The following is a 57,113-nucleotide window of genomic DNA, read 5'->3' on the forward strand; positions in this document are numbered from 1 at the left end:
CTTGGCGCGCGCGGCGGCGCGTGCGGCCGACATGAACTTGCGCGCATCGCCGATGCGTTCGACGTACAGCAGGATCGCGCGGGTGCGGTAGTCGGTGGCGAAGTAGTCGAGCAGATCGCCGAAATCCACATCCAGCGTATCGCCCAGCGACACCACCGCCGAGAACCCCACCGAGCGCGCCACGCCCCATTCCACCAAGGCTGCGGCAATCGCGCTGGATTCGGAGATCAGCGCCAGGTCGCCGGCCTGCGGGCAATGCGCGGCGATGCTGGCATTGAGCCGCGCATGCGGGGCGATCACGCCCAGGCAGTGCGGGCCGAGGATGCGCATGCCCTTGGCGCGCGCGGCCGCCTCCATGCGCGCGGCCGGCGAGCCGGGGCCGTTGCCCAGCCCGGCGGTGAGGATGATCGCCGCGGCCACCCCGCGCCGCGCCGCGATCGACACGATGCGCGGCACGATGCGCGCTGGCGCGGTGATCACCACCAGGTCCGGCACCCACGGCAGATCGGTCAGCCGCGCCACCGTGCGCACGCCATCGATCTCGCTGTAACGCGGGCTCACCCAGCCGATCTGCCCGGGAAACCCGGCCGCGCGCAGATTGCGCACCACCGCCCGCCCGGCCGAGCGATCGCGCGGACTGCCGCCGACCACCGCCACGGTGGTGGGACGAAAGACCTGCTGCAGGTGGTAGGTACTCATCGTGCGGAAGAGAACAATGCCATCGCGCTACGGTACACGCACTGATGGATCCAGGCATCGGCGCGCTGTGCACCATGAGTGTGTCACGCCGGGGTCACCACCCAACCGGGGGGTGCAGAGGCATCGCTAGAGTCGGCGATGCGCCAGGCCGATGCACCTGATGCGCCAAGGACGCAGGCATTCACCCTTCCGGTCAGTCGAGACACGTCCGGCATGGATAGAGGCCTGGCGACTGCTCGCCAGGCCTCCAAGGCAACCGATTACAACAGCGTGCCACTCAAGATCGCCGCGGCAATGCTGAAATAGATCACCAGCCCGGTGACATCCACCAGCGTGGCCACGAACGGCGCCGAGGCGCTGGCCGGGTCGAAGCCGAGCCGTTGCAGCACGAACGGCAGCATCGAGCCGGACAGCGAGCCGAAGGTGACGATGCCGATCAGCGCCGCGCCGATGGTCAGCGCCACCATCTGCCAGTGCGGGCCGTAGTCGTACAGGCCGGCGGTCTGCCAGATGGTGATGCGCACGATCGCCAGGAGGCCCAGGATGGTGCCCAGGGTGAGCCCGGTCGGCAGCTCGCGCAGCGCCACCTTCCACCAGTCGCCCAGGCGCAGCTCGCGCAGTGCCAGCGAGCGGATCAGCAGCGAGGTGGCCTGCGAGCCGGAGTTGCCGCCCGAGCTCATGATCAGCGGAATGAACAGGGTCAGCACCACCGCCTTGGACAGCTCGTCCTCGAAGTGCTGCATCGCGCTGGCGGTGAGCATTTCGCCCAGGAACAGCACGCTCAGCCAACCGGCGCGCTTCTTGATCATCTGGCCGAAGCCGATCTGCATGTAGGGCTTGTCCAGCGCTTCCATGCCGCCGAACTTGTGCACGTCCTCGGTGGATTCGGCGATCAATGCGTCCAGCACATCGTCCACGGTGACGATGCCGAGCACATGGCCGTGCGCATCCACCACTGGGATCGCCAGCAGGTCGTGGCGGCGGATCAGGCGGGCGACTTCTTCCTGGTCCAGTGCCGGGTCCACCGTGACCGGCGGGTTGACCTGCGCCACGTCCAGGATCGGCGCCTCCGGCGCGCCGGTGATCAGCCGGCGCATGGTGACCACCTGGGTCAGCACGCGGCTGTGCGGGTCGAGCAGATAGATCGCATAGACCGTCTCGCGGCTGCGCTCCACCTCGCGGATGTGCTGCAGCGTGCGGCCCACCGTCCAGTCGGCCGGCACCGCCACGAACTCGGTGGTCATCAACGCGCCGGCGGTATTGGGCGGGTAGCGCATCAACGCCTGGATCGACAGCCGCGCCTCGGCACTGAGCAGCCACAGCAGCGGCTGGCGCTGCTCGGCATCCAGGCCATGGAAGATGTCGGTGGCGCGGTCGTCGGCCATCTGCCCGAGCAGGGAGGCGGCCTGCTCGGCCGGCAGCAGCGCGACCAGCGCGCTGGCGGCGTGCAGCTCGGGCTGTTCGAGCAATTTCACCGCACGCGGCTGCGGCAGCGCGGCCAGCACCTGTGCGGCCTCGTCGCGGTCGAGGGTGTTGAGGTATTCCACCGCATCGGCCGTGTTGAAGTCGGCGATGGGTGCGATCAAGGCATCGACGCCTTGGGCAAGGCGCAGGGTTTCGTTGTACATGGTGGTTCGCCTGGTGACGACCGTCGTCGATGACAGCCGGCGAACCTGAGCCTCAGGCGCGCGCCAGCTGGGTCATCGACCCGGGTCTAGGGTGACTGTCGCTGGACATGAGTAAGGGCTCCGAAAAGTGCGTACCGGCCGGTGATCCGGGCGGCAGCGCGGCGCAGTCTGCGCGCCTGCGCCCGCTTGGTCAATGCCCTGCGCAGGCCATGCTCAGCGGGCGTCCAGGCGGACGCCATAACGCCGGGCCTGTCATGTCGAAGCGACTGCACTGCACCCGACGACCGGCCGTGCGCGACCGACCAGGACCGTGGGTCATCGCCTGCAACGGCGGCTGCGTGCACGCATGCAATGCGGAACGACGTGGCGACATGCGGCTCAGTCATGCGGACGACGTGGCGCATTGCTGCCCGCGATGTGGTGCTGCCGGCTTGCATCACCGGACCAGCGCACACCGCCAATCCACACAGTTGCACGCAGCGCACGCCGATCCAGGCCAGCAGCCGACCGCGGGCGGCATAATGCGAACCTCAACGGAGAACGTGCATGCATAGCGGTGGTCTGGAACTGGCTCTGGTGCTGATGCTGGCCGCCATCGTGGCGGTGCCGGTGTTCAAGCGCTTCGGCCTGGGCGCGGTGTTGGCCTATCTGGTCGCCGGTGTGGTGCTCGGGCCCGATGGCGTGGGCGTGGTGCAGGATGCCGAGCGCATCAGCGGCGCGGCCGAGATCGGCGTGGTGATGCTGCTGTTCGTGATCGGCCTGGAACTGTCGCCGGCCCGCCTGAAGGTGATGCGTCATTCGGTGTTCGGTGCCGGCGCCACCCAGGTGGTGGTGACCACGCTGATCCTCGGGGGCCTGCTGATGCTCGGCAACCTGGGCTGGAAGAGCGCGTTGATCGTCGGCGTGGCGCTGGCGTTGTCGTCCACCGCAGTGGGCCTGCAGCTACTGGCCGAGCGCAAAGCGCTCAATAGCGACTACGGGCGCCTGGCGTTCGCCATCCTGCTGTTCCAGGATCTGATCGCCATTCCGTTGCTGGCGGCCATTCCGCTGCTCGGTGGCAGCAAGAACGCCACGCTGGCATGGCCGGACGTGGCCAAGGCGGTCGCGGCACTGGCGCTGGTGATCCTGTGCGGGCGCTTCGTGCTGCGCCATCTGTTCAACGTGGTGGCGCGCACGCGCATGCCGGAAGTGTTCACCGCCAGCGCCCTGCTGGTGGTGCTGGGCACCGCCTGGATCATGCAGGAAGCCGGGTTGAGCGCCAGTCTGGGCGCCTTCATCGCCGGCGTGCTGCTGGCCGATTCGGAATTCCGCCATGAGCTCGAATCGCAGATCGAGCCGTTCGAAGGATTGCTGCTGGGGCTGTTCTTCATCTCGGTCGGCATGGGCATCGATCTGAACCGGGTGGTCGCCGAGCCAGGCCTGATCGCCGGCGGCGTGGCGATCCTGCTGGTGGTCAAGTTCTCGCTGCTGGTCGGCATCGGCAGCGTGGCGAAGTTGCCGCTGCGCAGCAGCCTGATGCTGGGCAGCGTGTTGTGGCTGGGCGGCGAATTCGCCTTCGTGGTGTTCAACGAGGCCGATCGGGTCGGCTTGCTGGAGCGCGCCAACCACGACCGGCTGGTGGCCGTCGTCGGCGTGTCGATGGCGCTGACCCCGCTGTTGCTGCTGGGCATGCAGCGCATCCTCAACGGGCCGCTGCGGCTGCATGCGCCCAAGTCCGACCGCCCGTTCGACACCATCGATGCGCAGACGCCCAAGGTGCTGGTCGCCGGCATGGGCCGCTTCGGTCAGGTGGTCGCGCGCCTGCTCACCGCGCGGCATGTGCCGTTCGTGGCGCTGGAACACAACCCGGACACCGTGGAAGATCTGCGCCGCTTCGGCAGCCAGCTGTACTACGGCGACCCCACGCGACCGGAACTGCTGCGCGCCGCCGGCGCCGACCGCATCAAGGTGTTCGTGATCGCGGTGGACGACCCGGACACCAACATCAAGACGGTGCGGCTGATCCGCCGCCTGTACCCGCAGGCCACCGTGCTGGCACGTGCACGCAATCGCCAGCACGCCTGGAAACTGATGGACCTGGGCGCCGAACCGTTCCGCGAGGTGTTCGCCTCCAGCCTGGAACTGAGCGAACGCGTGCTGACCTCGCTCGGTTTGGGCGAGGCGGTCGCCAAGGATCACGTCAAACGCTTCCGCCAGCACGACGAAGAGTTGCTGCATCGCCAGCACCTGGTCTACGACGACGAAGCCAAGGTGATCCAGACCTCGCGCGACGCACGCGCCGACCTGATGAATCTGTTCGAAGCCGACATCAAGGCCGATGTGGACGGCGAGCCCGCGCCTACCACACAGGATCGCTGAGCCCTTGGTAGGAGCGTGCCTGCGCGCGACCCGGGCGTTACCGATAAAGCCTCGTCGCGCGCAGGCACGCTCCTACGTGGATGTGGTGCATCGTTTGTCAGCGGTAGTGACGCAGTCGATGCCTTGGAAACGACCTGCACGCAAGCGGCCGATTGCGTCCAAGTCATGCGCCGATGTGATGGCGAGCCCTCACCAACCACCCACCATCGCTGCGCCGTTCGTAGGAGCGTGCCTGCGCGCGACCCGGGCGTTACCGATAAAGCCCGTCGCGCGCAGGCACGCTCCTACGTGGAGCTGCGGCGGCTGCCTCCGTCAGCGGCGTGGCGCGCGCACCGCGGGCTTGCTGGCCGACTTCTTCGCTGCGCTCTTGCCAGCCGCGGTTTTGCCGGCGGTCTTTGCGACCTTGCCGGTTGCGCGTTTGCCCGCGGCTTTCTTTGCCGCACTGCCCGGCGACGTAGCCGCATCCTGCGATGGTCTTGCTGCAGCCGCAGATGCGCGTTTGGCTGGCGCCTTGGTGACCTTTTCGGCTGCCGCCTTGGTGATCTTCCTGGCCGGCGCCTTGGCAGCCTTCTTGACCGTCTTCCCGGTGGCTTTCTTGATCGGCGTTGCAGCGCTGCTGCGCGCTTCCGGTGCGCGGCGCGGCGGTGGCTTGCGGCCGGGGGTGAGCGCGCGCCAGGCGTGTCCACCGTTCATCGCCAGCAAGGCGTCGGCGGCCGAGGGGCCGGCGCTGCCGGCGGCGTAATTGGGGAAATCGCTGGGCGGTTGCTTCCAGGCATCCAGGATCGGTTGCACGATGCGCCAGGCACCTTCCACCATTGCCGCATCCTGGAACAGGCCGGCCTCGCCGTTCATGCAGTCCTGCAGCAGGCGCTCGTAGCCCACCGTGTATTCCTTGGGGAACCAGTCGCGGTAGCGGAAGTCCATGCGCACCGGTGCCAGGCTGACCTGCGCGCCGGGGCGCTTGACGTCGAACTGCAGCGAGATGCCTTCGTCGGGCTGGATGTGCAGCACCAGCCAGTCAGGGCCATAGCCGCCCACTTCGGTGCTGCGGAACGGCGCCAGCGGCGCAGGCTTGAAGCGGATCGCGATCTCGGTGGTGCGCTCGCGCAGACGCTTGCCGGTGCGCAGGTAGAACGGCACACCCGCCCAGCGCCAGGTGTCGACCTGCAGCTTCATCGCCACATAGGTTTCGGTTTCCGAATCGTCCGGCACGGTGTCTTCTTCGCGATAGCCGGGCACGGCGCTGCGGTTGACCGCACCGGAGGCGTACTGGCCACGCACCACGTCTTCGGGCTTGATCGGGCGCACCGCTTCGATCACTTCGGCGCGGCGGCGATGCATCGCTTCGGTGGTGAATGCAGCCGGCGGCTCCATCGCAATCATCGCCAGCAGCTGGAAGAGGTGGTTGGGCACCATGTCGCGCAGGCAACCGGTGGGGTCGTAAAAGCGCCCGCGCCCTTCCACGCCGATGGTTTCGGCGGCGGTGATCTGCACATGATCGATGCGGTCGCGGTTCCACACCGGCTCGAACAGGCCATTGGCGAAACGGAACGCCAGGATGTTCTGCACGGTTTCCTTGCCGAGAAAATGGTCGATGCGGAACACCTGGTCCTCGTGCAAGACCTTGGCGACGGTGGCGTTGAGCGCGACGGCGCTGGGCAGGTCGTGGCCGAAGGGTTTTTCCACGATCACCCGACGCCAGCCCTCGCCCTCGCGTTGCTTGACCAGCCCGGCCTCGCCCAGGTTGAGCAATACCGGCTCGAAGAAGCGTGCGGCGGTAGCCAGATAAAACAGCACGTTGCCCTGGGTGCCGTAGCGCTTGTGCAGCTTCTCCAGCGCGCCACCCAGGGTTTGATAGGCGCCCAGGTCGGTGAAATCGCCGCGCAGATAATGCATGCGCTCGCGCAGCCACTCCCAGGTGTCGGTGTCGAACTCGTCGGTCTGGAATTCGGCATCACGGCTGCTGAGCAGCTCGGTCATCGACTGGCCCATCATCGTGCGCCACGAACGCTCGCTGATATCGCCGTGATCCATGCCGACGATGGCGAACTGCTCGCCCAGTGCGCCGGAGCGGCGCAGGTTGTACAGCGCCGGCATCACCAGGCGCTTGGTCAGATCGCCGCGTGCGCCGAACACCACGATGATGCACGGCGGGGTGGTGGCTTGTTCGTTCATGGATGTGTTTCCTCTTTGCCCATGCGTCCGTGCAGGCGCAATGCCGCATTGACCAGAGCCACGTGGGAATACCCTTGCGGGAAGTTGCCAAGCATGCGCTTGCTGCGCGGGTCGTACTCTTCGGCGAGCAGGCCCACGTCGTTGCACAGCCCGAGCAGACGCTCGAGCAGGGCGCGCGCCTGCTCGGTGCGCCCAAGCAGGGCGTAGTTTTCCACCAGCCAGAAGCTGCAGGCAAGAAAGGTGCCCTCGCCGGCCGGCAAGCCGTCGGCGCTGTCGTCGGCGCGATAGCGCTCGACCAATCCATCGATGGTCAGATCGCGTGCGATCGCATCGGCAGTCGCGGCGATGCGCGGGTCGTCGGCCGGCAGGAACCCCACGATCGGGATCAGCAACAACGACGCATCCAGGCGATCGGAGCCGTAGCTCTGCACGAAGTGCCCGTCCGGGTGCACGCCTTTTTCCAGCACTTCGGCGCGGATGTCGTCGGCGATGCGGCCCCAGTGCGCGCGCTTGGCCGCATCGGCATTGGTGATGCCATCGCGCGCGCCGCAGTCGAACGCCAGCCAGGCCATCACCTTGGAATGCACGAAATGACGGCGCTCGTCGCGGATTTCCCAGATGCCTTCGTCGGGCAGGCGCCACAGCGTTTCCAGCGTTTCCAGCACCTTTTCCAGCAACGATGCCGACGAGCCATCGTCATCGGACGGCGGCGCCACGCCCTTTTCGCGCGCGTAATGGAACGCGCCGATCAACTCGCCGTAGACGTCGAGCTGGAACTGGTCCACCGCGCCGTTGCCGATCCGCACCGGCCTGGAATTTTCATAGCCGGGCAGCCAGTGCGCCTCCCACTCCTGCAGGCGGCGCTCGCCGGCGATGCCGTAGAGCGCCTGCAACTGATCCGGCGAACCGGCGATGGCGCGTTGCACCCAGTCGCGAAAAGCTTCTGCTTCGTCGCGATAGCCGGCCTGCAGCAAGGCGATCAGGGTGAACACCGAATCGCGCAGCCAGCAGTAGCGGTAATCCCAGTTGCGGCTGCCGCCCAGATGCTCGGGCAGCGAGGCAGTCGGTGCGGCGACGATGCCGCCGGTGGGCAGATAGCTGAGCCCTTTCAGTACCACCAGCGAGCGGCGCACCTGCGCGGTCCAGGGGCCGACATCGGTGCAGCGCCGCGCCCAGCCATGCCAGAACGCGGTCGTGCGTTGCAGCGCCTGTTCCGGATCGATCGCCGCCGGCGTGGGCTGATGCGACAGGCCGTGGCTGAGCACAAACCAGGTGCTCTCGCCCTGCCGCAGCGTGAAGTCGGTTTCGGTGCCCATGTCCTCGCCGTGCAGCGCCTGCGGCGAGCGCAGTGCAAGCTGGTCGGGGCCGGCAATGGCGCGGATGCCACCGTCGATGCGCGTCACCCATGGCACGGTGCGGCCATAGTTGAAGCGGAAGGTCAGGCGCATGTGCATCGGCACCTGGCCCTGCACGCAACGCACGATCCGCACCAGGTGCTGGTGGCCGTCGCCTTCATCGCTGGCGACCATGAAGTCGACCAGTTCCACCGTGCCGGTGTCGGTGTGCATGCGCGTGCACAACACCAGGCTGTCGTCTTCGTAGGCACGCTCGCTGCGAAAGTCGCCGGCCGGCGACAACGCCCATTGCCCGTGCTGCTCATCGCCCAGCAGGGACGCGAAAAACGCATCGGAATCGAAACGTGGCAGACACAGCCAGTCGATGGTGCCGCGGTGGTCGACCAGGGCCGCGCTGTGGCAATTGCCCAGCATGGCGTGGTCCTCGATACGCACGCTCATCGTAGAGGCGCTTCCTTCGTGCGAGGGAGCGCCAAGTTTTGCATGCGCGGTGTCGGGATCAGGTTACGACTGCGCCGGCAGACGCAGCAACGGTGGCACCGTGTGTTCCAGGCGACGGATCAGTGCCGGATCCATGTACGCGTAGTCGTCGGGAATCTGCAGGCAGATCACCCGGCAATGGCGCAGATGCGCGGCGAAGCGCTTGCGCAGCAACTGCAGGTGACGACGCTCCATCACCAGCACCAGCTGCGCTTCGTGCAACAGCTCCGGGGTGAGCTGTACCTCCGCATCGGCGGCCAGCCCGGCCGATTGCGTCTGCACGCCCGGCCAGTCGGCGAACACGCGCTCGGCGGTGGGGCTGCGCAGCCGGTTGCGGCTGCACACGAACAGCACCCGCAGCGGTGTGCCGCCGCGCTGGCTCAGCGGCCTTCGCGCAGGAAGCGCGCCATCGAGGACACCCCCGGCAAGGCGGGTTCGAACTGGCCGGCCACATCGATGAAGCCGCGCATGATCGCGATCTCGCGCGGGGTGCGGTTGAGCGCGTCGCGGCGGTCGGCATCGGCGCCGGCACGCAGCAGGCGCTGCACCAGCAACGGCAGGCCGTGCAGTGCGGCCAGGTGCAGCGGGCCGAAACCGCGTTGATCGGCCACGTCCAGCGAGACGTCTTCGTCGAGCAGGCGTTCGACGCCGGCCAGCACCACCTGCTCGTCGCAGGCGGTGCCCGGTTCGGCGCGCGCGCCCAGCACCAGCAGCAAGGGGCTGACCCGGCCGCCGGCCAGGTAGTCCGGGTCGGCGCCGGCCAGCAGCAAGGTATCCAGCAAGGCCAGCAGGCGGCTCTTGTCGCGCGCGGTGAAGCCGTACAGCGCGGCGCAATGCAGCGGCGCCAGGCCTTGGTCGTCGTTGGCGTGCACATCGGCCGCCGCGGTGAGCAGGCGCGCCACGATATCCGGCAGGCCCAGCGCGCAGGCCAGCATCAGCACGGTGACGCCGCCGGGCAGGCGGTGCTCGATCTGCGCGCCGGCCTGCAGCAGCGCGGCCACGATCTCGGTCTGGCGCATGCTCACCGCCGCCGACAACGGCGTGGCGCCGCTATTGGCCGCGCGTTGCGGGTCGGCGCCGCGACCGAGCAGATGCGCCACCACGCCCAGATGGCCACCACCGGCGGCACGCAGCAACGCGGTGCAGCCCTGGGCATCGATCGCATCGACCGGCAGGCCCAGATCGATCAGCCGACGCACCGCATCGGTGTCGCCGACCATTGCGGCGGCCGGCACATCCGCCTCGCGCAGGCTGCGCTGCGGCAGCGACCAGATGCGCCAGTCCAGCCAGTCGGCCAGGTCGCGGCGGCCGATCGACAGCGCCACACCCAGCGGGGTCTGCCCGTCGGCAGCGCGCGCTTCCGGCGAGGCACCCTGCTTGACCAGCAATTTCAGCGACGCCTCGCGGCCCAGCGCGGTGGCCAGGTGCAGCGCGGTCATGCCATGGCTGTCGCGCGCCTCGCGGTCCACGCCGTGTTCCAGCAGCCACTGCTGCAGGCGCAGCCAGCCCAGCCGCACCGCCAGCGACAACGGCGGATCGCCGGCCGCCGATGCGGCGAACGGGTCGGCGCCGCGTTCCAGCAGTTCCAGCGCGAACTGTTCCAGCCCGCGCGATGCCGCATCGTGCTGCACGCAGGCGCTGAGCAGCCGCGTCAGGCCGCCGGCACCGGCCGGCGACACGCCATGGCGCAGCAGCGCCTGCAGCGCCGGCACCGCCTCCACGCCCCGCGACAGCAGCGCAAACATCGGCACATCGCCGCAGGCATCGCGCACTTCGGCATCGGCCCCGTGGCGCAGCAGCCAGTCCACCGCATCGGCGTTCAAGGCCAGATGCGCGTCGTGCAGCAGGCCGCCGAGTTCTTCCGGGCCGCACAGGCGGGCCAGTGCGACCAGACCGTCGCGCTGGCCGAACTGCAGGCCTTCGCGCAGCAGCACCAGTGGCGGGCGATCGGGCAGTACCGCCACGCCGGGGCTCTCGCCGTGCGCGTCACTGACCGCCGCCGGCAAGGGATAGCCGGGATCGAGCAACTGCACGATCGCCCAGCGCCCGGCTTCGGCGGCCACATCCACCGCGCGACGGCCGTGCGCGTCGGCGCTGTCGGCCGGCACCTGCAGCTCGAGCAGGCGCCGGATCAGCGCCGGCGACACGCTGTCGGCGGCGCAGGCCAGCATCACCGCATTGCGGCCCTCGCCGTCGATGGCCAGCACGTCGGCCTTGCGTGCGACCAGGCGTTCGAGCACCCCGCTGCGCGCCTGCCGCGCCGCATCCAGCCACGGCGTGCGGCCGAGCAGGTCGCGCGCTTCCAGATTGGCGCCGGCCGCCAGCAGCGCCTCGACGATGTCGCCATGTCCGGCCAACGCGGCTTCGTGCAGGGCACTGCGGCGTTGGCGGTCGCGCGCATCCACGCGCGCCTTGTGCTTGAGCAGCAGTTGCACGCCGGCCGGGTCGTCTTCCTCGGTGCCGGCCGCGGCCAGCAGCACCGGCGCGCCACCTTCCGGTTCGGAGTGCGCGCCGCGTTCCAGCAGGAACTTGGCCAGCCGCCAGTTGCCGACCTGGCAGGCCATCGCCAGCGGCGAGTGGCCTTCGTTGTTGAGCGCATCGAGTTCGGCGGCGGCATCGCGCAGCAGCGCGGCCACGCCCGGGTCGGAACTGCGCACCGCGTGGTGCAGCGGCGTGTTGCCGTCGTTGTCGCAGGCGCGCGGGTCGGCCCCGTTGGCCAGCAGCGTCATCACCGCATCCGGGCGGCCATGCCAGCTGTCGCGGGTGGCGGCCAGCAACGGGGTCATGCCGCGATGCGGCTGGTTGACGTCGACGCGGCGCACGATCAGCTCGCGCAGCAGGCGCAGATCCGGCAGCACCGCGGCCAGCGCGGGCAGGCTGCGTTGGTCGCGCCACTCCGGCAGCGGCATCGCCTGCGGGTCGGCCCCGGCGTCGAGCAACTGCAGCGCGCGGTCCACGCGTCCGCTGCGCGCGGCCTCGAACAGTTCGGGCACCAGTTGGTGCTGGGCCACCGGCTCCAGCGGTCGCGGCTCGGCCGCCGCTTCGGAAAAGAAATCGGCCGCCTGCAAGGCCGCCGGGGCATCGCTGCGCGCCGGGGCGGCGGTGCGTTGCAACAGCAGGTGGGCAGCGGGCAGCAGCACGCTGGCCGCGATCGCCAGACTCCAGCGCAGGCTGCTCGACAGCCAGCCCGGCCAGGCCAGCGCCACCACCAGCGTGCACATCGCCAGCACCAGGGCAGCGGCCAGCAGGCCGCGCCAGGCGTGCAACTCCTGCGTCGCCAGCGCATGCCAGCGCGGGGCCAGGGCGCCGCCATCGCGTTCGACCTCGCCCCACAGCGGCCAGGTCCGCCACAACCCGAGCAACGCGGCGCTGACCGCCACACTCAAGGCCAATGCGGCGGCCAGGCTGCCGCTGTCGCGCAGGGCGGTCAGCGGCCAGCTGATCAGGGCGGCCAGCGCCAGCAGGCCCACACCCCAGATCGTCAGCAACGGCGGCAAGGCCTGCGCAACCGCGCGCGGCCGGCTGGGCAATGCGCGGCTACCGCGCGCCCACGACACCGCCAGCGCGAACGCCGGCTGCGCCAGCCACAGCGTCACCGCGGCGACACCGCCGCCGATGCCGCCCAGCAACGACAACGCCACGCCGGCCAGGCCGGCCAGCGCTGCGGCCCGCAAGCGTGCGGCCCGTGCGGCCTCAGTCATAGTCGCACTCGCCCGCCAGCACTACCGTCTTGGGCAGTTGCAGATAGAAGCCGTGCCTGGCGAGCGCTTCGCGCACCGTGGCCGCGTCGGCCTGCGCCAGACGGCGCTCCGGCGTCAACGCCACCTCCAGCACGAACGCGAACGGCGCCAGCTGCGCGTGCACGGCGGCGGGAAGACCGGAGAAGTCGTCGCGCGTGGCGAGATAGACGAAGGTGTCCTGCTTGCGTTGGCTTTTATAGACGTAGGCGTGCATGCGCGCGTGGTCGCGCTCGATCGGCAAGTGTGTCGCAGGATTGTGTCCCAATTGCGCCGATGGCGAAAGCGCGGCAACGCGCGAAAACTCCAGCCCCGTCAGCGACATGACCGGCACGTTCAGTTGCGCCATCGACGGGAGGCGCACCCGCCATCGATATACTGAGTCCACTTCTTGCCAGCCAGACCACCGTGAGCCAAGCGCAGCATTCGTCCCAGATGGCCCCGGTCGCCGTCACCGCTTTTACGTCCACCACCGCGCTCGGCGCCGGGCTCGATGCCCAGGCCGCCGCCCTGACTGCTCGCCGCAGCGGCATGCGTCGCAACGATTTCGGCCCGCAGCCGCTGGCGTGCTGGATCGGCCGCGTCGACGGCGTGGAAGACGTCGTGTTGCCGGAGGCCCTGCAAGGCTGGGACTGCCGCAACAATCGCCTGGCCTGGCTGGCCCTGCAGCAGGACGGCATGGCCGAGGCGGTGCAGGCCGCCGCGCAGCGTTACGGCGCCGAGCGCGTGGCGGTGATCATCGGCACCTCTACTTCCAGCATCGGCGCCAGCGAAGAGGCCTACACGCGGCTGGTCGAAGACGCCGACGGCGCGCGCTTTCCCGACGACCTGGATCGCCCGATCGTGCACACCCCGCACTCGCTGGGCGACTTCGTGCAGCACGCCACCGGCCTGCGCGGCCCGAGCGTGACCGTGGCCACCGCCTGTTCGTCCAGCGCCAAGGTGTTTGCCCAGGCCGCGCGCCTGATCGACGCCGGGGTGGTGGATGCCGCCCTGGTCGGCGGCGTGGATACCTTGTGCGGCAGCGTGCTGTTCGGCTTCAACTCGCTGCAGGTGGTGGCGCCGGAGCTGTGCCAGCCGTTCGATGCGCGCCGGGTCGGCCTGAGCCTGGGCGAGGCCGGCGGCTTTGCCATGCTCGAACGCACCGCCGCTGCGCCGGACGCAACGCTGTGGCTGTACGGCTATGGCGAATCCAGCGATGCGCACCATATGTCCGCCCCGCATCCGCAGGGCCTGGGCGCGCAGCTGGCGATGCGCGGCGCGCTCGAACGCGCCGGTCTGGAGCCGGCCGCGGTGGGCTATCTGAACCTGCACGGCACTGCCACCCCGGCCAACGACAGCGTCGAAGCCGCCGCAGTGGCGGCGATCTTCCCGGCCACCCTGCACGCCAGCTCGACCAAGGCCTGGACCGGCCACACCCTGGGCGCAGCCGGCATCGTCGAGTCGGTGATCGCGCTGCTGGCGCTGCGCGACGGCGTGCTGCCGGGCACGCTCAACAGCGAAGTGCCCGACCCCGCCTGCGGCCCGCAGATCCGTTTCGACAATGCCCATTCCAAGATCGATTACGCAATGAACAACTCCTTCGGTTTTGGCGGCAACAACTGCTCGCTGCTGTTCGGGCAGGCCCGCTGATGCTGGCTGCCACCATCGAGGGGATCGGCTTCTGGACCCAGGGCCTGCCGAGCTGGGACGCCGCTGCGGCGTTCGTGCGCGGCGGCGCGCTGCAGGACACCGGCGCGCGCCCGGCGCCGCAGCTGCTGGCCGCCAACGAGCGCCGTCGCGCACCGGACACGGTGGCGGTCTCGCTGGAGGCCGCGCTGGCCGCCTGCACCGCCGCCGGCCGCGAGCCGGCCAGCCTGCCGTCGATCTTCACTTCCACATACGGCGACCTGGCCATCTCCGACTACATGTGCACCACCCTGGCCAGCGACCCCACGGCGATCTCGCCGACCAAGTTCCACAACTCGGTGCACAACGCCGCGGCCGGCTACTGGACCATCGGCGCCGGGGCGATGACCCCGGCCACCGCGATCAGCGCCAGCCTGGGCAGCTTCGCGCAGGGCTTGCTGGAGGCGCTGGTCCAACGTGCCGCCGGCATGGACGCAGTGCTGCTGGCCGGCTACGACGCCCGCTCGGTCGGGCCGCTGGGTCGGGTCGCCCCCAGCCAGGGGCTGCTCGGTGGCGCGCTGGTGCTGGGTGCGCCCGGCCAGGCCGGCAAGCCGCAGCTGCGGGCGTGGCTGGACGACGGCACGCCGACGCCGGGCGCCGGCCCGCTGGCGCGGCATGTCGCCGCCAATGCGATGGCGCCGATGCTGCCGTTGTTCGACCTGATCGCCACTGGCGGCGAACGCGTGGCGCTGTACGCCGGCCCGGGCCGGGTGTTGCGCGTGGAGCTCCAGCAGTGAGCCGGCAGCCACTGACCCGCGAGGACACCGCGATCCTGGTGCCGGCGCTGAACGAATCGCTGCGCATCCGCGAAGTGGTCAACGATGCGCTGACCTATTGTTCCAACGTGATCGTGATCGACGACGGCTCCGATGACGGCACTGCCGACTGCATCGCCGGCCTGCCGATCACCTTGATCCGGCACCCGCAGCGCAAGGGCAAGGGCGCCGCGTTGCGCAGCGGGTTTGCGCAGGCGCAGCGGATGGGCATGCGCGCGGTGATGACCATGGACGGCGACGGCCAGCACAAGGCCGCCGACTTCCCGCGCCTGTTGGCGGCGGCCAACCGCCACCCCGGCTGCGTCATCGTCGGCGCCCGCATGCGCAAGCGCGCCACTCAGCCCACCATCCGCCGCATCGGCAACGATTTCGGCGACTGGGGCATCGCCTGGGCCTGCGGCTTCCAGCTGGTCGACAGCCAGAGCGGCCAGCGCCTGTATCCGGCCTCGGTGTTCACCCTGCCCGACGTGCCCGGCGAAGGTTTCGTGTTCGAAGCGCAACTGCTGATTTCCGCCGCACGCCAGGCCGGCGCGCGCGTGGTCGCGGTGCCGATCGAAACCCGCTACGCCGGCACCTCGCCGGGCGCGTTCCGCAAGAGCCATTTCCGCCTGGTACGCGATCTGTGGGAAATCACCTCGCATGTGGTGGTCCAGGCCTGGAGCTACGGGCATATCTGGCGCGAGTACCGCCGCGTGCGCGCCAACCCGGTGCTGATCGACGACGCTGACGGCGAATTTGCTACTGTGCCGGCGGTTACCAAGAGCAAGCCATCCCCATGAATGCACAGCGTGCCGATGTCGTTATCACCGGTGGTGGCCTGGCCGGCCTGAGTCTGGCCCTGCAGCTGCGCCAACGCGACCCCGAACTGGCGATCACCGTGCTGGAGCGCCGTGCGCACCCGGTGCGCGAGGCGGCGTTCAAGGTGGGCGAGTCCACGGTGGAGATCGGCGCGCACTACTTCGCCGAGGTCTTGGGCCTGCGCGAGCATCTGGAGACCGAGCAGATCCGCAAGTTCGGGTTCCGCTTCTTCTTCTCCGACAAGCGCGAGGACATCGACCGCTGCACCGAGCTGGGCGTGAGCCGGATCCTGCCGACGCCGTCGTGGCAGATCGACCGTGGCCGCTTCGAAAATTTCCTCGGCGAGCGCGCCCGCGCGCAGGGCATCACGTTTGTCGACAACTGCAGCGTCAAGGGCGTGGACCTGTCCGATGACCAGGCCGACCACGCCGTGCGCTACGAGCGCGCAGGCGAGGCCGGCACACTGAGCGCACGCTGGGTGGTGGATGCCAGCGGCCGCGCCGGCCTGCTCAAGCGCAAGCTCGGCCTGGCGCAGGACAATGCGCACAACGCCAATGCGGTGTGGTGGCGTGTGGAAGGCCTGATCGACCCCAATGGCTGGTCGCAGGACAGCAACTGGCTGCAGCGCTGCACGCCGCCGGACCGCTGGCGCTCGACCAACCACATGTGCGGGCCGGGCTACTGGTTCTGGCTGATTCCGCTGTCGTCCGGCGCGCATTCGCTGGGCATCGTCTGCGATGGGTCGATGCACCCGCTGGACACGATGAACACCCACGACAAGGCGATGACCTGGCTGCGCACGCATCAGCCGCAGGTCGCCGCCACACTCGACAAGGCCGACTACCGGCTGCAGGACTTCCTGTTCCTGCGTAACTTCTCCTATGGCTGCAAGCAGGTGTTCTCGCCGCAGCGCTGGGCACTGACCGGCGAGGCGGGCTTGTTCCTGGACCCGTTCTATTCGCCCGGTAGCGACTTCATTGCGATTTCCAATACCTACATCTGCGAACTGATCGGCCGCGACCGCGCCGGCAGATCGCTCAGCCCGTATGTGGAGCTGTATCAGCAGCTGTATTTCTCGTTCTACGAAAACACCCTGACCCTGTACCAGGACCAGTACGCGCTGTTCGGCGACGCGCAGGTGATGCCGGTCAAGGTGATCTGGGACTACACCTACTACTGGTCGCTGCTGGCGCCGCTGTTCTGCAGCGGACGCATTGCCGACCTCAGCCTGCTCTCGCGCATGAAGTCCGATTTCTTCTATGCGCGCGACATGAATCTGGCCATGCAGCGTGTGCTGCACGACTGGGGCCAGCACAACACTGCACAAGGCCTGGCCACCGACGATGGGCGCCTGCTCGATCAATACCTGATCGGCTGGTTCAACGAACTCAATGGCGCCTTGAACGACACCCTCGACGACGATGCCTTTGCCGCACGCATCCACAGCAACGTGGCGCAGATGGCGGTGCTGGCACGCGAGATCCTGCAGCAGGCACGCCAGCGCCATGCCGCACTGCCGGACCACGGGCTGGACGCCTTGACCGCCAACGCCATCGGCGAGCCGATCCTCACCGCCGCCTGGTACGCCGACGCGGCGTGAGTTTGAAAACCGCGCCGGCAACGGCGCGTTTTTTTCTTGATTTGCGCTAGCTTGCCCCGCGCGTGTGATGCACCACGGCGACACCGGCGGCCAGCCCGAGCCTACATGGACGTACTTGCAGCCTGTCCCGCAACGGTCCCTGCGGCCAAGCCGCAGCTCCTCCGCTCTACAGCCGACGCATCTGCACGGTTCAATCGCTCTCACGCCAAACAAGGCGCTGAGCTTCAGCGTCGTTACGACATCCCAAAGCAGGGCTGGTCGGGGGGCGTGCCCATCAGGTGGCGAACACGGTCGTTTTCGTTAGCCGCTCTCAGCCCATCCCACCATTGATGCCGATGACCTGGCCGTTGATGTAGCCGGCTGACTCCGAACACAGAAACGCCACCAACGCGGCCACTTCGTCGGGCTTGCCGACCCGGCCGGCCGGTACCAGTTGCTTGATCACTTCCGGCGCGAAGCTTTCGCCGACCATCTCGCTTTCGATCACGCCCGGCGCGACCACGTTGACGGCGATGCCGCGGCTGGCCATCTCGCGCGACAGCGATTTGCTGGCGCCGTGCAAGGCGGCCTTGGCCGCGGCGTAGTTGGTCTGCCCGCGATTGCCCAGCACCGCCGCCACCGACGACACGCTGACGATGCGGCCCCAGCGCGTACGCGCCATCGGCAGCAGCAGCGGCTGGGTGACATTGAAGAACCCGTGCAGCGACACGTCGATGACCCGATGCCACTGTTCGGCGTTCATGCCCGCCATCGGCGCATCGTCGTGGATGCCGGCGTTGTTGACCACGATCTGGATCGGGCCGCCCTCCAGCAGGCTTGCCAGCGCCACCGCACTGGCCTGCGCATCGGCCACATCGAACGCCACCGCCTCGGCGCTGCCGCCGTCGGCCACGATCGCTGCAACCACGTCATCGGCGCGGGCGATATTGCGATTGGCATGCACGATCACATGGCGCCCCTGCGCCGCCAGCTGACGGCAGATCGCACCACCAAGATCGCCGCTGCCGCCGGTGACGAGTGCGCGGCGCTGTGGAATGGAAGTGCTCATGGAAGCCTCGATGAAAGCCGCAGACGCGACGGCGGAAAGAGCCTCATCCTAACGACTCGCAGCAGGCGCAGGAATAGATCCAGCATTGATCGCCTACATCTTGTAGGAGCGCGCTTGCGCGCGATGCGGCGTCAGCGGTAAGGCCATCGCGCGCAAGCGCGCTCCTACGGGGCTTGGGTGGCCTGCGCGGCGCCCAGCATGACCGTGGCGCGACCTTCGGCGAGCAATTGCGCGCCGTGGCTCAGGCGAAAACTGTATTGCTGGCTGTCCTCGCCCTGCAGCAACACCTGCGCTTCGCAGACGATCGCATCGGGCAGGTCGTCCAGATACGCGACGTGCAAGTCCACTGCGCGCAACGCCACCAGCATGCCCGGGCGCACCGGCTTGCCCGATTCGCGGCCGAGCAAGCCGCCATGCACGGCCATGGCTTGCGCGCCGTATTCGCATAGATGCAGCGCACGCAGGCGGCCATTGCAACGCAGCGGATGCGTGTCGCTGCGATGGGCATCGCTGCGCAACACGATGCGCTGCGCATCCCATTCCAGCACTGCTTCCCACAGGCACATGCTGCCCTGGTGCGGAATCAGCGCAGCAATCGCCTCACGTCCCTGCATGTACATCTCCGTGTCTTGCGCGCTCCAGCGCCGGCTCGCGCGACACCAGCAAGGCGAGGATGAAATTGAACAATACCCCCAGCGCCACCGTGCTGCCGATCGCACGCAACACCGGGATGCTGGAGGCAGCCAGTAGCGCGAACACCAGCAGCGTCATCAGGCTGCACACGATCAGCGCATGCAGCGTGCGCAGCTGGTCGGCGTGATCGTCGCCGGCATGGTCGAAGAACAATGCGTAATCCAGGCCCAGGCCTGCCGCCAGGATCAGCGCGATCAGATGGAACAGGTTGAGCTCCACCCCCATGCCGCGCAGGATCGCCAGGATCAGCACCGTGGTCAGCGCCATCGGCAGCAATACGCGCACGATCCGGCGCGGGCTGCGCAACGCGATCGCCACCGTCACCGCCAGCAACAGCGCGGCCAGCAACAGCGCGCCGAGCACACGCCCGCGATACGCGGCCACCAGGGACTCGGACGCATCCTTCAGATCCAGCAACTGCGCGCCGCTGCCTTGCACGGCGGCGGCCAGTACCGACGGATCGCGCAGGCCGGTCAACGACACCAACGCAGTGCTGCGATCGCCGCGGCCCAGCAGCAGTCCGCCGACCGACGTTGCCATCGGCGAGCCGGCCAGGTCCTTCGGCAACAGCGGGGCGGCGCGCTTGGCAGCGTCCAGGTCCTGCAGGAACGGCGCGAACGCGTCACTGCGAAACGGTGTGGCGGCCACCGCACTGTCGGTCAATGCGCGCGCTTGCGCAGCATCCGGCAACGCAGCCTGACGCGCATGCTGGGTCTTGATGCTGGGCAGATAGCGCGCGGCCATGTCGTAACCGGTCAATGCGCCGTCGCGCACCAGGGCATCCAGGCGCGGGCGCAACTGCTCGCTGGCCTGCAGCGCGGCCTCGTCGTTGGCGGCAGGCAGCGCGAGCACGTAACGCACGTCGGGGGCGCCCAGTTCCTGGCGCAGATGCGTGTCCTGCGCCAGGGCCTTGGGCGGCACCGGGGTCAATTTCGACAGATCGTTTTGCCAGAACTGCCCCGGCGCGAACGCGATCACCGCGATGCCGACCAGCGCAATCAGCGCCAGGCTGATGCGCGGCCGTGGCAGGCGCGCGATGCCGCGCCACAGCGCGGCGAGCATGCGTGAATCGGCGTAGTCGCGCGGTGCCGGGTCAATCAACGATGGCAACAGCCACCGCGTGGTGATCGCGGCAGTCGCCAGCCCGGCGATGGTGAACACCGCCAGCTGCCGTAAGCCGTCCACCCCGGAAAACAGGAAGGTCACATAGGCAATGCAGGTGGACACCACGCCGGTGGCCAGCGTCGGCCATAGATGACGCGCGTTGTCGCGTGGATCCAGACCCGGGCGCTGATGACTGAACAGGTGGATCGGGTAATCCTGCACCACGCCGATCAGGGTGAAGCCGAAGGCCACGGTGATGCCATGCACGCCATCGAACAGCAGCGCCACCGCAGCCAGACCGGCCAGGCCGGCGCTGGCCAATGGCAGCACGCCGAGCACCGGAATCTTCCAGCTGCGATAGGCGACCAGCAGCAACAACACCAGTCCCACCGTATCCAGCGTCCCGATCCACTGCGCCTCGCCCTGCGTGCGCGCGGTGATTTCCACGGCAAATGCACCGGGGCCGGTCAAGGTAAGCCGGGTCGTACTGCCCTTGCTGACCTTGGCGAAGGCCGCCTGCACCGCGTCGTAGGCCAGTTGCTGACCGGTGGGATCAAAGCCGGCTGCGCGCGTCTGCACGACCAGCAAGGCCGAGGTACCGGCACGGTCGAACCACACCGCGTTGCGCGTCTGCGGCGGCGCGGCCGGCTGCAGGGTTTCGGCCAGATGCAGCACTTCCAGCGTGGGGTCGCGCGGTAGCAACGGCTCCACCAGCGCCGCCGCCGGCGACCCCAGATCCTGCACGCGCGACTGCAATGCCGCTTGCAGGGTGTGCGCATCCAGCGGCGTGGTGTCGAAGCTGTCGCTGAGCAGATAGCGATACGGCAGCAGGCGCTCGGGGATCGCATCCAGCCCCGCAGTGCCGCCATTGCCGACCAGCTCGAACAGTTCCGGTTGTGCGGCCAGGGCCTGCTGCAGGGCCTGCGACTGCGCGGCAAGCGTGGCCGGGTCGCTGTTGGACAACGCCATCAGCAACAGGCGCGAGCCGGGGCCTTCGCCCAGTTCTTCGATCAGCAGTTTCTGCGCCGGCGTGCGCGGGGCGGGCATAAATTTGCGCAGATCACCGGTGACCTTGAGCGTCTCGCTCAACCAGAACCCGGCCACCGCCAGCAACGCTAGCCACAGCAACGCCAGGCCGATGCGGCGGTTTGCGTTCAACTTAAACGCCATGCGCAAGCCTCGCTGTGCCAGCGGAACGTCCACCGGCCGCGCGCGCGGCATCGGGCTGTGAGGGCGCCTTTGCGTCGCTGCGGGCGGGCATGAATTTGCGCAGATCGCCGGTGACCTTGAGCGTCTCGCTCAACCAGAACCCAGCCACCGCCAGCAACGCCAGCCACAGCAGCGCCAGGCCGATGCGGCGATTTGCGTTCAACTTAAACGCCATGCGCAAGCCTCGCTGTGCCAGCGGAACGTCCACCGGCCGCGCGCGCGGCATCGGGCTGTGCGGGCGCCTTTGCGTTGCTGCGGGCGGGCATGAATTTGCGCAGATCACCGGTGACCTTGAGCGTCTCGCTCAACCAGAACCCGGCCACCGCCAGCAACGCCAGCAACAGTAGCGCCAGGCCGATGCGGCGGTTTGCGTTCAACTTAAACGCCATGCGCAAGCCTCGCTGTGCCAGCGGAACGTCCACCGGCCGCGCGCGCGGCATGGGATCGTGCGAGCGGCTTGCTTGCGCCGTGGGCGCGCTGCGTCACGCGCCCGATCCGTGGCATAGCGTGGTCAGCGCGGCCGCATCGGTCACGCTTGCGGCCGCGCGCGCCGCACCGGCCAGCAGCGTGCGTTGCACGTCGCCCTTGGCCGGCTGGCTCTCGATGCAGCGCAACTCGTCATTGCGCCCGTACAGCCGCAACTCGCGCACCTGCTTGGCCACGGCAGCGTCCTTGGGCTGCAGCGTCAGTTGCCAGGCCTGCGGCTGGCCCTGCCCGCTGATGCGGTAGTGCTGCTCCAGCAGCGCACGGTCGCCGGCCAGCAACGCGCCGAAGCCGGACTTCAGGCCGGCCAGCTCGGGCACCCGGCTCAGCGAAAAACGCCGCGGCGATTTGCCTTCGCGTTCCAGCACGCCCTCGTCGCCCTGCAACGTGGTGGTCTCGCGATACGGCGCGCTGACCTCGCGCACCAGGGTCTGCGCGTCCGGGCGACGGTAATGGCCCTGCACGCGCAGCGGCGTCTTCAGCAGCGCCGAGCCACGCAGTTCGACGAACTCGGTACTGACCGGTGCAGGGCGTGCCAGGCGCTGCAGCACCTGGCCGACGTCCAGCGTCTCAGGCGGTGCGGCGCATAGCGGTGCGGCGCTGAACAGCAGTATCAGCATCCACGGCAGGGTGCGGCACATCGGCATGGTGGGTGTTCCAGAAATCGTAGAAGTTGAACCAGTTGTACGGCGCATAGCGTGTGTAATGTTCCAGCCTGGCCGCGTAATCGCGCATGAGTACCGCCAGCACCGGTGCGCGCTGGCGACGCGGCACGTCCAGGCCCTCGCTGAAGGTCTCGAACGCCAGCTCGTAATGATTGCCGCCGCGGTACAGGCCGAACGCCAGCACCACCGGCACCTTCAGCGCTGCGGCGATCAGCCACGGCGAGGTCGGGAACATCGCGTTGCGGCCAAGGAACGTCGCCGGCAACGCCGGGTCGCCCTCGCGCGGGCGATCGATCAGCAGCGCCACCAGCGCACCGGCGTCGGTGGCGTCCTTGATCGCCATGACGATCGAGGTCGCGTCCATGCCGGCGTCGATGATGTTGGCGGCCAGCTGCGGATTCAGCGCGCCCAGCAGCTCGGTCATGGCGCGGTTGTGGGCCTTGTCCAGCACCACCTTGACCTGCACGTCCGGCCGCTCCGTGGCCAGCACGCGCAGCGCATCGAAGCTGCCCAGGTGCGAGCCGAAGATCAGCACGCCGCGGCCGCGATCCATCTGCGCATGCAGCTGGTCCAGCCCGGTGATGTCGACCCGGAAGCGCTGCATCTGTCCGCACAACATGTACACGCGGTCCAGAATCGTCGAAGCGAAGGTGTGGATATGCCGCGCCACATCGCGCAGCGTGGCCGGGCGCTCCAGCACGCGCGTCAGATAGGCACGCGAGGCGCTGCGCTCGGGCGCACGCACCAGCAGGAAGTACAGCGTGATCGGGTACAGCAGCGCGCGCCCCACCGCACGCCCGGCATGCTGGGCGATACCGCGGATCAGCCACAGCGCGAAACGTCCGCCGCCTTCCGGGCGTTGCTTCCACTGACTGCTCATTGCGCCGCCTCCGCCACCAGTTCGCCGCTGACCAGCAGCTCGTCGGCGCGCTGCACGCGAAAGCGCCAGCGTGGGCCGGCGCCGTCCAGCATGACCGATGCCGTCTGCCCGGGCAGCAACGGCTGCACGAACTTCACCTGCGGCAGGCGTGCCGCCGCGCGTGGACCATACGCGGCCTCCACTGCCTGCAGCACATGGTCGAGCACGACCACGCCAGGCACCACGGGGCGCCCCGGAAAATGCCCGGGCAGGCAGGGATGATCATGCGGCACGACGAAATCCATAAGCGGTTAACTTAAATCCTGGGTTGGAGCATCGCAGCCACGGCGTCGTGTGCCTGCTTGGTCAATTGCTGGCGGTCCGGCGCATCCGGCCCGGTCACCGGGATCGGATCGCCGATACGTACCCGGATGATGCCCGGGCGCACCCTGAACACACCCTCCACCGGCAGCACCTTGCCGCAGCCATCCACCGCCACCGGCACCACCGGCACACCAGCATCGATAGCGGCCTGCAACAGCCCGGCCTTGAACGGCAATAATGCGCCGCTGCGGCTGCGGGTGCCTTCGGGAAACAGACACAACTGCTTGCCCTCGCGCAGCAGCGCGGCGGCCTGCCGGCGCACCATCGCCCCGGCACGCCGGCTGTCGCGGTCCAGGAACAGCATGCCGGTGGCCCGTGCATACCAGTTCACGAACGGCATCTTGAGCATTTCGTCCTTGAGCAGGAACCGCAGCGGCACCGGCAAGGCGTAGAACAACGCACAGATATCGATGATGGACTGGTGGTTGCTGACGAACAGGTAGTTCCTGGACCAGTCCACGCGCTCGCGGCCTTCCACGATCACCTTGGCGCCGGCACCGCGAAACAGCACCGGCGACCACATCCACGCGCCCATGCGCAGCAGGCGGTCGGTGTCGCGCGTGATCGCCAGCAACGCCAGGCCATAGGCGATTCCGCCCGCGGTAAACGTCAGCGTGAAGGCCAGTTGCAGCAGATTGAACACGGCCCACGCCAGGCGCGACGGCATCCTTGCCAGCGGCATCTTTGTCTTGTCCCCGAAAATGTGCACGTACGTCGCTGCCCCTGGCCACGCACTCAGCGCAGCAGATCGCGCCAGAATTCCGGCCCGAGCCGCGCCATCTGGCGCAAGAAGTCTGGCAGATTACGATAGGGGCGCTGTGGAAACCAGCGGCCGCGCAATAGATATTCGCCTACAAAGAACCCGCCAACCACCCCGTACGCCAGCAGATTGGCGAACAACGATGCGCGCGCGTCGCTGATCGGCAGCGGCGAGACATAACCCAGTTGCGTCAGCACGCCACTGGGTTCGGCGCACAGGCCCAGCACCAGGTTGACCAGGGTCAGCGCGCACAGCAGCAGCGCCCAGGCCAGGGTGAGGCGGCGCGTGTAGCGGTACTGCTCCGGAGTGATCGGCATGCCGGCCTGGCGATACAGCCCCTCGACGATGCGCGTGATCAACGGCGTACGCCCACGGCGCAGGCTGCGACCGAAGAACCAGGCGACCCAGCCGGTGAACACCACCGGCGGCGCGGCCAGCACCAGCATCGCGTACGGCGAGTGCCACAACGCACTCAGGCCCAGCAAGGTCAGCACGGCCAGCGCCCAAGCCCAGGCGCGGCGCGCGACCATCGGTTCGATCAGCACCATCAGCACCAGCAAGCCACCGGCGATGACGGCCAGCTCCGGGCGATGGCTGGCGTTGGCCCAGTGCGCCAGCGGCGAATACGCCACCGCCAGCAACACGCCCAGCCCCAGCACCCACGGGGGCGCATCGCCGGGCGCGGCGTTCGCGACCTCAGACGGTCTTGTTGGCTTCGACATGCGCCGACAATGCGCGCAGCGACGCGAAGATGCGACGATTCTCGTCATTGTCCGAGCGCAGCTGGAAGCCATAGCGCTTGCTGATCGCCAGCGCCAGTTCCAGCGCGTCGATCGAATCCAGTCCCAGCCCGGTATTGAACAACGGCGCCTCCGGGTCGATGTCGGCGGGCTGGACGTCTTCCAGGTTCAGGCTTTCGACTAGGAGTTCGGCCAGTTCACGTTCGGCAGCGGTTTGCGAGGACATCCAGAGAGCTTCCAGGTGAGGGTCGGGCGACAGATTCACAACGAAATTGCAGAACAACCACAGCGGCGCAGACAACCGTCAGGCCGGCATCGGCGATGCTGCAGGGCACAGACAGTGTACGTTGCCGTGCCGGCCGATTCCGAGCGCCCACCGGCGTTGCGGCCGCATTGGCGAGGGTGTCGATCGGTCTGCAACAGCGAGTCGGCGGCCGGCATACCTGTCCGGGCCGCCGGTCAGGCTATCATGACTGCATGACGCTCGCCCGCTGCAGGTTCGTTCCAGGATGACTTCCACCGCTGTTGGCCCTACCCCGACCGCCAAGCCGGCAGCCGGGCCGGCTCCCGGACCCGAGTGTCCGGATGTCCTGATCATCGGCGGCGGGCCGGCGGGCTGCGCGGCGGCCATCGTCCTGGCCCAGCAGGGCTGGCAGGTGACCTTGCTGGAGAAGGCGCAGCATCCGCGCTTCCATATCGGCGAGTCGCTGCTGCCGATGAACATGCCGATTCTCGAACGCCTGGGCGTGTTGGAAGACGTGCGCAGCATCGGCGTGCTCAAGCGCGGTGCGGACTTTCCCAACGACAGCGGCGGCTACAACACCTTCCGCTTCTCGCATGCGCTGGAGGCCAAGGCGGATTTCGCCTTCCAGGTGCCGCGTGCGCAGTTCGACCAGGTGCTGTTCGAGCGCGCGCGGGCGGTGGGCGTGGATGCGCGCGACCAGGTCAAGGTCGAAGCGGTGGAGTTCGACGGGCAGCAGCCGGTGCTGCAGGCGCAGGGCGTGGCGGGTGCGCAGCAGTTCCGCCCGCGCTATCTGCTCGATGCCAGCGGCCGCGACACCTTCCTGGGCAACCGCCTCAAGCTCAAGCGCGCCAATGCCAGGCATCAATCGGCCGCATTGTTCAGCCATTTCCGCGGCGTGACGCGCCGACCGGGCGAGGATGCCGGCAACATCAGCATCTACCGCCATGCGCATGGCTGGATGTGGCTGATCCCGTTGCCGGACGACATCATGAGCGTGGGCGCGGTCTGCTACCCGGAATACATGAAGACCCGCAAAGGCGACAGCGAGGGCTTTTTCATGCGCACGCTTGCGCTCAACACCGAGCTCAGCGCGCGCATGCTCGGCGCCGAACGCGTGGCCCCGGTGCATGCCACCGGCAATTACGCCTACGAATGCACGCGCATGTCCGGCCCGCGCTGGTTGATGCTGGGCGATGCCTACACCTTCGTCGACCCGATGTTTTCGTCCGGCGTGTTCCTGGCCATGCACAGCGCCGAGCGCGGTGCGGCGATGGTGGACCAGGCCCTGCGCATGCCGCAGCACGAGGCAAGGCTGCAGCGCGCCTTGCAGCGAGAGCTCAAGCGCGGCGTGGACGAGTTCAAGTGGTTCATCTACCGCTTCACCTCGCCGACCATGCGCGCCCTGTTCGCGCAACCGCAGAACACCTGGCAGATCGAGGAAGCGGTGGTGGCGATGCTGGCCGGCGACGTATTCGACAGCCCCAGGGTGCGCCTGCGTCTGCGCGCGTTCCGCGCCATCTATGCACTGACCACCTTGTCGATGATGCCGCGCGCCTGGCAGTCCTGGCGCCAACGCCGACGTCAGGCCACGCTCGGCTTCGATGGCGACACCTTGCAACGCGACACGCAACAACGAGACACACGATGACCGTTTCCCCGGCCCAGACCACGCACACCGTGCGCCATCCCCGCCTGCAGGTCGACTATGTCGATCAGACCGACCCGTCTGCACTGCTGGCCGATCCGCAGGTGCTGGCCGTGTTCGGCTTCGGCACGGCGGCGCCGCGCCTGGACGACCCCCGCTACCTGCGCGTACCGCTGCAGCCGTACCACGCCGACGTGCTGGAAGTGTGGCGGACCGACGCGGCGGTGCACAGCGGCCGCGATGGCAACATCGCCTGGGCCAGCGACGGCCGCCTGCAGTTCGGCGTGATCGAAATCGACGAGCAGGATGTCGATATCGAAGCCGCCGCCGCCAAGGCCTATGCGGAAATCACCGCCTTCGTCACCCGCAGCCAGACCCCGCGCCTGCTGCGTATCTGGAACTATCTGGACGCCATCACCCTGGGCAGTGGCGACCGCGAACGCTACCGGCAGTTCTGCGTGGGCCGTGCGCGCGGCCTGGGCGCCTTCGACAATGCGCAATTGCCGGCCGCCACCGCGGTGGGACGCTGCGATGCCGAGCGCATCATCCAGATCTACTGGCTGGCCGCCAGCGACGCCGGCACCCCGCTGGAAAACCCGCGCCAGGTCAGCGCCTACAACTACCCGCGCCAGTACGGCCCGCAGCCGCCGAGTTTCGCGCGCGCCATGCTGCCGCCGGCCGGCAGCGACATGCCGCTGCTGCTGTCAGGCACCGCCGCGGTGGTCGGGCATGCCTCGATGCACATCGGCCAGTTGCTGGCGCAGCTGGAAGAGACCTTCGCCAACTTCGATGCCTTGCTCGGCGCCGCACGCACGCACGCACCGGCGCTGCCAGCGCAGTTCGGCGCCGGCACCCGCCTGAAGGTCTACGTGCGCGAGCAGGACGACCTGCCCAGGGTGGCGCAGGCGCTGGACGCCCGCTTCGGCGATGCGGTGCCGCGTCTGCTGCTGCACGCGGTGATCTGCCGCGACGAGCTGGCGGTGGAGATCGATGGGGTGCATGGGTGAGCGATTGCGGTCATCAGTACTGATGCCCGCTGCAGCCACGCAGCAGCAATGCTCCGTGGCGAGGCCTGCGCTCAGCCGTTGAGCAAACCCAGCACCACATCGCGTGGCAGCTTGCCGGTTTCGTTGCGTGGCAGGGCGGCGAGTTTGCGCAGGCGGCGCGGCAGGAACACCGGGTCGACGCTGACGCGCAGGGCGGCGAGGATCTGCGCTTCGTCCAGGGTCGGGGCGACCACCAGTGCGGCGATACGGCCGACCGCCTGACCGGGCTCGGGTGCGAGCTGCACGATGGTGCCGTCGACGACGCCCGGGATGGCCAGCAGGCGACGGGTCAGATCGGCCAGCGAGGCGCGTTTGCCGGCGATTTCCAGCAGATCGGCCTGCCGGCCGCGCACCTGGAAGGTGCCGTCGGCAGCCACGTCCATCATGTCGGCCAGCAGCACCGGCGTGGCCAGATGCGGTGCGTGCACCAAGGTGCCTGCCGCCTGCGTTTCCAGGCGCACACCGGGCAGCGGTGTCCACGCCGCCTCCAGCGCGGTGCGGCGCACCGCGAACACGCAGGTTTCGGTGGAACCGAACATCTCGCGTACCTCGCCGCCAAACCGCGCTTCGGCGGCCGCGGCCACGTCCTGCGCCAACGGCGCGGTGGCCGAGACGATGCCGACCAGCGGCGGCAACGCCACGCCGGATTCGACCAGCGCGCGCAGGTGCACCGGCGTGGTCACCAGCACGCGCGGGGCAGGAATGTCCGACAGCGCGCGCGCCACATCGTCCGGAAAGAACGGGCGGCCCGCATGCACCGCAAGCTCGGTCACCATCGGCAGCAGCACCGACAGTTCCATGCCGTACATATGTTGCGGCGGCACCGTGGCGACCACGTGCGGCACCGCATCGGTGTGCGCCCACAGGCTTTCCAGCGCGACCAGATCCTGACGCGTACTGGTCAGGAAGCTGCCCCAGGTCTTGGGGTTGGGCTGTGGGCTGCCGGTGCTGCCGGAAGTGAAGCCGATGGCCACCAGGGCATCGTCGGCCAGCTGCGGAATCGGGCCTGCGGCCTGCGGCAACTCGGCCGGCAGCTGCCAATAGCGCGGCGGTGCCAGCTCCAGTGCCAGATCGCCCAGGCAGTAGGCATCGGCATGCCGCGCCTGCACCTCGCCAACCACGGCCGGCGCGCGCGAGGACGGCAGCAGCGACACCTGACCGCGCAATGCGCACGCATAGAACGCGACCATGAAGCGATAGCGGTCTTCGCACAGATTCACCGCGTGGCGACCGTCCGGCAATAGCTGCGCCAGGCCATGCACGTGTGCAATGAAGGTGGCCAGATCGACCGACTGCCCCGCGCGCCAGGCCAGCGGCCGGCCGGGCGCGCCGACGGCCATCGGGTGGGAAACGGCAGGAACAGGCAGGCTGGACATGGGAACCGGCAATCGCAAAAGCGCGCTAGCTTGGCCGCCACCTGCCCTGCTGGCAAGTCGGGAGGTTTCCGGCTGCGCCACGGAAGCGGCGGTCGGGAACCTTGGCAAGGCCCGTGCGCCAAGCGCATTCCAACTCATTGCAGCAGCGCATCGCACCTGGCGTGCATTGGCCGTCAAGCGCGTACGCCCGTGCGAGCCAACGCGCGCACAACCGCTTGTGGTCGCGTCCGCCACTCGTCCATGCCTTGCCTGTTCGGTAACGCACTCGCCTCCACGCGCACATGACCTGTGGCCCAAGCCCCCGGCGGAAGCGAGCTGCTAGGCTTGTCCGCTCCTCGTTGCGTCCAGTTGTTACCGATGCCCAGATTGTTGCCGCTGTCCTTGTTGTTGCTGGCTGTCACCGCGCATGCGCAATCCGCCACACCGCTCACCATCGAACAGGTGATGGCCGATCCGGACTGGATCGGGCCGTCGGTGGATCAGGCCTGGTGGCAGTGGGACGGCAAACAGGTGCAATACCTGCTCAAGCGCGACGGTTCCCCGGTGCGCGACACCTATCGCCAGGGCGCCGGCGGCGGCAGCGCCGAACGCGTGGCCGACAACGCCCGCGCCGGCCTGGATGCGGATAACCCGAGCTACGACGCGACCCGCCAGCGCATGCTGTTCGCGCGCAATGGCGACATCTTCCTGCGCGATTTGCGTTCCGGCGCGCTGACCCAGCTGACCCGCAGCAACGAGGTCGAATCGCGGCCGCAATTTGCCAGCGATGGCGGCGCGATCTGGCGCGCGGGCAACAACTGGTACCACTGGCGCGCCGACGGCGGCACTGCGCAGGTTGCAGTGGTCAAGGCCGAGCGAGATCCCAACGCTGCGCCCAAGGCCGATGTGTTGCGCGAGCAGCAGTTGGCCACACTGGCCACGCTGCGGCGCGACCGTGAGCAGCGCGATGCGTTACGCACCCAGGAAGACGCCTGGCGCCGCGCCGATGCCACGCGTGCGGCAGCGCCGGTGTACCTGGGCGATGAGGTGGAGATCGTCGACAGCGCGTTGTCGCCGGACGGCCGCCACCTGCTGGTGGTCACCCAGGCCAAGGGTGCCGAAGAGGGCCAGGCCGGCAAGATGCCCAAGTACGTGACCGAATCCGGTTACGAGGAATTCCAGGAAGTGCGCACCCGCGTCGGTCGCAATGCGCCGGTGGCGCATGCGCTGTGGTTGGTCGATGTCAGCGCCGGCACTGCAAGACCGCTGTCCTTCGACACCCTGCCGGGTATCGCCACCGACCCGCTGGCCGCGCTGCGCAAGGCCGCCAAGCGCGACGCGCTCAAGGGGAACCGCGCCGTCCGTGTGGAAAGCGACGGCGACGGCAGCGGGCCGGCGGTGCACTGGAGCGACGACGGGCGCAACGTGGCGGTGGAGATTCGCGCGGTGGACAACAAGGACCGCTGGATCGCCAGCGTGGACCTGGCCAACGCCACGTTGCAGCCGCGGCATCGCCTGAGCGACAGCGCTTGGATCAACTGGGACTTCAACGATTTCGGCTGGCTGCCCGACAACCGCACGCTGTGGCTGCTGTCGGAAGAATCCGGCTATTCGCAGCTGTACACGGTGGAAGGCAACGGCAAGCCGCGCCAGCGCACGCGCGGCAAGTGGGAAGTGTCGATGCCGGTGCCCAGCGCCGACGGCAGCAGCATGTTCTTCCTGTGCAACCAGAAATGGCCGGGCGATTACGAGGTGTGCAAGCTGGACCTGCGCAGCGACCAGCTCAGCGAAGTCACTGCGTTGAATGGCGTTGAAGGCTTCAGCCTGTCGCCGAACGGGCAGCAACTGCTGGTGCGTTACTCAGGCAGCTACCTGCCACCGCAGCTGGCGGTGGTGCCGGCCGCAGGCGGCCAGGCCACGCTGCTGACCGACACCCGCACGCCCGCGTTCAAGGCGCAGCCGTGGATCGCGCCGCAGTACGTGCAGGTACCGTCCAGGCATGGCGCCGGCACGGTCTGGGGCAAGTACTACGGGCCGCAGAACCCCGAGCCCGGCAAGCAGTATCCGATCGTGATGTTCGTGCACGGCGCGGGCTATCTGCAGAACGTCTCGCAGCGCTACACGCCGTACTTCCGCGAGCAGATGTTCCACAACCTGCTGGTGCAGCAGGGTTACATCGTGCTGGACCTGGACTACCGCGCCTCGGAAGGCTACGGCCGCGACTGGCGCACCGCGATCTACCGCAACATGGGCCACCCGGAGCTGGAAGACTATCTGGACGGGCTGGAGTGGCTGGTGACGCAGAAGCAGGGCGACCGCGCGCGTGCCGGCATCTACGGCGGCTCGTACGGCGGCTTCATGACCTACATGGCGCTGTTCCGCAGCCCCGGCACCTTCAAGGCCGGCGCGGCGCTGCGTCCGGTCGGCGACTGGATGCAGTACAACCACGAGTACACCTCCAACATCCTCAACACGCCCGAGCTCGATCCCGAGGCCTATAAGACCTCATCGCCGATCAACTACGCCGACGGACTGCGCGACCATCTGCTGATCGCGCACGGCATGATCGACGACAACGTGTTCTTCAAGGACTCGGTCGACATGACCCAGAAGTTGATGGAGCTGCACAAGGACAACTGGCAGGTGGCGCCGTATCCGCTGGAACGCCATAGCTTTACACGCGCCGATTCGTGGCTGGACGAATACAAGCGCATCCTCAAGCTGTTCAATGAGCAGGTGAAGCCGTAAGCCATGCCGCTGCGGCCGGGCGATGCGTGCTGCATCGCCCGGTCGATGACATCGCGCGTGGCGCCGGCATCCCCATGCTGCAGCAGGCGACAGATGGCCCAGGTTGCACGCGTGATGCGCTACTGCGTCACCCATCGCCACGCGTCACCCTGCGCGGCACTCACCTGCACGTACGCGACTGGCCCTAAGCTTGGCGCAGGATCGGCAGACCGCTGGCGCATTGCGCTCCCCTTTGCCGGCCCGCCGCCCGACCGGAGCGCCGCCGGCACCGCAGCGGTTTCCGATTCGCGGCGCGCAGAAGGTAATCGCGATGGGCCTGTGGGACCGTTTGTTTGGACGCAAGACCCCGGTGGCGAAGACGCCCCGAGCCGAACCGACCGCAGCGCCGGCAGCTGCAACCGATGACACCGATACCGAGGTCCAGATCGACCCGGCACTGCAGCCCGCACTGAGCCTGTTCCAGCGCGGCGATCAGCTGGGCGCCTACAACGCTGCGCAAGCGCAGTTGCACCTGGGTGCCGACGCGCAACGTCTTTGCGCACTGGCATTGAGCGCGCTGGACCGCTACCGCGAGGCATACCCGCACTGGCTGGCGCTGTACGAACTGGAGCCTACCGCGCACAACGCATTGCAGTTGGCGACCACTTCGGTGATGTGCAACGAGATCGATCGTGGCGAACAGTGGCTGCTGACCTTCGACGATCTGAATGCGCAGGAGCGCTCCACCTCGCCGGCCACCGCACGCACCAGTTTCCTCACCGCGCTGACCCGCGCCGGTCACGGCGCGCACGCGTTGCCGCATCTGGAGTGGTTGCGCGAGGCCTACGCCGGCATGTCGATCACCGACAGCCACTTCCTCTACGTGCGCGGGCTGCCCTTCTTCGAAGCCTTCCTGGAGCGCAGCACACCGTTGTTGCGCCAGTGCCTGCCGGCCGACGCGCTGCCCGGTTGGTACGCGCAACTGCAGCCGGCCCTGGATCCGGATGGCCAGGCCGCCGTGGCCGCCCATATCGCATCGCTGCAATGAGCGCGCCGACACCGCGCCCTCGACCGCGCGGCGGCTTCGTCACGCCGCTGGCATGGGTGTCCCTGCTGCTGGGTGTCGTCAGCGCGATGTCCAACCTGCTGCAGATCGCGATGATCGTGCTGATGCCCGACGCGGCGGCGCTGGGCTTGCCCGAAGGGATCAGCCTGCCCACCTCGTTGCAGTGGTTGATCGATCATGCGTTGTCATTGTCCGTCGTAGGCGTGGTGCTGTCGGTGGCCTTCGCATGGTTGAGCTGGGCCTTGCTGCAGCGACGCGAGTGGGCGCGGGTCGGGTTCGTGGCGGTGTTGCTGGTGACCGCACTGCTCAATGTCGGTGGCCTGGCGTTGATCGGGCCGCTGTTCGAGGGCGTGCAGGCAATGCTGCCGGCCGATGTCGTGCACAGCCCCGAGTGGCCGCAGCTGCAGGCACGCCTGCAGGCAACCCGCCAGGCGGCGTTGCTGCTGACAGGCCTGGGCGTGCTGGCAATCGGCTGTCTCCACGCAGCGCTGGCATGGCGATTGTGCACGTCCGCAGTGCGCGCCGAATTTGCCGCCTCGCGCGGGCGCAACGCATGAGGGAATCGAGACGTCGAGCCGTGGCGACGGTTAGACACGGCACGAGGCTTGAATCACAAGCCCGGTGAGTCGAGGGCGCGATGCACTCATCACTTCCGGGACACGCCGTGAATCCGTCTGTGGAGGCTTCCTGGCAGCATCCATGCCGCCAAGGATTCCGGAACCGATAAGGACACCGCACCGGTTACCGGTTGCTCAGTCGAAACCATGCACACCGACCATCGCGACAGGTCCTTGCCCGCCCACCGTCGCGGGACCTTACGCGGCATGGATGCCGCGTAAGAGCCTACACGGACGTACTTGCGGCGTGTCCTGCGATGGTGGGCGGGCAAGGACCTGCAGCCAGACCGCCGATCGCGTGCCCTGCTTCTGCTTCCTCTTCCTCTTCCTCTTCCGCTTCTGCTGTTTCTGCCTCGCCCACACTGCCCGGTCCCAACTAGAAAACAGCCGGCATATGAATGCTGGCGTGGGACGACCCGGTAAAGCCCGGCTGGCCAAGCACCCGTTGCCTACACACCGCAGCGCCTCGCCCTGCGACAAACGGGCGCGTTTGCCCGACTGCATGAAGCGCGATGCACCGCTTAGAATCGTGGCATGAACGAATTCGACCGTGTACGCGATTATTTGACCGGCCTGCAGGACCGTATCTGCGCTGCTGTGGAAGCCATCGATGGCAGCGCGCGTTTTGCCGAAGACCTGTGGCAGCGCGAGGAGGGCGGTGGCGGGCGCACCCGCATCCTGCGCGATGGCGCGGTGTTCGAGCAGGCCGGCATCGGGTTTTCGGACGTGTCCGGCTCGCGCCTGCCGCCTTCGGCCAGTGCGCACCGGCCAGAGCTGGCAGGGGCGACGTGGCGCGCCTGCGGCGTGTCGCTGGTGTTCCACCCGCACAACCCGCACATCCCCACCACCCACGCCAATGTGCGCTACTTCCGTGCCGAGCGCGATGGCGAGATGGTGGCGGCCTGGTTCGGTGGCGGCTTCGATCTGACCCCGTTCTATCCGGTGGACGAGGACGTGCTGCACTGGCACCGCACCGCGCAGGCGCTGTGCGCGCCATTCGGCGAGGAGCGCTATGCCGCGCACAAGCGCTGGTGCGACGAGTACTTCTTCCTGCGTCACCGCAACGAGACGCGTGGCGTGGGCGGGCTGTTCTTCGACGACCTGGGGCAGGATTTCGAACGCGACTTCGCCTACCAGCGCGCGGTTGGCGACGGCTTCCTGGATGCCTACCTGCCGATCGTCGAGCGCCGCAAGGACACGCCCTACGGCGAGCGTGAGCGCGAGTTCCAGCTCTACCGCCGCGGCCGCTACGTGGAATTCAACCTGGTCTACGACCGCGGCACCTTGTTCGGCCTGCAAAGTGGCGGGCGGGCCGAAAGCATCCTGATGAGCCTGCCCCCACGGGTGCGCTGGGAATACGGCTTTACGCCAGAACCGGGCAGCGCCGAGGCGCGGCTGATGGACTATCTGGTCCCGCGCGACTGGCTCGGTTGAATCGGTCAATTAAAAAACACAGCGCTAATGAAACGCTGTGTTGATCGATTGAGTTAATTCGACCTATTTAAATTTGTGATTTCCCGCGACGCCGGTGGAGCGTGCAATACGATGAACCGGTTATGTTGCGTAGCAAAATAATTGCAGGCCGGAAATAAAAAGCCCCGCAGACCAGGGGGAGGTCGGCGGGGCCAGGGAACGGAAACTTGGGGAGTAGTTTCCGCTCCGAGATCTGCTCCAGGGGATGGGAGAGATCTGCCGACAGGCGTTGCGCCCGTCGAGGGATATAACACCATTTTCTACATTGATGGATCGTGAAGATAACTGTTAAAAATATGTAGAATTTAGCGGTTATTCATTCCATCGGCGCAGGCTCGATTCGTATTATGTCTGGTCTGCGCATTCAGCATATCCGCCTTATCTGCTGCGTCAGTGCGCCTCATCCCAGTTATCGCCAACGCCGGAATCGACCACCAGCGGCACGCGTAATTCGGCCGCGGCCGACATGCGCGTGGTCACTTCGCTCAGCAGCGTGTCGACGAAATCGGTCTCCGCTTCGAATACCAGTTCGTCGTGCACCTGCAGGATCATCATCGCGCGCTCGGCGTGGTCGGCGATCCAGCCGTCCACGCTGACCATGGCGCGCTTGATGATGTCGGCTGCGGTGCCCTGCATCGGTGCGTTGATGGCGGCGCGCTCGGCGCCGGCACGCTGGCCCTGGCTGCCGGCGTTGATGAAGTCCAGATACAGCCGGCGGCCGAACACCGTCTCCACGTAGCCCTTGTCGCGTGCCTGCTGACGGGTGGTTTCCATGAAGTCGCGTACGCCCGGGTAACGGCTGAAGTACAGCGCGATGTAGTCCTGCGCCTCGCCGCGGCCGATGCCGAGCTGCCGGGCAAGACCAAACGCGCTCATGCCGTACATCAGGCCGAAGTTGATCGCCTTGGCGGCGCGGCGCTCGTCGGCGCTGACGGTGTCGATGGTGCGGCCGAACACCTCGGCGGCGGTGGCGCGGTGCACGTCGGCGCCGGACTCGAACGCACCGACCAGGCCGGGGTCGCCGGACAGGTGCGCCATGATGCGCAGCTCGATCTGCGAGTAATCGCAGGCGATCAGCTTGCGCCCGGCCGGGGCGACGAAGGCGCGGCGGATGCGGCGGCCGTCTTCGGTGCGGATCGGGATGTTCTGCAGGTTCGGATCGGACGAGGAAAGCCGCCCGGTGGCCGCGCCGGCCTGGTGGTAGCTGGTGTGCACGCGCCCGGACTGCGGGTGGATCATTTCCGGCAGCTTGTCGGTGTAAGTGCTGCGCAGCTTGGTCAGGCCGCGGTATTCCAGGATCACCCGCGGCAGCTCGTGCTGGTCGGCGATGGCTTCCAGCGCCTCTTCGTTGGTCGAAGGCTGGCCCTTGGGCGTCTTGACCACGGCGGGCAGCTTGAGCTCGTCGAACAGCAGCGCCTGCAGCTGCTTGGGCGAATCCAGGTTGAAGCTGCGCCCGGCCAGCTCGGTGGCCTTCTGCTGGGCGGCGAGCATGCGCTTGGACAGGTCCGCGCTCTGGCGGCGCAGTTCGGCCGCGTCCACGCACACGCCGTTGGCTTCGATGCGTGCCAGTACTTCCACCAGCGGCATCTCGATGTCGCGGTAGACCTGCTCCAGGCCCGGCTCGGCCGCCAGCCTGGGGCCGAGCACCTGGTGCAGGCGCAGGGTGATGTCGGCATCTTCGGCGGCGTAGCGGGTGGCGTCGTCCAGGCTGATCTGGGCAAACGGGATCTGATTGGCGCCCTTGCCGCAGACGTCCTCGTACTTGACCGTGTCATAGCCCAGGTAGCGCTTGGCCAGGCTGTCCATATCATGGCGGGCGCTGCCGGAATTGAGCACGAAGCTCTCCAGCAAGGTGTCGTCGCTGTAGCCGGCCAGGGCGATGCCGTGGCGGCGCATCACGTGCAGGTCGTACTTGCCGTGCTGGCCGAGCTTGCGCACCGCAGGGTCGGTGAGCAGCGGCGCCAGCTGCGCCAGCGCCTGGGCACGGTCGAGCTGGGCCGGGGCGCCGGGGAAGTTGTGGCCGAACGGCAGATATGCCGCCTGGCCGGGCTCAGCGGCCACGCTCAGGCCGATCAGGTCGGCCTGCAGCGGGTCCAGGCTGTCGGTTTCGGTATCGAAGGCGAACTGGCCGGCGGCGCGCAGGCGCGCGATCCAGCCGTCGAGCTGTTCCTGGGTCAGGATGGTCTCGTACTGGCCGGGCGCCGACAACGCGGGGTCCAGGTCCACCGGGGCGCTGGCCGGGCCGGACACGAAGCCGGTGCCGCGCGCGCGGCCGGGTTCGGTGCGGGCGCTGGCTGCGGCGGCTCCCAACGGCATCGGTTCGGTCGACAGGCCGGCCTGGGCGGCTGCACCGCCGAGTTCGCGCAGCGCCTGGGTGAAGCCGTAGCGTGCGTACAGCACCGCCAGCGTTTCGGCGTTGGGCTCGCGCAGGTCCAGCGCGCGCGGGCCGCTGGCCAGGGTCACGTCGGTCTTGATGGTGACCAGTTCGCGGTTGAGCGGCAGCCGTGGCAACGCGGCGCGCAGGTTGTCGCCGATCTTGCCCTTGATCTTGTCGGCGTTGGCGATCACCCCATCGAGCGAGTCGTATTCGGCCAGCCATTTGGCGGCGGTCTTGGGGCCGCACTTCTCCACGCCGGGCACGTTGTCCACGGTGTCGCCCATCAGCGCCAGCAGGTCGACGATCTGGTCGGGGCGCACGCCGAACTTGGCGATCACCGCCTCGTCCGAATCCATGCGGCTGCCGCTCATGGTGTTGACCAGTTCGATGCCCGGGCGGACCAGCTGGGCAAAGTCCTTGTCGCCGGTGGAGATGGTCACGCTCAGGCCGTCGGCGGCGGCCTGCAGGGCCAGCGTGCCGATCACATCGTCGGCTTCCACGCCGTCGATGCGCAGGATGTCGATGCCCAGCGCATGCACGATGTCGCACATCGGCTGCACCTGCGCGCGCAGGTCGTCGGGCATCGACGGACGATTGGCCTTGTAGTCGGCATACAGATCGTCACGGAAGGTCTTGCCCGGCGCATCCACCACGAACGCGACATAGGCCGGGCGTTCCTTCAGGGTGGCGCGCAGCATGTTGACCACGCCGAACAAGGCACCGGTGGGCTCGCCCTGGGCATTGGTCAGCGGCGGAAGCGCGTGGAACGCGCGGTACAGGTAACTGGACCCGTCGATCAGGACTAATCTGCTCATGCGCCAATTCTACGCTGCACGCTCACGCCACATCGTGCCGGCGCATACTTGCCGACGACCTAGAACGGATGACGACGATGAAGAGAGCGAGTCTTTTGCTGCTGCCGTTACTGCTGCTCGGCGGCTGCGCCACCACCTCCGGCGGTACTGCCGGCGACGGTATCCCCGCCGGTGCCGATGTCACCAGCAAGACCATGGGCAACGGCGACAAGGTCGACGAGTACCGGGTCAACGGCCAGCTGGAAATGGTGCGGGTGACGCCTGCCCGCGGTGCGCCCTACTTCCTGTACGACCGCGATCACGACGGGCATACCGATGCGGAGAAGGACAAGGTCAATAAGGTGTATTGGAAGCTGTATAGCTGGTGATTCGGGATTCGGGATTCGGGATTCGTAAAGCGTAAGCCTCGCGGGAGCTCGGGCGCTGGTTCGGTTACGTCTGCCTTGTGTGGCTGATGCCGGGCGCGATGGCCCGCCGGTTTCGGTACGCCGCCGCATGGCGACAGGGATTGCCTGTGCTGTCGCCCTGCGGCAGCAGACGGCCGGCGGCGCTTGGCCGGCCCGATACTCCATCTCAGCGTTGCGCCACCGACGTCGTGGTTTCTGCGCTGGAGGTTGCGGCAAGCGCCTTGGCCGGGGCGACCAGTGCCAAGGTCTGGCGTGCGGCGCGCAAGGGTTGCTCGGCATCGCCGTAGATGCCGGTCAGAATCTGCAATGCCTGCTGCGCGTGGTCGCGCGCGGCGGCCAGCTGGCCGAGCCTGCGCTCGGCTTCGGACAGGCCGCGCAGGATCTCGGCGGTCTGTGGATGCGCACGGCCCAGTATCCGCATGGACGACGCCAGCGACGCGCGCTGTTCGGCCAGCGAGGCATCCAGCTGACCACTGTCCAAGAGCCACAACGCATGGTTGCTGCGATAGCCGATGGTGGCCGGCGCATCGTCGCCGAACAGGGTGCGCGCGCGCTCCAGGACGGCGCGGTAATGCGGGCCGGCGTCGGCCAGCTTGCCCTGCTGCCGCAATGCGTGGGCCAGGTTGCTTTCCACCATCAAGGTGTCGGCGGCGTTGTCGCCGTACAGCTTGCGGGTGAGGCGCAGCAACGAGGCCAGTTCGGTTTCGGCAGCGGCAAAGTCGCGTTGCATCAACAGGAACACCGCCAGGCTGTTGCGCATCGACAGCACCAGCGGGTGCTCCGGCCCGCGCATGGCGATACGCTCGCGCAGCAGGCTGCGCTGCAGGGCGATTGCCGGCAGCAGCTGGCCGACGTCGGCCAGCAGGCCGGCATAGACATTGCCGGCATCGATGCGTTGATCGGCGGTGCTGGCGTCGTTGGCCAGCGCTGCGACATAGGCATGCCGGCCCTCTGCCATGGCATCGGCCATGCGGCCCTGGTCGCGCAACGCCCATGCCAGCCGCGCGCGCATCTCGTTGCCCAGCGCCTGCTGTTCTGCATCGCCGCCTGCCGCCAGCGCGATGCTCTGGCGCAGCACATGCTCGGACTCGCTGGCCTTGCCGGCGCCGGTCAGCGCCTGGCCAAGCATCGAGGCCGCTTTCAGGGCCGGCACGCTGGCCGCGCCCATGTGCTGCCGCGCCAAGGTCTGGGCGATGCGCAGATGCAGCACCGCCTGCGGATAGTCGCCCAGCGCGATCAGCGTGCGGCCCAGGGTCAGCTCCACGTGCGTGCGTGCATCGGGCTGCTCGGCCAACTCACGCGCGGCACGCTGCGAGGCCTGCTGCAGCACGCGCAGCATCAGCGTCTTGTCCAGATCCTGCGCAATGCCCGGGTCCACGCTGGACAGCACCGAACCCATGAAGTCGCCGGTGACCTGTGCGCGCTGCGCATCGCGCGCAGCGTGTTGCAGCGACCACAGTGTTGCACCCAGGCCGGCAACCAGCGCGATCGAAACAAGTGCAGCAGCCAGCACGCCGCTGCGATGGCGCTGGGTGAACTTGCGTAGCCGCAACCAGCCGCCGGCCTGCAACGCACCTGGCGGATAACCATCCAGCCAACGGTGCAGATCCTCCAGCAAGGCCGACACCGACGCGTAGCGCGCGCCCGGTTCCGGCGCCAGCGCGCGCAGCACGATCGCATCCAGGCCATCGCGCAGCTGATCCTGCAGCTTGCCGTGGCTGGTCGCACGCGCCGCGCAGATTCGCGCGCGCGCATCGGCCGGCACCGCAGCCACCCGCTGCGATGGCGGCTGCGGCACGCCGTCGCGGTCTGCCACCGGGGCCAGCCCGCAACTCAGTTCGTAGAACATCGCGCCCAGCGCATAGATGTCGCTGCGTGCGTCCACCTCCGGCGCGCCGCGCGCCTGTTCCGGGCTCATGTAGCCGGGCGTGCCACGGCCATGCGCGGAGGTCATGCCGGGGTTGGACGCATCGACGGCGATGCCGAAATCGATCACGCCCGGCATCGGTCGCCCGTCGACCGCGCTGACCAGCACGTTGCTCGGTTTGAGATCGCGATGGATCACGCCTTTCTGGTGCGCGTGCTGCACCGCCTCGCCCACCCGCAGCATCAGCAGCACGCGCGCCTGCAGCGACAGCAGGTGCGCATCGCACCACCAGGTGATCGGCTCGCCGCGCAGATACTCCATCACCAAATACGGACGGCCGTGCGCATCGGTGCCCACGTCGTGGATCTGCGCGATCGCCGGGTGCACCATCTGCGCCAGCAGCCGGCATTCGAATTCGAACAAGGCCCTGCCCTGCGCATCCAGGGCCTCGGCGGCCACCAGCTTGATCGCCACCTCGCGCTCGTAGGCACCGTCGGCGCGATGGCCCAGATAGACCTGGCCCATGCCGCCGGCGCCGATCAGGCGGTCGATCGCCCAGGCACCGAAGCGCGTGCCGGCCGGCAGTTCCGGCAGCGGCGCGCGCAGTGCCGCGGCGGCCTGTTGCAACGGCGCACGCACGCGAAGCGTGGCCTGCGATTCCACCGCCAGCATCGCCAGCAACTCATCGCGCAGGACCGCATCGTCGCCGGCCTGCGCACGCGCGAATGCCTCGCGCGCCTCTACCGGCAGCTGACAGGCCTGATGGAACAAGGCCTCCAAGCGCTGCCAGGAGGTGGCGGCGCCGCTCACAGCTGCGCCGCCAGCCATACGCGCGCGAAGCGCAGATCGCGCTCCAGCGTCGGCACCGACACCTCCAGTTGCTCGGCCGCCTCGGCCACGCTGAAACCCACCAGCTCGGTCAGCGCGAAGGCCTTGGCCTTGCGCTCGTCCACGCGCGCCAGCTTGTCGAAGGCATCGGCGACCACCATCAAGGCCTCCGGCCGTGGCGTACCGTCGGACAGGCTGATCGTCAAGGTCACTGCCTGCCCCAGCCGCTTGGCGCTGGCATGGTGGCGCGCCAGATCCACCAGCAAATGGCGCATCTGCAGCGCCGCCACCGCATAGAAATGTGCGCGCGAGCGAAACGCCTGCTGGCCCTGCTCCAGCCGCATCCACGCCTCGTGCACCACCTCGGTCGCCTGCAGGCCGGCACGCACATCGCGCCGCAGCTCGCGCAACGCGGTGGCGCGCAGCACCTCGTAGACCTGCCGCGCCAATGCGTCGCCCGCGCCGGGCTCGTCGCGCTGCCAGGCCTGCAACAACTCGGTGATCGGCAGCTCGGACATCCGGTCCATCTCGCCTGCGTGGGAGCGCAGTATCCCGCATTGGCGACCGGGCAGGCACTTCAAAACCAAACGGTTTAGCTCGCCTGCCTGGTCCCCCGACCACGCGCGTCGGGCCGCCCGGGTCGGACAGCCACCACGGTGCGGGCTACCAGGTCGGCCCCTGACGGAAGAAGGCCACGCAGCCCGCCACCGTCAAGAAGCCATCCGCCCATGCGTGAGCGTGGCATTGCCGGTCTTGCCGGATGCCGGGCCGTAGATCCTGCCTTTCCACAGAGCCACGGCATTCACCAGTTCGCTGCGGATCAGCGTGCCTTCCATCGGATTGTTGCGCTTGCCCGGATACGGATTGACGATATCGCTCCTTGCGCTACAGGGTTTTGCTCCTCACGACCCGGTATTGCGCTCTTCCGGCAGCGTCCCCTGCGCTCCATGCCTTCCAGTCCTTCCCCGCTGATGGGAGAAGGTACTGGACCGTCACGGATCCAACAGTCCGCTTGATGTGCGGCATGTGAGCTCTGTAAATCCCCGCTCAAAAAAGACTAGCTCAAGTTCAATGTCGAACCTTCTGCACCGGCACGGAACTGCTGCGCGCCGCCGCCCACGGCGGTGTAGACGATGGCAAAACTCTTCTTGACGTTGGGATCTGGGTCCCCGCCGAACGTCGCGTTACTCACCGGGATCGCTGTGCCGCCGTTGTTGAGCAGCCACTGGCAGATCGAGGTGACGTCGTAACCGTTGTTGCCGGTCCCGTACATCGCACGCACGACGGTAAAACTGGGGTTGCTAGGCACCGGAACGGGCGTACTGGCAGTAGGCGGATTAGGCACCAGATCGATCTGGCCATTTTCCGCACAACCGAGCGCAATGGGATTCCCATTGTTCAACGCCGGATTCTTGTAAAGAATCGCAAAGTTTTTGACTGTGCCCGGATCGGGGTCGGTCCCGAAGAAGGTATTGCTTGCGGTGATATCGTCATTGCCTGTATCGACGCTACTCTGGCATAGCTGGGTGACATCGACTCCTGCATTGCCGGTACCGTATACAGCGGAAAGGATCGTGATCGCCATGATAAGTGCCCTTTTTTCGGGGCTGGGAAGGCTGCCCCGACTCGCCTCTCGCCATGGGCTGCCGGTCACCCGGCACCCTGGCACACCATTGACGCAGCCTGCAGCGACCCTGGATGCGCAACTCCGCATTCTTCATCGGGTTTCCAGGACATCGTGACGCGGGTGGTGGCAACAGACGTGGGACTGACGCACAACGCACCCGGTTGCGGTCTAGCGGCTCCTGCAGTGGCAAACAACCCTGAATTGCTGGACGCCGCAGTCGTGAATGTCGCCAGAGCATGCACACCATTTGAGGCGGCGCCTGCACTCATGCCGCTTCCAACCTCTGCCACGTTCGCTCGACATCAGGGAGCAGATGGACACGCCCACCGAGACAACATTTCAGGTCCTTGCCGGGATCGAGATGGCATTGACGCCGGCCGCAATCGCGGCGTTGCGGCCGGCGCCTGGCCGACGTCCGGCAATCAGCTGCCTTTGATAAAGGCAATCGCCGGATCACTCGAGTTGTAGCGGACGTAGTGATCGCCGTTGCGATAGGTGTTGACCTGATAGCTATCGCCTGTCTTGTCGTAGAAATAGTAGTCGTAGTGCTCGGTGTTGCTGAAATACAGGATGTAGGCCCAGGTTCCGCCGTAGGCTCCGAGACTGTAGCGAGGAATCGCAGCAATCGATTTGACCTCTGCGGTGGTATCGGTCCAGTTGTTTCCGGTCAGCGGCCAAGCGACCGCAATGCCGAAATCTTTCTTCGCTTCTTCACCTGCAGCATCGGCTGGCACCGGCTCCTGGTTGCTGCCGCGAAACCCGACCTGATAGGGAATGCCCTTGTCACTGACGGCGTCGGTCCATTCGATGCCGGATTCATCCTGCAGATGTGGCGATGCAATGCTCATTCTTTTTCTCCTGGTGGCAAACCAACACAATGTGTTCCGGCTGGAACACAGCTACGACCTGGAAACGACGACGCTGGCGCTGCCAACGCGTCCGGATTCCGGGTCAACGCCGGGCCGGCACGCCACGCACGGCGAGCTGCCTGGTGGCTGCGGGCAAAACGATTGAATGCCGCGAGCGGGCTGCCGACGCGGCTGCACGCACGGAAGCTCCACGCTGCGCGTGCGCACAGATCCGCTAGCCGCCCTATGTCCAGCGGCTGGCGACCCAGTCACGCGTCTGTTTCCAGGCATCTGTCTGCAGGTAAGCCTGGGTCTGGCTGGCCAGATCGGCGACATGCTTCCAGTCATCCAGTGCGTAGGGATGTTGCAGCTCGACATTGGCGCGCCTGAAGTTGCCGGCCAGCACCTGCTCGGCCTGGATGCTTGCAAGCTCGGCCGTCGCGTCCATGGTCAGATTCAGCAACGGCATGGCCGGGACCGGGCCGCTGGCCCAGGGATGCAGCCAGGACGTTGCGCCCCAGCCCAGCGGATTACCGATCGCGGCGGCCGGAATTCCTTGCGGGCTGCTGCCGGTTCCAAGCGACAGCAGCTGGATATCGCCGATGTTGGTCACCTGGCCGCTGGCGATGGCCTCGGCCACTGCGGTCATGGCCGGATTGTTGGCGAACACGCCGCCGTCGGCGAAGAAACCGTAATCCTCGTTCGTGCCGGCGATCCGATAAGGCGGAAAGTAGGTTGGCGCGGCAGACGTCGCCAATGCGGCATCGACCATGCTGATCTGCCTGTACGCATTGTTGGCGCCGTTGGAGAACGTGGCAGGCATCCAGTTTGCACTGCTCGCATCCCACAGGCGTGCGGCGTTGACGACGACGAGGCGCTGCACTTGTGCAAGTTGCGTTGTACCCAAGAGACCGCTTGCGATCTGGATCAAGCCATCATTCTTGTACTGACTGCTGAAGAAGCCCGGCCCGCTTCCCAGTGCCGCATCCACCCCTTGCCGTTGCACCTGCGCCTGTTGATCGAGCAACCACCCATTGGGTTCGAAAATGCTGGCGCCCTTGGTCATGTACATCTCGATGATCGTGCCGATCGGGACGTCTTTCACCAATGCCAGCGCAAGCAGGCCGCCAGTGGAAGTGCCGGCAAAGCAATTGGCGTGGCTGAGGATACTGCTGTGTTGATCCAGGTCCTGGATGAGGATCGCGGTGATCAGGCCGCGAATTCCGCCGCCATCGCAACTGATGATATTGAACGACATTGAAGTCTCCTGCAGAGCGGGCACTGGCTTGAAACGTGTGCGGCAAAGGCGCCAAGAACAAGCTGTCCGACTGCCGGTCCAGCGCGCGATACCGATGGCTGTCGGGATCAATCGCAGGTGTGCGGAAGTGATTGCGACGGCTGTTGCGTCTACCGTTGCACCACCTTAGAAGCGGCTCCGCCCACCACCCGACAAATCGTCTCGCGACATCGAGCATGTGATCTGCGACCGCTTTTGCCGCGGGTCGTCGGGCCGTGGTGCCCTCGGTATTCGCTTGGCGACCGGCATCGCGCTGCAAGACCTGTCCGTTCGACGCGGCAAATCAGTGCGACCCCACGCAACCCCGTGCCGGCCGTTGCCAGCCCAGATCTCGATGCGATGCCATTGGCTCCGCATCAGCCACCACACCGACGCGTAGGCCGGGCCAGGCGCTTCCAGTGTCGCGGTGCAGCGAGGAAAGGACCGGACGATCGATCTGGACTGCGGTCGATCGCACCAATGCGTGACGCAGCACCGGGTTCACGACAGGCAATGATGGGTTGGCGCCGCTTTTCTCGGTTGACCAGATGACAGGCCCCGGGGAGTGGGCCGCAGGCAGCACCCGCATGCGCAACACCAACTATTACGGCGCCATCGTCCCGCAGGCATCGGTGCAGGCGCATGCGCCGCTGATGAGCGGTCTGCTGGCCTACATCGAGCAGCACATCGGCGAGGCCGAGCTCGGTACCGAGTCCCTGCAGCAGGCGTTCGGGCTGTCGCGTGCGTCGTTGTACCGGCTGTTCCAGTCGCGCGGGGGCGTGGCCAGCTATATCCGCGAGCAGCGCCTGTACGCCGCGTACCGTTACCTGCAAGCCTACCCGGAGTGCAGCCTGACCTGGCTGCTATATGAGATGGGCTTTGCGTCGGAGCGGCAGTTCCAACGCTGTTTCCAGCAGCGTTTCGGCATGCCGCCGATGCACTGGCGCCGCCAGTGCCGCGCCGCGCCGCCGACGCATGCGCCACGCCGCGGACACTACATTCCGGTGGGGCGCTTCCTGCGCGAGCTCAACCAGCACGTACGCCGGGACGACGCGCCGGTGCGTGCCGGCCTGCCACCGGTGCGCCCCGCTCCCTTGCATACCGACGCGTTACGGCATCTTGCACGGCCGGCACCAATGGAAAACTGACCTCCAATCCGCAATCCGCAATCCGCGTAGGAGCGCGCCTGAGCGCGACGGGGCGTTATCGGTAAAGCCTCATCGCGCTCAGGCGCGCTCCTACGAGAGATTGTGCGACTTGGAACGTAGGACGCTTTGCATCTGCTCTGGCGCAGCAAAACATCCGGCGATCAGCGGATCACCAGCACCGGGATCGAACTGTGCGTGAGCACCTCCACCGTCTGGCTACCAAGCAGCATGCGGCGCATGCCACGGCGGCCGTGCGAGGTCATGATGATCAGATCGCTGTTGCACTCCTTGGCGGTCTGCACGATGCCTTCGGCGGCGAAGCGGTCCAGCACGTGGCGCGACGTGGCCTTGATATTGGCCGCAGCCGCCAGCTCCAGCGCCGGGCGCAGGATCTTCTCTGCGGCAGCTTCGCGTTCCTTGCGGTACTCCGGACTTGCCTCGTAGCCCACGCTCCAGCCCATCGCGTCGTACATGCCCATTGCCCACGGCTCGGACACGGTGACGATATCGACCTTGCCGCCAGTCGCCTTGGCCAGTTCAAGACCCTGGAACAAACCACGATGCGACAGCTCGGATGCATCGATGGCGATCAGGATACGTTTGTACATGGTGATCTCCGAAGTGACTGGCAGCATCGCCGGTGATGGCAGCCTGACAGGGTCCAGCTACGCAGACATTGATGTGGATCAATCCAGCTGCGGCGGTCGCACTGTTGCTCAAGCAGGGTTGTAGAGCTCGCCCGATGCATTTTCTGCGCATCCTGCCGTCTGTTGCTCTGCGTTCGATTCGATCGCAGGGTGTCACGGATGATGCTGTGAATGCATCGGGCAGCGCACAACGGCACGCTCGTAGTGACGGTTACATGTCCAATTTACGACCGCAATGCGTAGATGCAACGCGCTCGTCTGCTGTCGGATGCGTTGCACGTGTACGCATGACATGAAAACTTTCGCTGGCTGCTGATATTGCCCAGCTCGGCAGCCTCTAGCAGGACTGGCTGAAATTTACGAATGCTCCAGTGTGATCATCATAGAAAATGTATAGCTGCGCAGTGTCGTGACGGAGGCTGCCAATATCGATCTGCCCTACAAACACCAACGGCCGTCCTTCAACGATAGGCCAATCAGGGCCTTGCAGCCACTTCGGCGCCGATTTCAAGAAACGAAAATCCTGCGCGATCTTGTCTTTTAAAATTCTCACCAGTTCCTTTCCATTGCTATCGCCCTGACCTTCGATAGCAAGGGAGAAGTACCAGGATGGAAGATCAAGCCATTTGGGCTGAGCTTTCAGTGTCAACTCGAGTAACTCGCCATATTTTTCACTACAGACATGCGCAACCTTGTGTTTCTTCAAGAAGCTGCAAAGTAGTTTTTGAACATTGTAGACAGAGCCGATCCGGCTGTAGTCCTGACTGATCAGATGCGTGTAGAGATCAGCTTCCTGGATGTAGGCAGGAAGTTGAACTTCATTCTTTAGAAGACGTTCGAAGGATGCATCTGACTGAATCTTGCGTTCAAATTCCTCTGCAGAAATCGAGGCTTCCACAAAAGCTTTTATCGTCGCTTCCACCATCATTGCTTCGCTCCGTCCTGTGGAAATTCGCGCATCGCCACTGCCAGCCACGACGTACCCTCCTCCGGCGCTGCGCGCCACCTTCTCCCGATGGGAGAAGGGAAAACCTCGTTGTCCAATCAGCAGCGGCCACCACAGTGCGTCTCCCCGTAGTAGAAGAAACGCCTACATCACCGTCAAATTCGCGTACGCCATCACCAGCCACTTGGCGCCGACGTCGTCGAATTGCACCTGCACGCGCGCGTGCGCGCCGGCGCCTTCGTAGTCCACCACCACGCCGCTGCCGAACTTGGGGTGTTCGACATTGGCGCCGAGCTTGATCGGCGCAGCTTCGACCACGCCATGCACCGGTCCGCCACGTGCCGCGCCCAGCGAGGCGGTGCGCGAGACCTGCACTTTCGGGCGCACTTCGTGCAGCAGCTCGCGCGGGATCTCGCGCAGGAAGCGCGAGGGCACGTTGTAGTTGTCCTGGCCGTGGATGCGCCGCGATTCGGCGTAGCACAGCACCAGCTTCTGCCGCGCGCGGGTGATGCCCACGTAGGCCAGGCGGCGCTCTTCTTCCAGCCGGCCGCTTTCTTCCAGCGAACGCGCGCTCGGGAACAGGCCGTCTTCCAGGCCGACCAGGAACACGATGGGGAATTCCAGGCCCTTGGCCGAATGCAGCGTCATCAGCTGCACGCCTTCTTCGCCAGCCTGGGCCTGGCCTTCGCCGGCTTCCAGCGAGGCGTAGGCCAGGAAGGCTACCAGCTCGGTCATGCCCTGGCTGTCTTCATCGTCCGGGCGGGTGAAGCGCGAAGCCACCGACACCAGTTCGTCCAGGTTCTCGGTACGCGATTCCGAATCCAGCCCGCTGCGGCTTTCCTTGGCCCAATGCTCGCGCAGGCCCGAGCGCATCAACACATGGTCGATGCGTTCGGCCAGTTCCATGTCGCCGGTTTCGGCATGCAGCTGGCCGACCAGGCTCAGGAACGTGGCCAGCGCATTGCGGGCGCGGGCGGCCAGGGTGTTTTCCTGTGTGGACAGCATTGCTGCTTCCCACAGCGACAAGGCGTTGGCGCGTGCCAGGCGGCGCACTTCATCCAGCGTGCGATCGCCGATGCCGCGCGTGGGCGTGTTGACCGCGCGCTCGAACGCGGCATCGTCGCTGCGGTTGGTGAGCAGGCGCAGGTACGCCAACGCATCCTTGATTTCGGCACGCTCGAAGAAGCGCATGCCGCCATACACACGGTACGGCAGCTGCTCGGAAATCAGCGCTTCTTCCAGCGCGCGCGACTGCGCGTTGCTGCGATACAGCACCGCCACTTCCCCATAACTGCCGCCGTCGCGCACCCACTGCCGCGCGCGCTCGACCACATAGCGCGCCTCGTCGACCTCGTTGTAGGCCGCATACAGGTCGATCGGATCGCCGTCGCCGGAATCGGTCCACAGCTGCTTGCCGATCCGGTCCGGGTTATGCGCGATCACCGCATTGGCCGCGCCCAGGATATTGGCGCTGGAGCGGTAGTTCTGCTCCAGCCGCACGGTCTGCGCGCCGGGGAAATCCTTCAGGAAGCGCTGGACGTTCTCGACCTTGGCGCCGCGCCAGCCGTAGATGGCCTGGTCGTCGTCGCCGACCACGAACACATGGCCGGTCTCGCCAGCCAGCACGCGCACGAAGGCGTACTGGATGGCGTTGGTGTCCTGGAATTCGTCGACCAGGATCTCGCGGAAGCGCGCACGGTAATGCGCCAGCAAGGCCGGGGTGTCGCGCAGCAGTTCGTGCGCGCGCAGCAGCAACTCGGCGAAATCGAGCAGGCCGGAGCGGTCGCAACGTTCCTGGTAGGCCGCGTACACCTGCCGGCGCACCTCGGTCCAATCATCGTTGGGTTCGGGCTGGATATGCTGCGGACGGCGGCCTTCGTCCTTCTGTTCGTTGATCCACCAGCTCATCTGCTTGGGCGGATACTTGCCCTCGTCCAGCTCCAGCGCCTGCACCACGCGCTTGACCAGCCGCAGCTGGTCGTCGCTGTCCATGACCTGGAAGCCTTCCGGCAGCCGCGCATCCTGCCAGTGCAGGCGCAACAACCGATGCGCCAGCCCATGGAAGGTGCCAATCCACATCCCGCGGCTGCCGTTGCGCAGCTGCAGGTCGGTGCGGTGGCGCATTTCGCCGGCGGCCTTGTTGGTGAAGGTCACCGCGAAGATGCCGTGGTTGGGCACGCCCTGGACTTCGTTGAGCCAGGCAATGCGATGGATCAGCACGCGCGTCTTGCCGGAGCCGGCGCCGGCCAGCACGAGGTAATGCCCCGGCGGCGCGGAAACGGCCTCGCGCTGGGCGGGGTTTAAATGATCGAGCAAATGAGAGACATCCACCGCCGTATTTTACCGGTTGTGGCGTCGCTGCGGCTGAGATTGGGATGAAGCGGTTGGGTAAGCCGCTCTTGCATCGGCAGAGGGGTTGGAGTGAGGGTACGGGGCGAAGCAGTCGGTGCATCACTTCCGAAGGCGCGTGGCGACGCGTTTGTCACTGCAGGCACTGATAGAGGTCTGAGGCGCCCTCATCCGGCGCTACGCGCCGCCCTCTCCCGGCGGCAGAAGGGAACAATGGCCCCTCACCGCCCCAGCAATGCCAACACATCCCGCGCAATCGCCGCTGCCTGCTCACGCAGCTCCGGCACTGCCAGGCTCTCCCACAACGACCCGATCCGCAGGCTGCCGATCACCCGCAACCGCGGATTGGCGCGCCCCTCGGCGTCGATCAGACGGCCATCGGCAGCGGTATCCACCCCGATCCCATGCGGCCCGGCTACCGCGATGCCCTGCCCCAGCAGTTGCTGCAGCAGCGGGTTGCGCATCGCCTGCACGCGCATTTCCACGCCGGTGGCGTTGACCAGCGTCTGCACATCCAGCTGCAAGGCATGCCCGGCACTGGCGCCGGCACTGAGCCGCACGCAGGCGCCGGCCTGGAACGCCACATCCAGCCGCGCGCGATGCAGCTGCAACTGTCCGCGCGCCCGCATCGCCTGCAGTTGCGCATGCACCGGCGCGGCGATGCGGTGACGATGCACATCCCAATAGCGCACCACGTGGCGCAGGAAGCGGCGTTGGTCGGCAGCCGACAGCGTTTGCCACAGGGCCTGACTCAGCGGGCGCACACGCTCCATCACGCTCTGCCAGGGCAGGCCTTGCGCCATCGCCACCCGCGCGTGCTGCCGCAAGCTACGCATCCGTGCACGCAGCGACAGCGCCAGCAACGGCTGCGGATCGAAGTCGGCCGCAACGCAGTGCGCCTGCGGCAACGGCAGCAGCCCATGCCGCGACACCACGTGCACCGCCCCGCGATGCGCCTGCGCGGCCAGCGTCACCACCGTGTCGGCCATGCTCAATCCCGAGCCGACGATGCACACCGCCGCGTCCTGCGGCAACGCGGCGACCGCCTCGGTATCCCAGGCTTCCACCCGCTGGGTTGCCGACAGGCCGGTGGCCCCGCGCAGCGGCAGCGGCCGCAACGCATTGCCTACCGCCAGCACCACGCTGCTGGCGTGCAGGGTCTGGCCATCGTCGAGCTGCAACCGCGCGCCGTCGGCATCGGCTTGCAGCGTCTGCACACGGGCGCTGTGCACGGTGAGCGTCGCCGGGCTCTGCGCGCGCGCGGCCTGCAGGCGTTCGCGCAAGTAGGGCGCGTAGTGCCGGCGTCCGACGAAATCCTGCGGCAGCTGCGTGTCCTCCAACTCCGGGCAGCAGGCGTGCGCACGCAGGTAATCGACGAAATCCTGCGGCGCCTCCACCAGTGCACTCATCCGCGCAGCGGGCACATTGAGCAGATGTTCGGGACGCGCGGTGGAGTACGCCACGCCCTCGCCCAGCACCGCGTGCGGCTCGATCAGCACGATCTGCACCGGTGCCACGGCCTGACGCAACAGCTGCAGCGCCACCAGCACCCCGGATGCGCCACCGCCAACGATGGCGATCACTGCATCGCCGGGATCACGCAATTCATTCATCCGGCAATTGTAGGCGATGCGTCGCGTCGCACCGATGACAGCGGCCATGCCCGCCGCGATGGCCGGGATAGCCCCGCGCGTACGTGCCGACGCGACGCACCCGTCCAACAAAGCGGTCGCCGGACGCGTCCATTCGAGAGCGGGCGCGTTTGCATGCGGCGCGATCTTGCCGCCCCAGACGCGCCCCCTCCCACTTCACCTGCCACCGCAGGCATCGCGCTGCGCCACAACGGACACTGCGCGCGCATAGCCCCCGCCCGCACTACATCAACGCATCGGCCAGGCGCGCAATGCCCTCGCGACTGCGGCGCCAGGCCGGGCGCGTGCGCCACTGCTCCAGCTCCAGCTGGCGTGCATTGGCCAGGTAATCCTGCTCGATCGCACGCAGCCGCTGCACCACGCCCTGGTCGTAGCAGAGCATGCCGATCTCGGCATTGAGCGCGAACGAGCGGATGTCCAGGTTGATCGAGCCGACCAGCGCGATGTCCTCGTCCATGCTCAGGTGCTTGGCATGCAGGAAGTGCGGGCGATACAGCGCGATCTTGACCCCGCAACGCAGCAGCTCCTCGAAATACGCCTCCTGCGCCCAGGCCGCCAGGATCTGGTTGTTGCTCTCCGACAGGATCAGCTGCACATCCACGCCAGACACCGCGGCAATGCGCAAGGCACTGAGCAAGGCTTCGTCGGGGACGAAATACGGTGTCACCAGCACCACCTTGCGCCGCGCCAGATGGATTACCGCGTTGATCGCATCGCGCGCATTCTCGAACGGATACGCCGGCCCGCTGGGCAGCAGCTGCGTGGCAATGTTGGCCTCGCACACCGGCGCGTCCGGCCATACGTCCAGGCGCTGCCCGGTTTCGGTGAACCAGTCGCTGGCGAACACCGCTTCCAGATGATTGACCACCGGCCCGCGCACGCGCGCCACCAGCTCGCGGTTGGGCACCCCATTGATGAACCCGGCCTCGGCCAGGTTCTGCGAACCGACAAAGCCCACCTGGTTGTCGATCACCGCAATCTTGCGGTGGTTGCGCAGATCCATGCGCCCGCTGCGGCGCCAGCGCAGGCCACCGGGCAACACCGCCAGCACCTCCACCCCGCCAGCCTGCAGCTGCTTGCGGTAATGGCGCAGACCGCGCTTGGCGCCCACCGCATCCAGCAGCACGCGGCAGCGCACGCCGCGCGCACCGGCACGCAGCAGCGCGGCGACCACCGCATCGCCCACCGCATCGTCGAACATCAGGTAATACAGCAGATGCACGCGCTTTTCCGCCATGTCGATCGCGGTGATCAAGGCCTGCAGCGACTGCGTGTAGTCGTCCAGCAAGTCCACCGCATTGCCCAGCGTGGGCATGAAATCGCCCTGGCGTTCGATCAGCGGTACCACCTCGGCGCTGCTGGTGTCCGCCTGCGGGGTCCAGCGCAAGGCATGCAGCGGCAGTTGCTGCTCGCGGATCACCTGCGAGGCAGTGGCCTGGCGTTCGACCCGCACCCGCGATAGCCACGGATGCCCGAACAGCAGATACAGCGGCAGGCCGACCACCGGCACGAAGCCGATCAGCAGCAACCAGCTGCGTGCCGCACCCGGCGTGGTGCGGGCCGGAATCCACAACAGCGCGGCCAGGCGAATCGCCCAGTCCAGTGCCAACAGCCAGGTCCCTTGCAACCAGTCAGGCAGCATCAGCGATCCGTTCTCAAGAAGGCTCCGATTCTGACCGCCCGGTGCGTGAACGCAACGGGGCGGGCGCGTCGATCGGCGCGCAATAGCGAAACGGCCCGCCCTGCGCATCGGCCGGCTGCACGCGCTCGGCACAGACCTGCCGCAGCGTCTGCACGAATGCCGACTGCGCGCGGGTGGGATGCCAGTCGCTGCGCAGCGTCATGCCGATCTGGCGGCGCAGCTGCGGCCCGGCGCGGCCGACCTCGCACAGCAAGCCGGCGCGGCGCTCGAACAGGAACTGGTCGCGCGACATCAGCGTGAGCCAGTCGCCTTCCAGCAACAGCCCGCGGATGGTCAGCTCCGCGCCGCATTCGATGCGCAGCGCCGGTGGCTCGATCCGCTGATCGCGAAACATCTGCTCCCAGCGTGCGCGCACCGGCGTGCCGGTGGTGGCGATCACCCAGGGGTACTCCAGCAACTGCGCGAACGCGTAGGCGCGCCCGGCCAGCGGATGCCCGCTGCGCGCCACGATCACCGGCTCGTCATCGAACAACGGCTCCTGCAGCACATCGCGCACCGGCAACGGCTCGCGCAGCGCACCGATCAGCAGGTCCAGCCCGCCCTCGCGCAGATGCGCCAGCAATTCGGCATACGGGCCTTCGACCACGTTGACGCTGGCACCGGGATGCGCGCGCGCAAACCGCGCCAGTACCTGCGGCAGCAGGATCGCCCGCGCCAGCGGCATCACTCCCAGCGCGATCCGGCCGGCGTGCTGCGAGCGCAACGCGCTCACTTCGTCCAGCCCAGCGCGCAATTCGGCCAGCGCCAGGCGCACCTGCCCCAGCAGCCGCGTGGCCACCGGCGTGGCCTGCATGGTCTTGCCGCGGCGCACCGTCAGCGGCACCTCGATCACATCGGCCAGCGACTGCACCGCGCGGTAGATGGCAGGTTGCGAGACCCCGGCGCGCGCCGCCGCCAGCGAATAACTCCCGGCCACATCCACCGCGACCAGCGCCTGCAGTTGCCCCAGCGAGACCCGTCGCTCCAGGCCGGGGTGGGCTGGCAGCCGCAACGCCCGCCGCGCCACCCGGATGCCGCGACCCAGTTGCTCCAACGCCCGTGCGATGCGCGGCACCAGCAACTGGGTGGCCTCGGTGGCGACCATGCCGCCCGGATGCCGCTCGAACAGGCGCACGCCGAGCTGCTGTTCCAGCCGCGCCACCGCCTGGGTCAATGCCGGTTGCGACAGATTCACCTGCGGTGCGGCCGCGCTGATGCTGCCCAGCCGGTGCACCACCACCAGGGCGTAAAGATGGCGAAGGTTCGGCTCGGGAGTCGGAGGCATGCTCTAACTATAAGCAAAACCAATATGCATACCTCAAATGAATCTTGAGCCAGCAGGCGCTCGCCGCACAGACTCGGTGCACGCCTAACGAGGATGGATGGATGAGCCAGGTCGTCACCCGGATCGCGCGCACCCCGTTGGCCGTCGTCGACGGGCTTGCGCAGGCCGGCGTGGCCACCGTGCACGAGGCGCAGGGGCGCAGCGGCCTGCTGCACCATCGCCTGCGCCCGATCTATGCCGGCTGCCGCATCGCCGGCACCGCCGTCACCGTGTCGATCCCGCCCGGCGACAACTGGATGATGCATGTGGCCATCGAGCAACTGCATCCCGGCGATGTGCTGGTGGTCGCCCCGACCAGCGCCTGCTGCGATGGCTATTTCGGCGACCTGCTCGCCACCTCGGCGCAGGCGCGCGGCTGCCGCGGGTTGATCATCGATGCCGGAGTACGCGATGTGCGCGACCTCACGGCGATGCAGTTCCCCGCCTGGAGCCGCGCCATCTGCGCGCAGGGCACCATCAAGGAGACGCTGGGCTCGGTCAATGTGCCGCTGGTCTGCGCCGACGCGCTGGTGCAGCCGGGCGATGTGGTGGTGGCCGACGACGATGGCGTGTGCGTGGTGCCGCGCGCCAGCGCCGCCGCGGTGCTGGCCGAAGCGCAGGCACGCGAAGCGCGCGAACTGCGCAAACGCGAGCGCCTGGCACGCGGCGAACTGGGCCTGGACATCTACGCCATGCGCGAACGCCTGGCGGCCAAGGGCCTGCGCTATGTCTGAGCAGGTCCGCGCGATGTGGATGCGCGGCGGTACCTCCAAGGGCGGCTTTTTCCTGGCCGACGAGTTGCCGGGCGAGCGCGCCGCACGCGACGCCTTCCTGCTGCGCGCCTACGGCTCGCCGGATGTCCGCCAGATCGACGGCATGGGCGGCGCCGACCCGCTGACCTCCAAGGTCGCGGTGGTATCGCGCTCGGCACGCGCCGATGCCGACGTGGACTATCTGTTCCTGCAGGTGTCGGTGGACCAGGCACAGGTCAGCGACGCGCAGAACTGCGGCAACATGCTGGCCGGCGTTGCCCCCTTCGCGTTGGAGCGGGGTTTGTTGCCGGCACGCGATGGCGAAACCGAGGTGCGCATCTTCATGCGCAACACCGGCACGCTGGCCACCGCCAGCGTGCAGACGCCCGGTGGCCAGGTACGCTACGACGGCGACGCCCGCATCGACGGCGTGCCCGGCACCGCTGCGCCGATTGCGCTGGCATTTGCCGACATCGCCGGCTCCTCGTGTGGCGCCTTGCTGCCGACCGGCAACAGGGTCGACACCCTGGAGGGCGTGGAGGTCACGCTGATCGACAACGGCATGCCCTGTGTGGTGCTGCGCGCCAGCGATCTCGGCATCAGCGGTTACGAAGACCGCAACACCCTCGATGCAGATGCGGCACTGAAAACCCGCCTGGAATCGCTTCGTTTGCGGGCCGGCCCGTTGATGCAGCTAGGCGATGTTGCCGACGCCACCGTGCCCAAGATGATGCTGGTCGCCGCACCGCGCCATGGCGGCGCGATCAACGTGCGCTCGTTCATTCCGTACCGCTGCCATGCCTCGATCGGTGTGCTCGGCGCCGTCACCGTAGCCACTGCCTGCCTGCTGCCCGGCTCGCCCGCGTATGCCCTGGCGCAGCTGCCTGGCGGCACCACCCAGCAGCTGGAGGTCGAGCATCCCAGTGGCGCGAGCAGTTGCGTCATTACGCTGGATGCGCACGGTAAGGTGGTGCGCGCTGCCGTGCTACGTACCGCACGCAAATTGTTCGATGGTGAGCTGTTTGCTTGAGCACGGCCGCCAGCATGCGATGCGGCAGTCGGCATCGCGCTGGCCTGAACCCGGGTCGTCGACGCGTGGTTTGCTGCATCCTGCAGTCTATGCATCTGCTACTACCAACCGCGCGCCGCGCGTTCTCCACCCACTCAAGCAACGCAA

48 protein-coding genes (1 of these 48 only partly in view) are annotated in these 57,113 nt (G+C 67.4%); 16 read left to right on the top strand and 32 right to left on the bottom strand.

Annotated features, from left to right (window positions below; translation table 11 throughout):
• Both ACCQ04_RS19225 and mgtE read right to left on the bottom strand, forming a co-directional pair.
• Positions 1 to 699: the 5' end (the start) of a bifunctional acetate--CoA ligase family protein/GNAT family N-acetyltransferase gene (locus ACCQ04_RS19225; protein WP_046345026.1), read on the bottom strand. 2,010 nt of this gene lie to the left of the window's left edge; only the first 699 of its 2,709 coding nucleotides appear in the window; its start codon is at positions 697 to 699; the stop codon falls past the left edge of the window.
• 260 nt (positions 700 to 959) lie between these two features.
• The gene (gene mgtE / locus ACCQ04_RS19230) at positions 960 to 2,327 is read right to left on the bottom strand and encodes a magnesium transporter (RefSeq protein WP_054591202.1); all 1,368 of its coding nucleotides are present in this window, start codon (positions 2,325 to 2,327) and stop codon (positions 960 to 962) included.
• A gap of 546 nt (positions 2,328 to 2,873) precedes the next feature.
• Here mgtE and ACCQ04_RS19235 point away from each other — a divergent pair.
• Positions 2,874 to 4,685, top strand: coding sequence for a monovalent cation:proton antiporter-2 (CPA2) family protein (locus ACCQ04_RS19235; RefSeq protein WP_054591201.1), 1,812 nt, complete (start codon positions 2,874 to 2,876; stop codon positions 4,683 to 4,685).
• 312 nt (positions 4,686 to 4,997) lie between these two features.
• On the opposite strand, the gene zwf is transcribed toward ACCQ04_RS19235, so the two are convergent.
• From zwf to ACCQ04_RS19260, 5 genes are all read right to left on the bottom strand, one after another.
• Entirely contained in the window at positions 4,998 to 6,860 is a 1,863-nt protein-coding gene (gene zwf / locus ACCQ04_RS19240; RefSeq protein ID WP_226427917.1) for a glucose-6-phosphate dehydrogenase, read from the bottom strand.
• On the bottom strand, positions 6,857 to 8,656 hold the full coding sequence (locus ACCQ04_RS19245; protein ID WP_226427916.1) for a glycoside hydrolase family 15 protein: 1,800 nt from the start codon (positions 8,654 to 8,656) through the stop codon (positions 6,857 to 6,859). The genes zwf and ACCQ04_RS19245 overlap by 4 nt, the downstream gene beginning before the upstream one ends.
• Positions 8,657 to 8,719: 63 nt before the next feature.
• Positions 8,720 to 9,049 carry a low molecular weight protein tyrosine phosphatase family protein gene (locus tag ACCQ04_RS19250; protein ID WP_016902847.1) on the bottom strand — a complete coding sequence of 110 codons (330 nt, stop codon included), beginning with the start codon at positions 9,047 to 9,049 and terminating at the stop codon, positions 8,720 to 8,722.
• A gap of 26 nt (positions 9,050 to 9,075) precedes the next feature.
• Positions 9,076 to 12,396 carry an ankyrin repeat domain-containing protein gene (locus tag ACCQ04_RS19255; RefSeq protein WP_226427915.1) on the bottom strand — a complete coding sequence of 1,107 codons (3,321 nt, stop codon included), beginning with the start codon at positions 12,394 to 12,396 and terminating at the stop codon, positions 9,076 to 9,078.
• The gene (locus ACCQ04_RS19260; RefSeq protein WP_024940580.1) at positions 12,389 to 12,649 is read right to left on the bottom strand and encodes a YcgL domain-containing protein; all 261 of its coding nucleotides are present in this window, start codon (positions 12,647 to 12,649) and stop codon (positions 12,389 to 12,391) included. The genes ACCQ04_RS19255 and ACCQ04_RS19260 overlap by 8 nt, the downstream gene beginning before the upstream one ends.
• A 218-nt stretch (positions 12,650 to 12,867) precedes the next feature.
• On the opposite strand from ACCQ04_RS19260, the gene ACCQ04_RS19265 reads away from it, so the two are divergent.
• From ACCQ04_RS19265 to ACCQ04_RS19280, 4 genes are read left to right on the top strand one after another with little or no spacing between them, the layout of a single operon-like run.
• Entirely contained in the window at positions 12,868 to 14,064 is a 1,197-nt protein-coding gene (locus ACCQ04_RS19265; protein WP_046345038.1) for a beta-ketoacyl-[acyl-carrier-protein] synthase family protein, read from the top strand.
• Complete coding sequence (locus tag ACCQ04_RS19270; protein WP_024940578.1) at positions 14,064 to 14,837, top strand: beta-ketoacyl synthase chain length factor; 774 nt, start codon at positions 14,064 to 14,066, stop codon at positions 14,835 to 14,837. Before ACCQ04_RS19265 ends, ACCQ04_RS19270 begins: the two co-directional genes overlap by 1 nt.
• Positions 14,834 to 15,655, top strand: a complete 822-nt coding sequence (locus ACCQ04_RS19275; protein ID WP_065033431.1) for a glycosyltransferase family 2 protein — start codon at positions 14,834 to 14,836, stop codon at positions 15,653 to 15,655. The genes ACCQ04_RS19270 and ACCQ04_RS19275 overlap by 4 nt, the downstream gene beginning before the upstream one ends.
• The gene (locus tag ACCQ04_RS19280) at positions 15,652 to 17,274 is read left to right on the top strand and encodes an NAD(P)/FAD-dependent oxidoreductase (protein WP_226427914.1); all 1,623 of its coding nucleotides are present in this window, start codon (positions 15,652 to 15,654) and stop codon (positions 17,272 to 17,274) included. The genes ACCQ04_RS19275 and ACCQ04_RS19280 overlap by 4 nt, the downstream gene beginning before the upstream one ends.
• Before the next feature lie 310 nt (positions 17,275 to 17,584).
• On the opposite strand, the gene fabG is transcribed toward ACCQ04_RS19280, so the two are convergent.
• From fabG to xanC, 11 genes are all read right to left on the bottom strand, one after another.
• Positions 17,585 to 18,322: a 3-oxoacyl-ACP reductase FabG gene (gene fabG / locus ACCQ04_RS19285; protein ID WP_046345042.1), complete on the bottom strand. Its 738-nt coding sequence runs from the start codon at positions 18,320 to 18,322 to the stop codon at positions 17,585 to 17,587.
• Between the two features lie 164 nt (positions 18,323 to 18,486).
• Positions 18,487 to 18,936, bottom strand: a complete 450-nt coding sequence (locus ACCQ04_RS19290) for a hotdog family protein (protein WP_024940573.1) — start codon at positions 18,934 to 18,936, stop codon at positions 18,487 to 18,489.
• Complete coding sequence (locus tag ACCQ04_RS19295) at positions 18,923 to 21,289, bottom strand: MMPL family transporter (protein WP_226427913.1); 2,367 nt, start codon at positions 21,287 to 21,289, stop codon at positions 18,923 to 18,925. The genes ACCQ04_RS19290 and ACCQ04_RS19295 overlap by 14 nt, the downstream gene beginning before the upstream one ends.
• The gene (locus ACCQ04_RS19300) at positions 21,279 to 21,554 is read right to left on the bottom strand and encodes a hypothetical protein (protein ID WP_372358596.1); all 276 of its coding nucleotides are present in this window, start codon (positions 21,552 to 21,554) and stop codon (positions 21,279 to 21,281) included. The genes ACCQ04_RS19295 and ACCQ04_RS19300 overlap by 11 nt, the downstream gene beginning before the upstream one ends.
• Complete coding sequence (locus ACCQ04_RS19305; RefSeq protein ID WP_372358597.1) at positions 21,493 to 21,717, bottom strand: hypothetical protein; 225 nt, start codon at positions 21,715 to 21,717, stop codon at positions 21,493 to 21,495. Before ACCQ04_RS19305 ends, ACCQ04_RS19300 begins: the two co-directional genes overlap by 62 nt.
• Before the next feature lie 93 nt (positions 21,718 to 21,810).
• The gene (locus tag ACCQ04_RS19310) at positions 21,811 to 22,458 is read right to left on the bottom strand and encodes a LolA-related protein (RefSeq protein WP_039814875.1); all 648 of its coding nucleotides are present in this window, start codon (positions 22,456 to 22,458) and stop codon (positions 21,811 to 21,813) included.
• Entirely contained in the window at positions 22,382 to 23,356 is a 975-nt protein-coding gene (locus ACCQ04_RS19315; RefSeq protein ID WP_039524636.1) for a lysophospholipid acyltransferase family protein, read from the bottom strand. The genes ACCQ04_RS19310 and ACCQ04_RS19315 overlap by 77 nt, the downstream gene beginning before the upstream one ends.
• Complete coding sequence (locus tag ACCQ04_RS19320; protein ID WP_226427910.1) at positions 23,353 to 23,580, bottom strand: ApeI family dehydratase; 228 nt, start codon at positions 23,578 to 23,580, stop codon at positions 23,353 to 23,355. The genes ACCQ04_RS19315 and ACCQ04_RS19320 overlap by 4 nt, the downstream gene beginning before the upstream one ends.
• 71 nt (positions 23,581 to 23,651) lie before the next feature.
• Positions 23,652 to 24,401 carry a lysophospholipid acyltransferase family protein gene (locus tag ACCQ04_RS19325; RefSeq protein ID WP_226427909.1) on the bottom strand — a complete coding sequence of 250 codons (750 nt, stop codon included), beginning with the start codon at positions 24,399 to 24,401 and terminating at the stop codon, positions 23,652 to 23,654.
• A gap of 53 nt (positions 24,402 to 24,454) precedes the next feature.
• On the bottom strand, positions 24,455 to 25,138 hold the full coding sequence (locus tag ACCQ04_RS19330; protein ID WP_024937536.1) for a COG4648 family protein: 684 nt from the start codon (positions 25,136 to 25,138) through the stop codon (positions 24,455 to 24,457).
• 37 nt (positions 25,139 to 25,175) lie between these two features.
• Complete coding sequence (gene xanC, locus ACCQ04_RS19335; protein WP_011260626.1) at positions 25,176 to 25,445, bottom strand: xanthomonadin biosynthesis acyl carrier protein XanC; 270 nt, start codon at positions 25,443 to 25,445, stop codon at positions 25,176 to 25,178.
• Between the two features lie 283 nt (positions 25,446 to 25,728).
• Here xanC and ACCQ04_RS19340 point away from each other — a divergent pair, with 283 nt between their 5' ends.
• Positions 25,729 to 27,111, top strand: coding sequence for an NAD(P)/FAD-dependent oxidoreductase (locus ACCQ04_RS19340; RefSeq protein WP_226427908.1), 1,383 nt, complete (start codon positions 25,729 to 25,731; stop codon positions 27,109 to 27,111).
• Positions 27,108 to 28,115 (top strand): chorismate transformation FkbO/Hyg5 family protein, encoded by a 1,008-nt coding sequence (locus ACCQ04_RS19345; RefSeq protein WP_226427907.1) that lies wholly within the window; start codon positions 27,108 to 27,110, stop codon positions 28,113 to 28,115. Before ACCQ04_RS19340 ends, ACCQ04_RS19345 begins: the two co-directional genes overlap by 4 nt.
• 71 nt (positions 28,116 to 28,186) lie before the next feature.
• Here the strand turns inward: ACCQ04_RS19345 and ACCQ04_RS19350 are convergent, their stop codons facing one another.
• The gene (locus tag ACCQ04_RS19350) at positions 28,187 to 29,530 is read right to left on the bottom strand and encodes an AMP-binding protein (protein ID WP_179466061.1); all 1,344 of its coding nucleotides are present in this window, start codon (positions 29,528 to 29,530) and stop codon (positions 28,187 to 28,189) included.
• 366 nt (positions 29,531 to 29,896) lie between these two features.
• On the opposite strand from ACCQ04_RS19350, the gene ACCQ04_RS19355 reads away from it, so the two are divergent.
• From ACCQ04_RS19355 to hemF, 4 genes are all read left to right on the top strand, one after another.
• The gene (locus tag ACCQ04_RS19355; protein ID WP_226427970.1) at positions 29,897 to 32,257 is read left to right on the top strand and encodes a S9 family peptidase; all 2,361 of its coding nucleotides are present in this window, start codon (positions 29,897 to 29,899) and stop codon (positions 32,255 to 32,257) included.
• Between the two features lie 310 nt (positions 32,258 to 32,567).
• Positions 32,568 to 33,284, top strand: coding sequence for a hypothetical protein (locus tag ACCQ04_RS19360; protein WP_054592907.1), 717 nt, complete (start codon positions 32,568 to 32,570; stop codon positions 33,282 to 33,284).
• On the top strand, positions 33,281 to 33,859 hold the full coding sequence (locus ACCQ04_RS19365; protein ID WP_226427906.1) for a hypothetical protein: 579 nt from the start codon (positions 33,281 to 33,283) through the stop codon (positions 33,857 to 33,859). The genes ACCQ04_RS19360 and ACCQ04_RS19365 overlap by 4 nt, the downstream gene beginning before the upstream one ends.
• Before the next feature lie 594 nt (positions 33,860 to 34,453).
• Entirely contained in the window at positions 34,454 to 35,353 is a 900-nt protein-coding gene (gene hemF, locus ACCQ04_RS19370) for an oxygen-dependent coproporphyrinogen oxidase (RefSeq protein ID WP_046345059.1), read from the top strand.
• Between the two features lie 429 nt (positions 35,354 to 35,782).
• Here the strand turns inward: hemF and polA are convergent, their stop codons facing one another.
• Positions 35,783 to 38,584 (bottom strand): DNA polymerase I, encoded by a 2,802-nt coding sequence (polA, locus tag ACCQ04_RS19375; protein ID WP_372358598.1) that lies wholly within the window; start codon positions 38,582 to 38,584, stop codon positions 35,783 to 35,785.
• Positions 38,585 to 38,661: 77 nt separating this feature from the next.
• Between polA and ACCQ04_RS19380 the strand changes: the two genes are divergently transcribed.
• Positions 38,662 to 38,952, top strand: coding sequence for a DUF2782 domain-containing protein (locus tag ACCQ04_RS19380; protein ID WP_026064381.1), 291 nt, complete (start codon positions 38,662 to 38,664; stop codon positions 38,950 to 38,952).
• A gap of 205 nt (positions 38,953 to 39,157) precedes the next feature.
• Here the strand turns inward: ACCQ04_RS19380 and ACCQ04_RS19385 are convergent, their stop codons facing one another.
• From ACCQ04_RS19385 to ACCQ04_RS19405, 5 genes are all read right to left on the bottom strand, one after another.
• Positions 39,158 to 41,686 (bottom strand): serine/threonine-protein kinase, encoded by a 2,529-nt coding sequence (locus ACCQ04_RS19385; RefSeq protein WP_226427904.1) that lies wholly within the window; start codon positions 41,684 to 41,686, stop codon positions 39,158 to 39,160.
• The gene (gene ecfK / locus ACCQ04_RS19390) at positions 41,665 to 42,204 is read right to left on the bottom strand and encodes an ECF-type sigma factor EcfK (RefSeq protein ID WP_046346102.1); all 540 of its coding nucleotides are present in this window, start codon (positions 42,202 to 42,204) and stop codon (positions 41,665 to 41,667) included. The genes ACCQ04_RS19385 and ecfK overlap by 22 nt, the downstream gene beginning before the upstream one ends.
• A 192-nt stretch (positions 42,205 to 42,396) precedes the next feature.
• Positions 42,397 to 42,522, bottom strand: a complete 126-nt coding sequence (locus tag ACCQ04_RS19395; RefSeq protein WP_255618804.1) for a hypothetical protein — start codon at positions 42,520 to 42,522, stop codon at positions 42,397 to 42,399.
• A 221-nt stretch (positions 42,523 to 42,743) separates the two neighbouring features.
• A complete protein-coding gene (locus ACCQ04_RS19400; protein ID WP_104628246.1) occupies positions 42,744 to 43,271 on the bottom strand; it encodes a hypothetical protein in 528 nt (175 codons plus the stop codon).
• 464 nt (positions 43,272 to 43,735) lie between these two features.
• Complete coding sequence (locus ACCQ04_RS19405) at positions 43,736 to 44,161, bottom strand: hypothetical protein (protein WP_046345062.1); 426 nt, start codon at positions 44,159 to 44,161, stop codon at positions 43,736 to 43,738.
• Between ACCQ04_RS19405 and ACCQ04_RS19410 the strand changes: the two genes are divergently transcribed.
• Positions 44,154 to 44,327 (top strand): hypothetical protein, encoded by a 174-nt coding sequence (locus tag ACCQ04_RS19410; RefSeq protein ID WP_155758421.1) that lies wholly within the window; start codon positions 44,154 to 44,156, stop codon positions 44,325 to 44,327. The two genes, ACCQ04_RS19405 and ACCQ04_RS19410, sit on opposite strands and share 8 nt — an antisense overlap.
• 78 nt (positions 44,328 to 44,405) lie before the next feature.
• Here the strand turns inward: ACCQ04_RS19410 and ACCQ04_RS19415 are convergent, their stop codons facing one another.
• Positions 44,406 to 45,419 (bottom strand): patatin-like phospholipase family protein, encoded by a 1,014-nt coding sequence (locus ACCQ04_RS19415; RefSeq protein ID WP_506191511.1) that lies wholly within the window; start codon positions 45,417 to 45,419, stop codon positions 44,406 to 44,408.
• A gap of 539 nt (positions 45,420 to 45,958) precedes the next feature.
• Between ACCQ04_RS19415 and tagK the strand changes: the two genes are divergently transcribed.
• On the top strand, positions 45,959 to 46,585 hold the full coding sequence (gene tagK, locus ACCQ04_RS19420) for a transcriptional regulator TagK (protein WP_226427902.1): 627 nt from the start codon (positions 45,959 to 45,961) through the stop codon (positions 46,583 to 46,585).
• Between the two features lie 161 nt (positions 46,586 to 46,746).
• Here tagK and ACCQ04_RS19425 read toward each other — a convergent pair whose 3' ends face one another.
• The 6 genes from ACCQ04_RS19425 to ACCQ04_RS19450 form a co-directional block, all read right to left on the bottom strand.
• Positions 46,747 to 47,193 (bottom strand): universal stress protein, encoded by a 447-nt coding sequence (locus ACCQ04_RS19425; RefSeq protein WP_024937550.1) that lies wholly within the window; start codon positions 47,191 to 47,193, stop codon positions 46,747 to 46,749.
• Positions 47,194 to 47,569: 376 nt separating this feature from the next.
• A complete protein-coding gene (locus ACCQ04_RS19430) occupies positions 47,570 to 48,208 on the bottom strand; it encodes a hypothetical protein (protein ID WP_226427901.1) in 639 nt (212 codons plus the stop codon).
• A 114-nt stretch (positions 48,209 to 48,322) separates the two neighbouring features.
• Complete coding sequence (uvrD, locus tag ACCQ04_RS19435) at positions 48,323 to 50,509, bottom strand: DNA helicase II (protein WP_104560355.1); 2,187 nt, start codon at positions 50,507 to 50,509, stop codon at positions 48,323 to 48,325.
• A 239-nt stretch (positions 50,510 to 50,748) separates the two neighbouring features.
• Positions 50,749 to 52,140 carry an FAD/NAD(P)-binding protein gene (locus ACCQ04_RS19440; protein ID WP_226427900.1) on the bottom strand — a complete coding sequence of 464 codons (1,392 nt, stop codon included), beginning with the start codon at positions 52,138 to 52,140 and terminating at the stop codon, positions 50,749 to 50,751.
• A gap of 262 nt (positions 52,141 to 52,402) precedes the next feature.
• The gene (cls, locus tag ACCQ04_RS19445) at positions 52,403 to 53,821 is read right to left on the bottom strand and encodes a cardiolipin synthase (RefSeq protein WP_102582153.1); all 1,419 of its coding nucleotides are present in this window, start codon (positions 53,819 to 53,821) and stop codon (positions 52,403 to 52,405) included.
• Positions 53,822 to 53,834: 13 nt separating this feature from the next.
• Positions 53,835 to 55,145, bottom strand: a complete 1,311-nt coding sequence (locus tag ACCQ04_RS19450) for a LysR family transcriptional regulator (protein ID WP_226427899.1) — start codon at positions 55,143 to 55,145, stop codon at positions 53,835 to 53,837.
• Between the two features lie 101 nt (positions 55,146 to 55,246).
• On the opposite strand from ACCQ04_RS19450, the gene ACCQ04_RS19455 reads away from it, so the two are divergent.
• A complete protein-coding gene (locus ACCQ04_RS19455) occupies positions 55,247 to 55,918 on the top strand; it encodes a 4-carboxy-4-hydroxy-2-oxoadipate aldolase/oxaloacetate decarboxylase (protein WP_024937556.1) in 672 nt (223 codons plus the stop codon).
• Positions 55,911 to 56,966 carry a 4-oxalomesaconate tautomerase gene (locus ACCQ04_RS19460; RefSeq protein WP_226427898.1) on the top strand — a complete coding sequence of 352 codons (1,056 nt, stop codon included), beginning with the start codon at positions 55,911 to 55,913 and terminating at the stop codon, positions 56,964 to 56,966. Before ACCQ04_RS19455 ends, ACCQ04_RS19460 begins: the two co-directional genes overlap by 8 nt.
• The last annotated feature ends 147 nt before the right edge of the window (positions 56,967 to 57,113 follow it).

Origin of the sequence: Xanthomonas sp. NCPPB 2866 (assembly GCF_041475745.2) — a bacterium.
Lineage (GTDB): Bacteria > Pseudomonadota > Gammaproteobacteria > Xanthomonadales > Xanthomonadaceae > Xanthomonas > Xanthomonas arboricola.

What these genes read in the sequence shown, in the direction of transcription:
- mgtE (WP_054591202.1), bottom strand. Translation starts at nt 2,327, where the DNA reads ATGTACAACGAAACCCTGCGCCTTGCCCAAGGCGTCGATGCCTTGATC.
- ACCQ04_RS19235 (WP_054591201.1), top strand. Translation starts at nt 2,874, where the DNA reads ATGCATAGCGGTGGTCTGGAACTGGCTCTGGTGCTGATGCTGGCCGCC.
- zwf (WP_226427917.1), bottom strand. Translation starts at nt 6,860, where the DNA reads ATGAACGAACAAGCCACCACCCCGCCGTGCATCATCGTGGTGTTCGGC.
- ACCQ04_RS19245 (WP_226427916.1), bottom strand. Translation starts at nt 8,656, where the DNA reads ATGAGCGTGCGTATCGAGGACCACGCCATGCTGGGCAATTGCCACAGC.
- ACCQ04_RS19255 (WP_226427915.1), bottom strand. Translation starts at nt 12,396, where the DNA reads ATGACTGAGGCCGCACGGGCCGCACGCTTGCGGGCCGCAGCGCTGGCC.
- ACCQ04_RS19260 (WP_024940580.1), bottom strand. Translation starts at nt 12,649, where the DNA reads ATGCACGCCTACGTCTATAAAAGCCAACGCAAGCAGGACACCTTCGTC.
- ACCQ04_RS19265 (WP_046345038.1), top strand. Translation starts at nt 12,868, where the DNA reads ATGGCCCCGGTCGCCGTCACCGCTTTTACGTCCACCACCGCGCTCGGC.
- ACCQ04_RS19270 (WP_024940578.1), top strand. Translation starts at nt 14,064, where the DNA reads ATGCTGGCTGCCACCATCGAGGGGATCGGCTTCTGGACCCAGGGCCTG.
- ACCQ04_RS19280 (WP_226427914.1), top strand. Translation starts at nt 15,652, where the DNA reads ATGAATGCACAGCGTGCCGATGTCGTTATCACCGGTGGTGGCCTGGCC.
- fabG (WP_046345042.1), bottom strand. Translation starts at nt 18,322, where the DNA reads ATGAGCACTTCCATTCCACAGCGCCGCGCACTCGTCACCGGCGGCAGC.
- ACCQ04_RS19290 (WP_024940573.1), bottom strand. Translation starts at nt 18,936, where the DNA reads ATGCAGGGACGTGAGGCGATTGCTGCGCTGATTCCGCACCAGGGCAGC.
- ACCQ04_RS19295 (WP_226427913.1), bottom strand. Translation starts at nt 21,289, where the DNA reads ATGGCGTTTAAGTTGAACGCAAACCGCCGCATCGGCCTGGCGTTGCTG.
- ACCQ04_RS19300 (WP_372358596.1), bottom strand. Translation starts at nt 21,554, where the DNA reads ATGCCGCGCGCGCGGCCGGTGGACGTTCCGCTGGCACAGCGAGGCTTG.
- ACCQ04_RS19305 (WP_372358597.1), bottom strand. Translation starts at nt 21,717, where the DNA reads ATGGCGTTTAAGTTGAACGCAAACCGCCGCATCGGCCTGGCGCTACTG.
- ACCQ04_RS19310 (WP_039814875.1), bottom strand. Translation starts at nt 22,458, where the DNA reads ATGCCGATGTGCCGCACCCTGCCGTGGATGCTGATACTGCTGTTCAGC.
- ACCQ04_RS19315 (WP_039524636.1), bottom strand. Translation starts at nt 23,356, where the DNA reads ATGAGCAGTCAGTGGAAGCAACGCCCGGAAGGCGGCGGACGTTTCGCG.
- ACCQ04_RS19325 (WP_226427909.1), bottom strand. Translation starts at nt 24,401, where the DNA reads ATGCCGCTGGCAAGGATGCCGTCGCGCCTGGCGTGGGCCGTGTTCAAT.
- xanC (WP_011260626.1), bottom strand. Translation starts at nt 25,445, where the DNA reads ATGTCCTCGCAAACCGCTGCCGAACGTGAACTGGCCGAACTCCTAGTC.
- ACCQ04_RS19340 (WP_226427908.1), top strand. Translation starts at nt 25,729, where the DNA reads ATGACTTCCACCGCTGTTGGCCCTACCCCGACCGCCAAGCCGGCAGCC.
- ACCQ04_RS19345 (WP_226427907.1), top strand. Translation starts at nt 27,108, where the DNA reads ATGACCGTTTCCCCGGCCCAGACCACGCACACCGTGCGCCATCCCCGC.
- ACCQ04_RS19350 (WP_179466061.1), bottom strand. Translation starts at nt 29,530, where the DNA reads ATGTCCAGCCTGCCTGTTCCTGCCGTTTCCCACCCGATGGCCGTCGGC.
- ACCQ04_RS19360 (WP_054592907.1), top strand. Translation starts at nt 32,568, where the DNA reads ATGGGCCTGTGGGACCGTTTGTTTGGACGCAAGACCCCGGTGGCGAAG.
- ACCQ04_RS19365 (WP_226427906.1), top strand. Translation starts at nt 33,281, where the DNA reads ATGAGCGCGCCGACACCGCGCCCTCGACCGCGCGGCGGCTTCGTCACG.
- hemF (WP_046345059.1), top strand. Translation starts at nt 34,454, where the DNA reads ATGAACGAATTCGACCGTGTACGCGATTATTTGACCGGCCTGCAGGAC.
- polA (WP_372358598.1), bottom strand. Translation starts at nt 38,584, where the DNA reads ATGAGCAGATTAGTCCTGATCGACGGGTCCAGTTACCTGTACCGCGCG.
- ACCQ04_RS19380 (WP_026064381.1), top strand. Translation starts at nt 38,662, where the DNA reads ATGAAGAGAGCGAGTCTTTTGCTGCTGCCGTTACTGCTGCTCGGCGGC.
- ACCQ04_RS19385 (WP_226427904.1), bottom strand. Translation starts at nt 41,686, where the DNA reads ATGGCTGGCGGCGCAGCTGTGAGCGGCGCCGCCACCTCCTGGCAGCGC.
- ecfK (WP_046346102.1), bottom strand. Translation starts at nt 42,204, where the DNA reads ATGTCCGAGCTGCCGATCACCGAGTTGTTGCAGGCCTGGCAGCGCGAC.
- ACCQ04_RS19395 (WP_255618804.1), bottom strand. Translation starts at nt 42,522, where the DNA reads ATGGAAGGCACGCTGATCCGCAGCGAACTGGTGAATGCCGTGGCTCTG.
- ACCQ04_RS19400 (WP_104628246.1), bottom strand. Translation starts at nt 43,271, where the DNA reads ATGGCGATCACGATCCTTTCCGCTGTATACGGTACCGGCAATGCAGGA.
- ACCQ04_RS19410 (WP_155758421.1), top strand. Translation starts at nt 44,154, where the DNA reads ATGCTCATTCTTTTTCTCCTGGTGGCAAACCAACACAATGTGTTCCGG.
- ACCQ04_RS19405 (WP_046345062.1), bottom strand. Translation starts at nt 44,161, where the DNA reads ATGAGCATTGCATCGCCACATCTGCAGGATGAATCCGGCATCGAATGG.
- ACCQ04_RS19415 (WP_506191511.1), bottom strand. Translation starts at nt 45,419, where the DNA reads ATGTCGTTCAATATCATCAGTTGCGATGGCGGCGGAATTCGCGGCCTG.
- ACCQ04_RS19425 (WP_024937550.1), bottom strand. Translation starts at nt 47,193, where the DNA reads ATGTACAAACGTATCCTGATCGCCATCGATGCATCCGAGCTGTCGCAT.
- ACCQ04_RS19440 (WP_226427900.1), bottom strand. Translation starts at nt 52,140, where the DNA reads ATGAATGAATTGCGTGATCCCGGCGATGCAGTGATCGCCATCGTTGGC.
- cls (WP_102582153.1), bottom strand. Translation starts at nt 53,821, where the DNA reads ATGCTGCCTGACTGGTTGCAAGGGACCTGGCTGTTGGCACTGGACTGG.
- ACCQ04_RS19450 (WP_226427899.1), bottom strand. Translation starts at nt 55,145, where the DNA reads ATGCCTCCGACTCCCGAGCCGAACCTTCGCCATCTTTACGCCCTGGTG.
- ACCQ04_RS19455 (WP_024937556.1), top strand. Translation starts at nt 55,247, where the DNA reads ATGAGCCAGGTCGTCACCCGGATCGCGCGCACCCCGTTGGCCGTCGTC.
- ACCQ04_RS19460 (WP_226427898.1), top strand. Translation starts at nt 55,911, where the DNA reads ATGTCTGAGCAGGTCCGCGCGATGTGGATGCGCGGCGGTACCTCCAAG.